Source organism: uncultured Eudoraea sp., from assembly GCF_947490415.1.
Taxonomy (GTDB): domain Bacteria; phylum Bacteroidota; class Bacteroidia; order Flavobacteriales; family Flavobacteriaceae; genus Eudoraea.
This window is the reverse complement of sequence record NZ_CANLGX010000004.1, coordinates 230,687-288,357: the sequence shown is the minus strand read 5'-3', so window position 1 is coordinate 288,357 and position 57,671 is coordinate 230,687. Positions and strand designations below refer to the sequence as shown.

Genomic DNA, 57,671 nt, shown 5'->3' with positions numbered 1-57,671 from the left:
GTTAAAGTGTGAAAGATAGCAATTGCACATGAATTAAATACGACTAATAATAAAACCAATTATCCCTGGTTCGGGTAAGGTCTATTAATTTTCCGGATAAACGGCAATAAAACCAATTACCGGGATTGTGCTACAATTCTTGACCCTTTCATACAAGGATTGAAACATTTCCTGTTTTTTGTCCTTTTTCTACATACCTGAATGCCTCCGCAATTTCTTTTAGTGGATAAGACCTATCAATTACAGATTTAAACTTACCCTCTTCTATCAGTTTTTTTACCAGAAGTACGCTTCGCTTTATATCAGGTGGATATGGGAATTTTACTTTTTTTCCTGCCTGACCCGGAAGGCTGCCAAAAATGCCAGAAATAAGGGAGTAGAAGAGATTTTGAGACCAAGGGCCCAATTCAGAAGAGATATAAACACCACCTGGTTTTAATAATGACTTGCATTTGCCAAAAGTACTTTTACCAACGGTATCAAAGACATAGTCATATTTTTCAGGGTCTTTTGTAAAATCTTCAATGGTATAATCGATTATTTTTTCTGCACCTAAAGATTTTACCAATTCTATATTTTTGGTGTTGCATACCCCTGTGATCTGGGCGCCAAAATAGTTGAGTAGTTGAACAGTGGCGGAGCCAATGCCACCGGAGGCCCCATTAACCATTACTTTTTGACCTTTCTTGAGTGCAACTTTGTTTATGATGTTATATGCATAATGCGCACCTTCTATACAAGCACCGGCCTGTTGATAGCTGAAACCTTCGGGCATTGTTGAAACACCTTTGCTGGCCGAGAATACAAGAAATTCAGCATAAGAGCTTAAAACACTATCGTCAAACCCAAAAACTTTATCTCCAACACCAAATGAAGTTACCCCATCGCCAACTTCAACAACATCGCCGGCAAATTCAGTCCCCATAATAATCTTTTTAGGCTTAAAAAGACCCATCGTAAACCGCATAATAAATGGTTTTGCCCTCAGGTTGGCACAGTCTGTTCTATTTACAGAGGTTGCCCTGACCCTTACCAGGATTTCATTCTCCTTGGGTTCAGGTTTTTTGACCTCTTTAACTTGTAAAACATCCGGGGATCCGTATTGAGTGTACACAATGGCTTTCATTTATTGAATCTATTTTTGTCCGGCCGGCAGCATATTCCGGATAGCACTTATTTTCCATTCGTTTTCACTTAACACTACTACGAAACTACTCCACATCTTTCTTATTGTTTCGTTATTATTTTTAATCTCATAGCGGGCATCCACTATTGCGCACTGTGCATTAAAAAGTCGAATTTTTTCTATTTTGAGGGTTCTTGTGCCCGGATTACTCGTGGAACTTTGTAACATCCCTTCCATAGATTCCTTTTTACCCATTCTCCATTTCCCAGAAGAAACTAATTGATCCACGTCTGATGTTAAAATACTTTCTAGCAGCACAACATCTTTCTTTTCTCGTGCCAGCGCGTAGTTTTCTATTAGGGAGTGAATGTCTTCTGTTTGTTTTTTACTGGGGATTACTTGCTGTGCACTTAAATTCATAGTGGCTATTAAACTGGACAGAAGGAGGAGGAATAATCTATTTTTCATGATTTGTTTTTTTGAACTCATAGACTTTTAAGAAAATTCACATGAACTGGTTTAATGGATCAAGCTAATATTTTTTTCAACTCACTAAAGCTTATCAAATTAAGATTTGCTTTTCTGTTTTCATCCAAAACCTTGTATTCATAAAATGGATTGGTATTTTTTATGCTGTCGCCTATAGGATGTTTTTTAGACAAAATTCCAACGCCCCAGTCCGTATCAATACAACAGGAATACAAACCGGAATCGAAACGCGATTTTAAAAATGCCTTCCAGGTAGTTCCGTTCCAATAGCCTTGTGCCGGGGAATTCTTGTAGTCATAGTCCTCCCTTGCGTGCCACTCCGTTGGGGGGTTACAGTCATGCAACACTATAAAACCATCGTCTTTTATATAGTCCAATGCATTTTTAATATCTAAATCTACCTGCTCTGCCAGATGCAGACCATCAATAAAAATGATATCAAACTTAATATCTTTAGATAAAATTTCATTATTATTTAATTTATCAAAGAAACTATCACTGGTCATTTTAAAATCTATTGAGTTTGCCTTGTATTCCAGACCCGGATCCACGCTATACTTTGTGTCAGCATTTATGTGATTATAATTGTCCTCCGGATTTCGAACACCAATTTCTAAATAGATAGTTTCTCTCTTAAAGAGTGACAATAAAAAATTTATCACCTCGGTTCTTTGGGGTGTTTTTTTGAGTTCTAACTTAGTTAATTCAAGTGTTTTTTTATGAAATGGATCATTTACTACTCTTCGCCCGTGTTTATTGTAGGTTTTGATTTTTCTAAAAATATTCATGAATAGGATTTTTATTATTGGTGTTTCTTATAAAAAAAATGGACTAGTTAATACTTTTTTGGAGGGTCTCAAAGCTGTTTTTCAATTCAACAAACCTGTCCAATGCGTCTTGTCCAATCTCCTGATCAGCCTTGTTCATCATATTGTATAAATATTGGATTTGGCTCGTCAACATAGGTTGCTCATAAATTCCTTCACTGGTTCTTAATCCTTCAAGGGTTGTTTTTATTTTTGATAATTTCGTTTTATCCGCTTCGGTTACTTTCTCTTTATTCTCCAAAGATTCCTGTTCTATTTCCAAATTGTTGACCAGCAACAAAGCCTTATTTAATAAGTCGCGTACCTTTATTTGAAAATCTACCTGCTCACTTATAGTTTTTTCAGTGACACCGGAAGCCTTAACCTTAGGGTCTATAGCTATTTGAATGGATTTCGATAACACTTGTTCGTCAATTGTGAGCTTTGCCATATATATTCCGGGCTTTACAAGAATACCATTTTTATAACGGTCTTCGACTTTCTTATTCCATGGGCCAGTTGTCGTCATATCCCATCTAAACCGATTGAAACCTTTCCTTGCCGATAGTTTATCAGTTACCTGATAATTCAGAAATTCTGTACTCATATTCCGTTTTACCGTATCTTTTGAAATCCCTGTAGTATCGCTAATGTAGGTATTTACAACCTCCATTCTTTCGTTTAAAATTTCCAATTTTAATGGAGAACTCATATCTTCCTGTAAGAAGTAATCAATGGTTAACCCGGGTTTAGGATACTTTGGGGACTCACTTGTTCGGGCCCCGGAAGGGGTTCTATATCGAATTGCAGAATTGGATTTGAATAATATATTATTCTTGATATTCACTAAATTATCCTGTCTAAGGAGGTTTATATCATCTAAGATCCAAAATCCACGGCCCATAGTTGATAAAACCAAATCCCCTCTATGGATTTTCAGATCGGAAATTGGTGTAATAGGCAGATTTTGTTGAAATGCCATCCATGTTGCTCCGTCATTAAATGAAACAAAAACCCCATATTCTGTACCGGCAAACAAAAGACCTTCTTTTTCAGGGTCTTCGCGAACTACTCTTACAGTGTATTCTTTTGGGATACCGTTGGTACCTGGCGTAAGTAATTGCCAAGATTCACCATAATTTTCGGTTTTATAGATATAAGGCTTCCGATCGCCTAACTGATATCTAAGCACGGTAATATAGGCCTTTGCCGGATTGTGTGGCGAAGGCTCAACAGCATCTACCCTGCCACCCGGGGGCAAGTTTTTTGGAGTTACATCCTTCCAGGATTTACCTCCATTACGGGTAACATGAACTGGACCATCATTGGCACCTACCCAAATTAGCCCTTCCTCTAAAGAAGATTCCTGAATGGCATATATAGTACTGTAGAATTCTTCACCTGTGATGTCTCGTGTAATTGGACTTCCCGAAATCACTTGTTTATCTGCTTCAAAAGCCGTGAGGTCCGGTGAAATGATTTTCCAGGTTTTACCTTCATCGGTAGTTTTATGAACATATTGCGATGTATGATAAATAACTTTTGGATTATGAGGGGAAACCAGAATAGGGGATACCCGCTGAAATCTGAATTGCAGGTCTTTTGGATTATGCCCGTACATATTTGAGGCTCCTACGTAAAATGATTTTTCCGTTCCGGTTTTTTTGTTAAAAACCGTAAACCGGCCTTTACAATTGGAGTAAACAATATCAGGATTTGTTGGATGAGGTACCGCCGGTCCGGTTTCACAACCACCTGTATTTATGATATAACCAATTCCGGCTGCCTGGATTCCATATGGCGCCATACTGGGTACTGCAATGGTGGAATAGTTATCCTGCTGCCCACCGTAAAGCCAGTAAGGGTATTGGTTGTCTACCTCTACCTGGTAAATTTCTGAAGTAGGCTGGTTGAATTGTGTAGACCAGCTTTTACCTCCGTTATGTGTTACGTTTGCCCCGCCGTCATTGCTTTGAATGAAAAGATCCGAATTTTCCGGATTGATCCACATATCGTGATTATCACCGTGCGGTACCGAAAGGGATACCCATGTTTTTCCCCTGTCTGCCGATTTCATGTAATCTGTGGCCATGCTATAGATGACATCCGGGTTTTGTGGATCTACTTTTACGTTCGTGTAATAAAACGGTCTTGTGCGTATTTTTTTCTCGTCAGATACTTGTTCAAAGTTTTCACCATGGTCATCTGAAATATATAAACCGCCTTCTTCATTAGGTGCTTCAACCAATGCATAAAGTAATTTAGAATCTGCCGGGCATACTTCAAGGTCTATTTTACCGATTAGATCTGCGGGAAGTCCACTCTCCATTTTGTTCCAGTTTTTCCCGGCGTCAATGGATTTGTAGATTCCTCCTTCTTTTGGCGTTCCTCCGCTAATTATAGTCCAGGGCTTGCGTTCTGCTTTCCAGGCTGCAGCATAAAGGATATTGGGATTGGTTGGCATCATTTCTACATCGGATATTCCAGTTTTATTTGAAATGAATAAAATGCTGTTCCAGGTCTTGCCCCCATCAGTGGTTTTGTAGAGACCCCTTTCAGGATTTGAATTAAAAGCACGTCCCAGAGCAGCAACATATACTATATTATGATCAACAGGATGTATACGAATAGCCCCTATCTGCCCAACCTCTGTGAGTCCCGTTTCTACCCAGGTCTTACCCCCATCAATAGATTTATACATGCCTTTACCTTCAATCAGGTTACTTCGCAAACCGTCTGACCCTGTTCCCACATAAACGATATTTGGGTCGTTTTGTGCAACCGCAATTGCCCCAATTGATGGGGTCTTAAAAAAACCATCAGAAACATTGTGCCATGAGGTGCCGTAATCTTCCGTTTTCCAGACACCACCACCCGTGGCTCCTAAAAAGAAGGTGGAGGGTTGGGAGGTAATCCCGGCAACAGCTGTCACTCGCCCGCCCCGGTATGGTCCTACATTGCGATATTCCAGAGAAGAAAAGTCCTGGGAATAAAGTATAAAGAAATTGGCACTAATCAGAGAAAATACAGAAGCAATAAAAAAAGAACGAAGAATAATCATTTAAGACAATAGTGTTAAAAAAAAGAAATTACAAATTCAAGGCATGAAAGATAAATTCCTTTAGGCAGTTTTCCTATTACTTTGAACAATTATTGATCTGAATCCTCCTAAGTTCTTTTCTTATTTAATCCAGCTCTGCTTGCAGCCCAAAGAGCTATTCTAATTCCTGCGCCAACCGCTATTTGACTTATTCCCACTCCAATTGTACTGGCTGCGCCTAAATAATCATGAGGTATAATAGTGAAAAAGAAAAACGGTTTCAGTTAATCATTACTGAAAATTTTATTATTTCCTGGCATTCAGCCCAAATAGTTCCTCAACAGAATTGTACCAATCTTCATCGTTGGCAGCATTCCAATCTACCCATTCTTCATCGGTCATAGATGCCCGCCAATCTAGAAACGGCTGCGCATCCGGACCTACAGGATGTCTTAATTCCCAGTTTTTGTTTTCTGCTACTTTCAATATCTTATCGGCTACCATTGCAGGTGAGGTTGGTGTTTCAAGAGACGCTTTAAAAAGACCGCCAAAACGGTTAGACTGAGGATAGACAGATTCACCACCAACACCTATATCTCTGGCCATTTGCGTATCAATAATGCCAGGTTCAACTATTTTAACTCTTATATTAAAAGGTTTAACTTCCTGGGCAAGAGCTTCGCTTATTGCTTCAAGAGCATGTTTACTGGCCGCATAAGCACCCAGAGGGGTGTTTGAAATTTTTCCTGCGACTGATGCAATATTAATAATACAACCATTTTTAGTAGAGCGCATCAGCGGTAAAAGCTGTTTGGTACATCTGAGTACGCCAAAATAATTGGTATTCATAATAGCTATAATTTCTTTCATGCTCAATTCCTCAACGGATCCATGACGTTCAATTCCGGCATTGTTTACAAGAACATCTATGGTGTCATTCTCTTTTATGATAGCGCCAATTGCCCGGCTGACAGATTCATCAGAGTCCACATCCATCGCAGAGATAGTAATATTTAAAGATTCATCTTTGATTTTTTGTCTAAAAACAGTTGCATTTTGAGGGTTGCGCATGGTAGCATATACTTTATAGCCGGCTCTCGCGAATGCTAAAGAGGTTTCAAGGCCAATACCTTTGCTGGTACCGGTTATTAATACTGATTTCATAGTTTTATGTTTAAAGTTGGTTGTTTTAATATTCAAGAAATGATTGATAAGATAGTAATTTCTTTATGATATAAACTTAATTATGCAGGTAAACTGAAATGGTTTACCCTGGTTTTGTGGCCAGTTCTTGCCCATACTTCTTTAAAGCTAATAATGAGAAATAGCGTTTGTAGTTCCTGTAGGAAACCATAGTAGTTTTATAAAACAGTCCACTCATGGGCTGCACCGGCCAGTCTCCATCTTCAAGTTGTTGGTTAATAAGCCATTCTATGGCCTTAAATAACCGGGGGTCTTCCGCATAACCCCCATTTAATAATGCGAGTATGCACCAGGCCGTTTGGTCGACCACACTGGTATCTGCCTGGATATATTCCCTTGCAAGGGCAGATTCCTGTGCTTCCCCCCAACCGCCGTCTTCTTTTTGTTTAGACCATAAGTAGGCACATGCACGGTGTATTGCCTTATGGTCCTTACTCATTCCATACATAATCAGTCCTTCCACAACAAAACAAATTCCATAGGTAAAACACAGACCCCAAAGGGCTTCCCAGCTGCCATCTTTATATTGAGATTTCAACAGGTATTTAACGGCACGCTCCATGGCGTTTTCCATTTCAGAGGTAAACAAATGAGGCCTGCTTTGTTTTATTTGTGCGAAACACTGAATAATACTTGCCGTACATTCTACATAGGAATGGTCAACCATAATATCAACAAATACATTTGCCGCATTAAACCACTCTAGTTTAGGGCTCCCTATTGCTTTGTCCACACTTGTCCATCCTCCATCTTTACCCTGGAGTAGCATTATAAAACTGATAGCTTTTTTTATTCGTTCATCTGACAATGCTTCATCACCTAAGCCTTCTGTTTCCAGCAGTGCTTTAACGGCCTCAGCGGTGCAGTCCGATACTACCCATCCGTTATCCAGGTAACTAAAAGTCCAACCCCCTGCTCTTGGAAGGCGATGGTATTTAAAAGGGTTTTTTAGCTCCGTCATCACCTGATTATCAAGCAGGAATTTTCGGGTTTTTAGGGCTAAAGGTTTTAAATCAGGATCTATAGCATCTTTGCCGATAGCCTGAAGGTAAAATCCGCAATCCCAGGTATAAGTGTTTGTAAAGCCCTGCATCAATATTTCATCATCATCTTCCCATAAGTATAATGGTAGTTTTTCCCAGGATTTTTCCAGTTTCACTTTCTCGCCTCTAAAATGGTATACCAGGGTATTGTATACTGCATTTACAGGGGCTTGTCTAATAAAAGAAGAATTTTCATCCTCATATTCTATGTGTTCATAAACCAGTGCCAGCGCCTTCTTTTTAATGAATTTAGGGATTAGAGGATCTATTCTTTTTATCCACCACATAGAAATTTTAAAAATTCTTGTTTCCGGAAATATATTATCGGTATCGGCAAAAGCCCCTCTGTGTTTAGCAAAATTAATTTGCTCATAGGGTTGGAGGTATAATTCTTTCCGCAACTGAAGTATTAGTTCATCTGGTTCTATCGCCAGTCGTTCGCGATAGAAGTAACACATGGGTAAATAAATGATTCTCACATAACCGGAAATTTTACGGGGATGAAATGGAAACCAGCTAGGTAACATGTAGAGCTCCGGAGGTACGGGGGCAACCCCTTTATAAGAATACAAATTGAGAAATGACAGTATAAATTTGCACCAACTTGCAGAGTACAGGGGTCCACCTTTATCATGTATCCAAGTTAATGCCTTTTTTAATTCGGCTTCTGAAGCAGAATGACCCAAAAAGCGCAAAGCCACATAATTAATTACACAGGTAAAAATTGTACCCACTTTTGATTCCTGATGAATACCAAAACTGCCATCTGCCAATTGATGTCTCAGAATATACCTGCTCATCTTGGTTTTGGTTTCCATGCTCATAGGTTGTCCGCATATTCTCATTGCAAAAATGTACAATGGCAAAAGAAAAAAAGGGCCGTCATACGGCACAGGCCAGGTTCCTTCTTCGGTTTGATTTGCAGCCATCCAACCGTAAATTTTTTGGATAGCCTGCTCAATTTTTTGCTTGGGATAGACCATTACAGGAAAACAAATTTCAATTTAAGGCCATTAACTCATTAGCCTTGGCACAAGGATAATTAATTCTAGGTTAGAGAATTCAAATTACCTTGTAAATATAATTCAATTTAGTTTTGAATAATGGCCTTTAAGAATACTTATCCTGCTTTAGGAAGAATAAAAACGAATGAAATTTTCAAGTTTTGTATTGAATACAATACATTTGTACTGTTAGTTTAAATATCACAATTACTGTTTTCTTTAATTCAGCTTTATTAAAAATTTAAACTGGAATTAAGGATATTTAGAAAAGGCAAATGTCAAACACCGGAGTAAATAAAGAAGTTGATGTTCTAATTGTTGGTGCCGGTATTGCCGGTGCAACTTTGGCTGCCAATTTGGCCAAAATGGGAAAAAATATTGTGGTAGTTGAAAGAGACCTAAGTGAAAGAGATGTCATCATAGGTGAATTGTTACAACCAGGAGGCGTCCAAAAGCTCGATGAGATGGGCTTTTCTTCATTTATAGACCATATTGATGCCCAACCTGTTTATGGTTATGATATTATTTTTGAAGAGCAGGATTACGTTATTCCTTATCCAAATAAAAACGGTGAACCTTCCGGGTATGGTTTTAGAAATGGTGCTTTTTTACAAAATATAAGAAAACACATACTAAGTCAACAAAATATCAGAGTCATTGAAGGAACTGTTACCCATTTAATTGAAGAAAACAATACAATAGTTGGCGTAAGTTATAAACGAAAGCTTGCAACGGATGAAGAATCCGTATATGCGCATCTTACCGTTGTTACTGACGGCCCTTTATCCGAATTCAGGGAGAAACTATCTAAACCGGTTAATAAGGTGAACGGATATTTTCTGGGTCTTTTATTGAAAAACTGCGATTTGCCTTTTCCTAATCATGGGCATCTTGTAATGGGTGATCATCCCCCTATGGTCATATATCCGGTGACATCTTCAGCATGGAGAGTATTAATAGATTTTAAAGGCGAAAAACCTCCAAGGATGGGTAGGGATTTTAAAAAATTCCTTTTAGAAGAGTTTGAAAGCGCAATTCCTCAATCTGCCCGTACGGCTTTTGTAGCAGCGGTAGAAGAGGGTAAGTTCAAGACTTTTCCTAACCATAGACTTCCGGCAAGCCCAATTAAAAAAGCAGGGGCTGTTCTTTTGGGGGATGCGTTAAATATGAGGCATCCTTTAACGGGTGGAGGAATGACTGCAGCTTTTAATGATGTTCTAAGGCTGAGTAATAATCTGGAAAAAGTTAAGGATTTTAGTAATAACGGACAGATTGGAAAAGCCATTCAAAAATTTTATGAAACACGTCACCTGGGGACTCAAACTACTAATATTTTGGCAGATGGCCTCTATGGAGTGGTCTATAATCCGGATTTGAGAAAAGCATTTTTTGAATACGTAAGCAGAGGGGATAAATATGCTGAAGAAACCTGTTCAATCCTTGCCGGACTTAACAAAGATAAAAAATTGTTACTGAATCATTTTATTGGAATGGCTCGTTATGGTACTCAATTGAGAATAACGAATTCTGAAAAATCTAAGGAAAAAGTAACTCAATCTCTTACTATGGTTAAAGATGCCGTAGGGATTATAACTCCTTTACTTCTTTCCGAAAAACCGGATCCCGGAAATAAATTAATGCTGGAAGCCTTAAACCGGATGATATAGAATAGGACAATTATTTCTCAGGACTTCGTCTCCGGAAGATTAACCCCTTTTAGTAAAATTGCAACACCCATCATTGCAAGCCAAATAACTTTCACATGAAAAACGGGTTTGTAGATTTCAAAATTATCAGGAATACCCATAATGATAGCCATTGCCGCCAGACCCAATAGAACGGTAAACCATCCCAGTAATGGGTTGATAATTTTCCATTTTACAAATCCGAAACCTAATAGTACAAGGCCAACTCCGGAAAAGATTCGTCCAAATCGCACAAAACAGGTAACATATTGGTTTGTAAAAAGGATATTATCCATGAATTGTTGAATTTCCGCAGCCGATTTACCCATGGTCTGTCCAATTCCCCAGGCTCCGAAATTATAGTAAAAGGCAGATGCTATAGCCAGCGTCATAGTACCTATAACCACCATTCCTGCTCCTGGTAACAACAGGACCCGATAGGGTCTTTTTGCAGTAATAGATAATAAAGCAAAAATAGCTATCGCCATAGTTACCCAACCAAAAATATGAAATCGAAACATCCATATCCAAAACCACAAATCTTCATTGATTGCAGTAAAGTCTGATGCAACAATATACTCGCCTATATGATGTGGTGAAAGTGCCCAGCCACCCCATAATAAAATGGCTGCAAAAATAAATGCCCAAGCTGTAAATTTAGTTTCAAAATCTTTTTTCATGATATAAAAATTCAAAATTTAATAGATTGTAAAAGTACAAAAATTCAAAATTTTTATTTCCTTATTTCCTGAATTTATTATTGACGAAAAAGAGTTGGAATTACGACTTTTAATTAAATCAAAAACTTGGTAATAGCATAGATCAACCCTACAACAATTAAAACTCCAATAGTGATGAGGATGTAGGCTCCTTTTGTCATATCAGCAATCGATTTTTTAATCTGAGCACGATCATTGACATTCGGAAATTCAGAGTTTGGAACATCAACACCTAAAAATTTGCATAAGGGCACCCATCCCTGATCAACTGAAAATATAAGTAATTTATCTTTTGGGACGATAGCTTTAACCTCCTCTATATGTTCTTTATATCTTGCTATGGCTGCTTTTTTATCCTTCATTGTTCCTTTGTGAGAACGTTGCCAAATAAGTTTGGAAGTCATATTGCCCATCTTTTTAGCAAATGGTGTCAGCAGTTTGAGGACTTTAAACTGCCAGCTGCTTTTCGTAAAATATATGGTGTCTATAGTGCTTTCATACCAAGCCTTCGGACCTCTCGGATGAAGCGTGATCAATACTTTTGCATCGGGATAGGCTTCATATAATTCGCGCCAAACACAGCAACCGGGATTATCTACTGTAGCAGTATATTTCTCAAAAACTTCGTTCCAATCATGTTGCTGGCCTGCAGGGGCATTAGCTACTTTGTTCCAAAAGTCGAGATGTGTCTTATTGTCTTTATTTTCAATCACCTCAAACATATGGTAGCATGGAAACCCCAACGAATTTAAAGCGGTATAAGTAGATAATGTTCCGGTTCTTCCATAACCAGCTCCAATTATTTTTAAACCCATATTTAAAGTTTTGGATTTTCAATTATTATCAAAAAAAGCTTTTTGAACATCTCCAATTATTGTTTCCCTAACGTATTTATAATTCGAATATATTCTTAAATCGGGCTATATGGTAGCCATTGGAGATCACCAATTTGGATTGTTCACTTTCCGGATTTAACATTGGATTCGTGTGATTCATATGAATAAACCAAACTTTGTTTTTTTCATGAGCAGGTAATTTATCAAAAAGTTCCATGCTTTCCAATACCGTTGGATGTGGAATCTCAGAAATATCCCTGTTATCTATTTCCTCTTCACTAAAAAACCCGGCATCGAGAAAGGCATAGTCAACCTCTCTTATTTTATCAATAATATTAGATTCCCACTTATACCACTTATCTATATCCGGGATAAAAAGTACGGTTTTATTCGGACCGATTATCTTGTATCCGACAGTTTCTGAATATTCATCCCGATGTGGCACAAGAAACGGGATTACACTTAGATTAGATGTAAGCGAAATTTCTTGCTTATTATTCAAAGACTGTAAAGATATATTCTGATTCTCTACAAGCTGACTCCAGGGTCCGTTATTCCTTAAATAGGAATCCATTACCGGCATGGCAAACACATTTACATCGGAAGCACCCATTGCCTCTGTTCCAAGATACATAAGGCCTGTATAGTGACCTATATGGGCATGGGTAAGGAAGATCCCATCAGCCGTTTCATTTGTATTTTTTGGCAGGTAATTCTTTAAAATTTTAAGCTGTTCCGGCATATCCGGAGTAGCATCAAACAGATACTTCTTGTTATTTTCAGGGTCAATAACACCCAGTGAAACTACTTTTCTAGTGTCATCAGGATTTTGGAATAATTCACGGCAACATTCCTTAATACAGGCAATATGTGGTGAACCTGCATCCTGTACATTACCCAAAACTATCAGCGAAGTTTTGGAAGGAACATTTTGAATTTTTACAGCCTTAGTTATGGCCTTATCTACATCTTTACACCCAAGCAGGCATGCAAAAATTACAGGAAATAGTTTTTTCATTCAAATGAATTAGTTGTAGGAAGGGATAAACTCTTCAAGCACGGCTTTTTTTATTAATCGCGGAGGCAAAAGTCCCTGTCCTAATACAAAATCATGAAATGCGAGCTGATCAAATTTTTCTCCCAGAATAAGTTCGGTTTCGGCCCTTAATTCCATCAATCTTAGATACCCATTAAAGTAAGAGGTGGCCTGACCGGGGGCTCTAAACTGGTACCGTTCCAATTCTGACCGCACCAATGCCTCAGAAAGCACAATCTCATGACTTAATATATATCTGGCATCCTCTGGTGTAATTGTACCTAAATTCAATCCGGGGTCAAGAAAAGCACGCCCGGAACGTACCAATCTGCTCCAAAGAGTCATAAACTGCCCTTCAATAGGCAGAAACGGTAGTAGTATCTCTTCCGAATACAAGGCCCAACCTTCTATATTTACACTGTTAGCAGCAAAGATGACCCGGGCCTGAGAAACACCTCTTTCTACCATTGCTGTAAACTGTAATTCATGACCGGGACGGCCTTCATGTGCGGTCAAAGGCCATGAAGCGGAGAGGTGTGTAAAATCATCAATTTTTAAGGAAGTCCCATCTGAACCTCCCGTTGCCTTTAGGGGAAGTACAAATTCGCCATATTCACCAGTATTCCCAATTAGTCTTGGAGGGCTCATAAACGGAGCGGGTGCAGCGGCACTTTCTGCCGGGGAAGCCAAACGAATTGTCATTTCTCTGTCGGGTAAAGTCAATATTTGCTGGTCTTTTATAATTGCTTCAATCTCCTTGATCTGCTGTCTGTAAACCGTTAAAATGTTTGCACTGTCTAGCTGTTCTTTTTTCATAGAGCGAAGAACATCCCTGTAGTCGTAAGACGGATAATTATTTTTTTCTGCGATAATTTTTCCCAGGACCTGCAATTGCGTCTGCAGTTCTTTAAAGGCCACCATTGCCCTGCGTTGCAATTCTTCTATAGGCATATCTACCCCATATTCCTTTAAGTTATATGAATAGATAGCCAGGGGAAGTTTAAAGTCTGTTCTGGTGTTGGGTAAAACCTCGTCGCGGATATAATCTTGATAACTTTCCAACTGGGAAACCAACTTTTTATAGTCCTTTTCAAATCCTTTGATCTCGTATTTTATAAACAAGACTTCAATTTCTTTTATATACTCTTCACTTGTTTTAAGGTCGCGCTCTACCTCTTCCTTATAAGGAGCAATTCTATCCCTATTTTTGTTCCATTCCCTTTGCATTTCTTCACGAGCCAGGTTTGTTAAGGGTACATAGCCTTTTTCACTACCCACATATTTTTTTAAACGTAAAAGGGCCGCCTGCCTGCGCTCCGCAGGAATGCGATCTTCCAATAAACCACGGATTCCGTTATATATCCTGCTTGTAGCATTGTAATAGGGTAGTAAATTGGCTTCAGTTAATTGAATTTCTTCTATCTCGTTTTCTGTACTTTCTATTAAGATTAGAAGGTCTTGTTTTATAAGATCATCTTCAGTTGAGGCTAGTTGGGATTTGAAATATTGGTTGACCTCATCCAGATCCACGAGGGCTCTTTCATTAAATCCCTCCGATAAATCAGAAATTTTATCATCAAATCCATCTACACCAAGTCTTGCGGCAGATTCCGGATTATTCTTTGCAATTACTTCGAGTAGTTTTCCGGTATATTGATTACTTTTTGTGATCCATTCAGGAATATCCTGGGCATAACTGATGGAGGAATTAAGACAGAAGAACAGGAGGATTAAGGCAAGAAATGTTCCTTGAAGGTCTTTTAGGTAATTTATCATAAGAATTAAGCTTTAATATTATCTTTAAGTGCTGAGGTTCTCAATCACCTTCATAAGCTTTTCCTGAACCTCCGATGCAAGACTGCCCAAAGTCTCATTTTTAACAGTACTCATAGATGCAATTGGATCGACGGCGGAAACTTCAATTTCCCCGTTTTCATGCTCCTCAACAATAACATTACAAGGAAGGAAAACCCCAATTTTATCTTCACTTTGCAATGCTTTATATGCAAAATGGGGATTACAGGCCCCCAAAATCTTGTATTTCTTGAAATCAACGTCGATTTTATTTTTCAATGTTTCTTTCACATCGATTTCGGTGAGTACCCCGAAACCTTCTTTTTTAAGTTCTGCCGTAACTTTTTCGATCGCTTCTTCAAAGCTTTTTCCCTTTATAAGGGTATTAAAATAATAACTCATTGTGTGATATGGATTTAGTAATTGTTTATGCCAAAAAAGATAAAAATAGTCAAAATGACTACCGGATTTTCTATAGCAGAAATATACTTAATTAATACGAATTGAAGAAGGAGATAACCTTCATTTAGATTTAAGTACTTGAGGAAATGGTCTAATGGTTAGGTACTATTTTTCACCAAAGTCGCTTATTTTTCTTTTGTCATCCATTACCAGGGCTAAAAAGCTTCCATTACCCCAAAATAAAAACCTTCATTTCCATCAACGCCAATGGCGTAATCCAGACGAATATTTATCTTTTTAGCTTTAGAAACCATATATCGCATACCCATTCCTGCACTTGGTAACCATTCTCGTTCAAACTCTTCTTCACCATTATTTTCATTACCCCAGATACTGCCTGTTCCTGCAAAAAATACCGCTCCCCATTTTCTGTAGAAGCGCCATCTGTATTCAGCTTGCAATGCAATCATATGGCGACCTTTATATTTGCCGGTTTGGTATCCCCTTAAACTGTTACGAACGCCGTAGTTTTGGTACCCATCAAAAGGAACATCTCCAAACGCAAAGCCACCGGAAAGATCAAAGGCTAATATTTGATTTTCTTTAAAAGAATAGAAATAGTTAAAGGAATAGTCGGTATCTACATAGTTATTATCACTTCCAAGCCAGTCTGCGTTGAGTTTTGGGCGAACACTGAAACTTAATCCTCTGGTTGGGTAATAGGGATAGTCTCTATTATCAAAAGAAAAATTAAGTCCTACACTGGAAACAAAGTTATCCTGAATACCATTTTGTTCAAAAAAATCTTTAGTAAACTCATTTTCTTCATCCGAACCCTGATCGAACTTGTAACTGGTTTTGGTTCCCAGATATAATAATCCCAAATAGAAATCTCCAATGACTTTACGACTGTATTCTGCAGAAACAAAAGTTCTTAGTTCAGAATAGACCAGGCGAAGGTCGTTTCCCTGTTCTTCATAAAGAAAATCATTGTTTATTTTTAAAGTGCCAATGCCAAAAGTGGCTCTGTTTTTATCTTCATTCCAAAAAAAGCGACCAAAAGGGGCAATTATATAACTGTTATTGGTGCTGTAAATACCATAAAGGGAGATGAGAGAGGGTGGGGAACCTTCATCATCCTTCTTGAGTTTAAAAAAATACATTCCAAGACCCCCAAACCCGGTACCCATAGTGGGATTATTTGTAATTAACGGAACAGCTACAAAGGTTTTGGAGTTTTTATCGAATGCCGAATCAATTGAAATAGAATCCTGACTAAATGAGGTGTAAGCACACAGGAATATTGAACAAAGGAAAATATTATTTTTGAAAATTGATTTTAAGCGTTTAATCTTCATTTTGTTTCTTTTGTTTATTCTTCGGGCACTTCAATATCTTCATCCCAAATGTATTTCCCAAACCACTTCCAATTGTGCCAGGTAGCTGCAAGCCTTTCTTTTGGTTTATTTATACCATGGCCAAACCCTTTGTAAATTATTAATTCGGTTTTAACCTCTTTATCCTGCAGACCTTGAAACAATTCATAGGCATTTGCCACAGGAACTCGTTTGTCAAATTCTCCATGTTGGATCAGCGTTGGGGTGGAAGCATTATTTATGTTAGTCATAGGAGAGGTTTTCTCATAGATTTCTTTATCACTCCAGGGTGTTCCTTTTAAATATTGCCTGGTAAATGGATGTATATCCGTATTTACATAATAGGTCATCCAGTTAGAAATCCCCGCACCCACAGAAATAGCTTTGAATTTTGTGGAGTTTATGGTTAAAAAAGCAGAAATGTAGCCACCCTGGCTCCAGCCCATAGCGCCCACTTTATTGCCATCAATAATTCCATGATCTTCCAGGGCTGCAACCCCCGATAATACGTCCCATGCATCTCCAACGCCTAAATTCTTAACATTTAAAGACCTGAACGCCTCGCCGTATCCTGCAGATCCTCTGTAATTTGGTCGTAATATCAACGCCCCTTTATTTAGCCATTGCACCATAGGATAAACATAAGATGGGGTAGGGCCGGGGGTTGAGATGCCAGTTGGCCCTCCGTGAATGATTACCAGCAGCGGATATTTTTTAGCAGGGTCATAATCCTGAGGTTTGTGCAATACGCCTTCAATGACTGCCCCATCTTGACTTTTCCAGGAAATAACCTCACTTTTGGCCACTAACCAATTGTTTAGTTGTGCAGTTGATCCGGTAATTTTTCTTGAATCTTTCAAGGGGTAATCGCCATGGTAGATTTCTCTTAAATCATGGTCATTTGAAGCTGTATACGCTATTTTTTCACCATCTTTTGAAAAGGAGTAATTCCATATTCTCTCTGAGTTGACAGCAAATATTTTTGTCTTCCCATTTTCCGGATTTATCCTTAGTATAGGACGTTTAGTCTTCTGCCATGCGATTCCAAATATTCCATTTTTGGTCCACTTTAAACGCGAGATTTCCTCATCAAAATCCGCTGCCAGTTGTTTATTTTGTGACCCGTCTGTATTAATTCTGAATAGCTTCCCGTTTGCATAATAATTAGAGATGCTATCGTTGAGGTTGGTTTGATAAAGAATGGCATTGCCATCCGGGGACCAATCTATTAGTCCATCGTAACTTAAATTATTTATCAGGAGTTTGTGTGTTTTTGTAGCTATATCATAGATCGAAATATCGGCTTTGAAAAAGCTGTTTATTAAAGGGTCGGGCTGATGTTCCAGTGCTATTTTCTTACCATCCGGAGACCATTTAAATCTATTAATGGAAAACGCCGCACTATCGAGTAACAATTTGGCTTTGAGCTTTTCGGCATAAACAGTATCCTTTAGCTGATCTGGTCGTAGCTTTTGGTTTAATTGCGCTGGTTTGAAATCGGCTACCCAAATCTGATTTAAATTGTATTCCTCATCTTCTACAGCAAAACCTCCATATTTTTCTTTACGTTTTTTTTCTTCTTTTGATTTGTCTTCAGATTGAAGAAATGCAATTTTTTGACTGTCCGGAGACCATTCAAAATCCCTGATGTTGTTATCAGTATGCGTAACTTGAAAAGCTTCTCCACCATCCACTCGAATTACGTGTATTTGGGTTTTTTCACCTCGTTTGGACAGAAAAGCAATCCATTGGCCATCTGGTGACCACTCAGGGTTGGTACTACTCTCTTTAAGATTATTAGTTAGCTGAAATGGTTTACCCCCGTTCTTTGAAAGCCATAATTCCCTGTCATACTTGTTTTCTTTCCAATCTGTAGCTTGCGACTCAAATACAATGTGGTTGCCGTCCGGCGAAATCATAGCATTATAAAAAGATCTCAAAGAAATAATATCTTCAAAAGAAGGGGATTTAGGTGTTTGGGCATTCAAGAAACCCAGATAGGTGGAGACGAGAAGAATCAGGAATATATTTTTCATAGGGCATTAAAAATTATTAGTACAAGGTTTATGGTTGGTGCGAAATCAAACTCTAATTTAATGATTTCCAATCTTCCCAAGCTATCTCCCTTCCGGGATAAGCAACTTTTTTGAAGGGCCAGTCTTTTTCAATCCATTCTTTAACAGAATTAAAAAGTATATCATCCAGGCCTTTATCCAGCATACTTGTTCGAATCCACATTGTTATTCTGGCATCATAATCACCCTTTGTGGTGGGATTGATATAAAGACATCCAAGTACTTCGCTTTCATCTAAAGAAACTACGGTATAGGCAAATGAACTTCTCATTTGAAATTCTTTCTGGTGCCATCCCAAATCAATTAAATCCTGTTCAAAAGTTAAGTCTTTGGTAGGCCAGTTCGATACAGGAAACATTTTCTGCAAATGATCAATACTGGTCATCACCGCATCATAGTCTTTAACTACGTCATTCACGGTAAGCATCCGTATGCGCAGCTGCTGATTTTCCAATGTAGCAGGAATTTTAAAGTCTTTTGGAACAAATGGTTTGGTTTGTGAACACATGGTAATTGAAAAAAGCACTATTGACGAAAAACTGATTAAAAAATATTTTTTCTTCATAATTTTTTGGCTGAATTTATAGATTTATTTTTCAAACTAACTTTTTTTTCGAAAATGATTTACTTTTTTCTGCATCTGAAAAATATCGGGAAATTAAAAAGGTGGCCAAAATTTTGACCACCTTAGATTTTAATTCGCAATGGGTTATTCTTGCGCTGCAATCTGTGCTGCAAGGCCATTCACATCAAAATAGTCGGATGACTGTACAATCTTCCCATCTTCATTGACCGAAGAAAGATTAAAAAATTTAACGCCTATTTCTTTTCCGCTTTCTGTATGAGTTGCGGTCCAGGTGCCGTACACCCGTATTACGCCGGCGCTTGCATTTGCATTTTGCCCGGGGAAAACAGATCCGGACCAGAAGCCATTGGCTGTAGAATCTGGCATGACAATACCTTCGGCATATTTAATATTGTCAAAGTTGTCATGATAGTTTTTAAGGGCTGCCAGAAGATCTTCTTTGCCTAACCATTGGTTACCGTTATAGGCCGGCGGGCTCCATTTCATATCATCTGCGAGTAAAGCACTTTGCGCCTCTAAATCTTCGTCGCTATGTGCCTGAAAAAAAGCGCGAATAACCGCCACTTTTTTATCAAAGTCGGCAGAATCCGGAGCTACACTTTCTTCCATAGTCATTTGCGTCTCTTGTTCTTTTTCTTTACAGCCAAAGAGCGTTAATACGGCTAACATGAGCATTCCAAACAATTTTGTTTTCATTTTAGTATTTTTTTACGGGTTAGTATTTATGGGGGAGTTACTTCCAAGATACGGATTTTTCAGGAAATCTTTATTGTTATTATTTGGAGAGTTTATGGCAGCTTAACATAAGAGATGTAAGCTGAAAAATGGTTTAAAGGGAGTCAGTGGTATTTCTGACAGAGAAATGGAAGTGTTTAGTCTATCGTCTGGCCGTGCTTAATCTGTTCTCCCTTATTTTTCCGCATATCAAAATTGCCATAAAAGAATAGACGGAAGGTATGGTTAAGGTTATAGTCTGTACCACTGAGCAACTGCTGGTAGACCAACATATAACCGCAGTCAAAACTCCAACTTTTATTTAGTTTTTGTTTGATACCCACTGTAAACCGATTTTGATCAAAAGTATTGAACACGACTTCCTTCCCAAAATTAAGGTGGATTTCATTCGCAACTAAAAAAGAAGTTTTGCCGCCCTGTTTAAAAGGGATGCTAACACTCAACAAAAATCGGATGCGGTTAATAAAATAGTTATCCTTCAAGGATGTCCCATCCTCAATATTGTTAAAAAAACGCTGCTCCGTCCGTATTCTAAACAAGCCGCTAAAAGTAGGGTAGGTGTCTGCCAGAATAAACTCCTGGTATATCCTGTTTTCGTTTAGATAAAGGGTCCAGTTTTCGTCTTTGGCCAGCCAGAGGTGTGCATAGCCCGCGGAGATCTTCAGGTTGTCGTTAAAGCCGTATCGAGCCCCAAAACGGATAAAATTAAAACTCGGATTTTTACAAAATTGCTACGCCGAATATGTAGGTCGACCAGGCCGGACCAATGATTGCTAAGCTGAAAAACACTGTTAAGTGAAATCCAGGTCTGAGACTGCTGATTTATATTTTTGGTCGGTGGTTCTGTTTCAGTTTGTGCATATAGGCAAACAGAAAGGAAAAAGAGAATTAAGCAAAGGCTTTTTATCCTGATACGGATCACTATTCTAATTTTCTGCAAATATATCTTATCGAAGTACCATAAAAAGAGAAATTGTCATTTTTTCAGTTTGTTACCGGGAACCTGCTTCATAACGAAGAATTACAATTCCGTTTTCTCATAGTGAAAAAGATGTCCGGGGAAAAGGGTTATTCCACCTGGAGGTACTCGTTCAGTCTGTCAAAAGTGGAACCCCAACCCTTGTAAAAGCCCATTTCCTCTTGTTTTTTGCAATATTCCGCTGTTGGATGAACTACTTTAAAAACAAAATTGGTTTTATCTCCGTTTGCCTCAAATAGTGCTTGTATTTCTACACCCTCCGTCATTGGTTTGAAATCTGCGGATGATATTATTTTTCCGGGCTCAGCTATTTCTGAATACACACCTTCCGTAATAAATTTATTTCCGTCCGGCATCTCCATAGTATATTGCCAGGTGCCGCCAACTTTAAAGTCGTGCTGGATTACTTTAGTCTGCATCCCTTTTGGTCCCCACCAAAGTGAAATTTTTCCAGCTTGTGTCCAGGCATCCCAAACTAATTGAATGGGTGCGTTGAACGTTCTTTCAATTGTTAATGTACGATTGCTTAAATCGTTAGTATTACTCATGATTTGTAGGTTTTGATTGTAATCATTCGGTTACATAAATATTTTCAACAGAATTAGTCCGCTTATTTTCAAGCGTTATAATTGATTTCATTTATTTTAAGTTTAAGCCAGGTCCAATTACCATTTTCCAATTTCCAATCTGCATTAAGTTCTACCGGGATTCTTATACCATTTCTTTCTTCGGTTTTAATAGTTGTTATAGTCCACAATTTTCGTTCAGAATTTTCTTCGACATCCATGTAACGCATCGCCTCGAATTTTTCAAAATCTCCATTCTTATTAAAATAAAATGTGCCGGAACCTTTTGTGCCAAGGTAAGACATTGTTGCTTTCACAGTAGTATCAGTAATTTGCTCCCAACTGATAAAGGGACTTAAGGCGGCAGAAGGAAACCAAACAATTTCGGCCAGAAACCTCTGAAGCGTTGCCTGATTTAGTTTTGAATTGTCTTTTAAATTTACCAAAGGTATAATCGAAAACATGTTGATGCGCATTTCACCTTGTCCATTCTCAAATTTATCCTTGCCTACTATAGGAATTAATGACTTAATTTTTAAATGTAATGACCAGTTAAATGCCGGGGGTTCTATTGTGAAGTATTGTTTTGCTCTGGCATTATACCATTCTTTTTGCTGAGGTTTCATCTTTAATTGGAGGTCTTGTTGTAAAAAAACAGATCGAATAAATTCTTTCCCAATAATTCCACTATTAAGAAGCCATTTTTGGACAGAATTTGGCAATTTATGGATCAATTGTTTAGTAATCATCTTTTTTTGCTAAGGAGGATGTTATTAAAAATTTTTGATTAAATGGGAAATAACTTTTATGACGAAAAAAGTTTAAGTATGCTTCAACCAATCGTTTTAATGCTATTTAATCTATTATTATTATTATTATTATCGTTTTGAACTACTTTAATTGTTATTTTACCTATATGTTCACCCTCACCAAAATACTGAATTAACCCGGGTACTTCACTTAGTTCGTAAGGCCCATCTATTACCGGTTTAATTTTACCAGCGGAGAAAATTTCGTTTATATATTCCAAATCTTTATTTGGTTTTAAGGCAACTATATGGACGCGCTTATTACTAAAAACAGAAATCCAGGGTTTTAGGATAATAATCGGAATAAGGCGGTTCAGGTAACCACCAACGGTTACATACTTTCCATTGGGGTTTAATGAATTCAAATACCGGAAAGTTGAGCGGGTGGTCTTGGCATCGAGGATCAGGTCATAACCCTGTTTATTTTTGGTGAAGTCCTTCTTTTTATAATCTATGATATAATCAAAACCAAGCTCCTTCATCATCTTTAGCTTATCCCCTGTATCAACTCCTGTTACTTCGGCATCATATAACTTGGCAATTTGTAAGGCGAATGTTCCCATACCACCACCTGCGCCATTAATCAGGATCTTCTGCCCTTTTTGAAGCTGGCCAATATCCAGCAGACCCTGTACCGCCAACATAGCTGCATGGGGTATTGAAGCGGCTTCCTCAAAACTCATTTTGATGGGCTTAAGGGTCAAGGCTTTTTCATTAATGCAGACGTATTCTGCAAAACTGCCAAAACCATATTCCGAAATATCTCCATATACGGCATCACCAATTTTAAACGAATCTGCATTTGTACCAAGAGCTTCAATAGTTCCTGCCAGTTCCATGCCGGGGATTTGGTGTTTTGGCTTTAAAATACCATACAGTAAACGATATAGGTAGGGCTTTCCTCTAATCATACTCCAGTCGTAATCATTCACTGCTGTAGCGTGGATTTTTACCAAAACTTCATTCTCTTTAGGAGTTGGTTTTGCGATCTCCTTGAGCTGAAGAACCTCTGGTGAACCGTATTTTGTATATACCAACGCTCTCATGAGATTTCCATATTATTTTCCCTGTAAATTCTCTCTTCGAATTAATGAGAATGTGATACTAATATGCGCAAGATAGTAGGTAGGTAAAATCATAAAATCAAGTTTAGTGTATCCCAAAAATTCAGTGAGAGCAATAATTGTATCCGAAAATACAATTAGAAAAATCCCAAAAACATAAGTCCATTTAAAGCCTTTATCTCCGTTAATTCCAAAAGAAGCACCAAAAGTCAGGCACGAAATGAGCAAATAAACCAGTGCAGCATACATGAGAACCTTATCGTCAATAGAGGGATAAAGTAAAAGGAAGAAAAACACCAAATAGGCCATTAGGATAATGAGCGTAAACCTCCATTTTATTTTACCATTAAGTAGAGCAAACCCCAGATAACAGGCATGTGCTATAAAAAATAGTGCAATGCCCTTGCTAAACATCATTGGGTCTCCCAGTTTATTAGACATGAACCAGTCTCCGGCAATAGAAAACAAAAAAGCACCTATGATCATCCAGGTATCATTGGGTTGTTTGCCCTTTCTGAAGTTGAGAATTAGTATAATGAGAATCCCAACCGCCGCGGACCCCGATTTATAAAAAAAATCAGAGGTATTCAGCGCCATAATTGCCGATAGTACCCCAAATAATAACAGGCTGTAAATCCAATTATTTTTAAGTTGTTGTACATCCATATCTAACGGTTTGTGGGATTGAGCCCTCGTTAATTTTTCAACTCAGTTTCAATTATCTGAATTATTTTTTCGATATCATTTTTTAAGGGCAGATAATGAAGGGCGCTCTTGGTTTTTGAAATTCTCGTATAAAGGAATATATGATTTTCGAATTCCACAGAATTAAAAAGGTTTTTATTATTTATTGATTCAAATTTTGAATTCCCTTTTACTTCTCTCCCCATTATTCTTATGGTTTTTTTTAAATTGCCATCTTTTAAATAATGTTCGACGGCTTTGTCGTAGAATTTTGCTCCATCTGTTTGATGTTGTTTTAATTTTTCTATAGAATTTCCAAAAGAAGCCAGATATTGTCTTAATTCATAGTTCTCAATATTCTTAAGGTTACCAGAGCTTATTATTTCAGTCAATACGCCCATACTTGGGTTAAATTCTACTGTTGGGGATATTGCATTAAAAAGATATTTATTTACGGTAGTTTCGGTAATAGTGTCATATATGTTTTTATCAAAAAGCATGGAGAGATTTTCCAAGTGATTAATTAACTGCTCATTATTTTTTATGGTCCCATTTAAAAGATCATAATTCTGCTCAAACTCTCCTTTAAGAGATAACAAATAAATCTTTTCTACCTGTCTTTGTTGTTTTATTGTATTGAGGTTGTTTATCCATAAGGCAATCAAAATTCCAATAACTACCAGAATGATTTCACCGATTGCATATAATAAATATTTGTTGATTTTGTTTTCGGTTAGCAGTCTTTGGCGAATATGTCTAAAAAATTTAATCATAGTTATTAGTTAAATTGCCCACGCACCATCTGGCTCCTCACTATCAAAGGTCTACCAGACCTTTGCTTATCGTTCGGCCCTCTGAAGAATTTTATCATTGCTTAGTGATAGGCTATAATTATGGACTGAAGGATGGTTGATGATCAAATTAGATTGGTATTCAATGAAAATTCAGGAATTATAATCTAACTGTTTAAAAATACGAAATTTCAGATTAGTACTGAAGAATCAATATGCCTGTTTGAAAGTTCCTGTAGCATAAATGATCTATCAGGGAATAGCTTCAGTTTATTATAATAATAGAAAAAGTATTTTTAAATAGTATCGCCAGAAGTAATTCAGGGGAACACTATTTTGTTTTGATCATTTTTACCGAAAACCAACCAAGTACAATTATGAGTAGTGTCATAATAGCCCACAGCCAGTTTTTATTTTTGAACAAGGGTTCGGATCCCAGAACTTCCTTTTGATCAATGAGCTGCTCTTTTCCAAAATTTAAAGCAGTTAGGGTGTCCGGAATATTTGAGACAAAGCGCTCAATATCGTAGTTAGGTTTAGTTGCTTTTTTGTTCCCATAGGCTAAGAAATAAGTTGCGGGTTCTGTAAACCTGACAACTAATTCATGAACGTAACCCTTTGCGGTTAGCTTTTGAATTGTTAAAGATGCATTGTCCTGATTGTAGATGCTGATTTTTAGTTTTTGAAGGACTGTACTTTCAAATACGAATTCATTTTTCTCAAAGGAACTGAGTGTTCCTGATGCTAATTGCCGATACTGATATTTATATCCCTTTTCCGTTTTTACACTATCAGATAAATAGGAAATGGTTATTGGTCTGTAATAGTCGAATGTATTTTTTACATCAATTTTAATGGAACTTACAGGAACGGGTGTTTTTAAACCAATTTCAACAAGCGTAAGTTTCCGCTTTTTATCTTCAATGCTCTCAAATTTTTCTGCAGCATATTTATTAAAACTACCATTGGTAACCTCATTAAATTCAATTTTCGCAAAGGACAAATCTGGTTTTTCTTTGCTTTTTATGAGGACTCTAAAATAACGGTACTTTGTTTCAGGAAAAGTAACCTTGGTAAATTGATAATTTGTTTCAGCGTTTTTGATGGAAAGAATGCGGTGGTCATCAACAATATTAAACCATTCCTGCTGATTTTGACTTCCTTCCAGCGACAGCATCCAATCGAAATTATCCTGTTTAAAATTCAGCATTAACTGATTTACAGAATCTTCTGTAGGTACTTCCATCGTAAAATAATACCCTTTTTCATTATGAGTGGTATTTAATAGTTTGAACTTCACTTCAGTACCAACAACTTTTTCTGTTTTGAGTTGCAGCAAATAGGAAGCTTCAATTGTATCATTGGTTTCTGTTAGCCCAAAAATTCTAATATCGGATAGTTCCGGGGACATTTTTCCATAAATATCTTCTGGTAAGACCACTTTGTGCCATTGGTCTGTAATTCCCAGCAATTCCCTTTTATAACTGTATTGATCAATTTGCGCATAGGAATATGCACAGATTAATAGTAGTAAACAGATACTGATTTTCGCTTTCAATTTAATCGGAAATTTTATGTTTGAATTTGTTGTACAAAAATGAAATGATCAAAAGGAGTATTCCCAGTGAAAGAAAAACAATGGTTTTTGAAATGGTGTCAAGCTGAGAGATATCATAAAAGAAAAGTTTCATCAAAGTGATTGAAAATAAGGCTATGGCTCCTATGCGCAAGTACTTTTTATGTTTCCAGATGCCCAGAGCGATTAACATTAAGGAATATATACCCCAAAGAATGCTAATGCCAAGTTTATAGGTTTGAGAAGACCCTGAAAGATCCATTAAATTTATTAATTCGCTGGTAACTATCCATAGAATGGATATATGAAATAACAAATCGAAGGCCATTTTAAAATCCACTTTCATAAATTCCTTTCGAATATAGGTATAAGAGGATATTAGTGTTATTGCCACAAAGGCAAATGAAATATATCGGATAGCAACATTAAAGGCTCCAATCTGATAATAGGCAGATAAGGATTGTTCCAAATAGCTCTCACGTAACTCGCTGAGTACATATAATCCTTGCGTCAAAAAAATTAAAATAGCGAATGTATTTAATGCAAGATTAATTAATCCTAATATTCTGTTTTTCAAATTTTTGATATTCACAAAGGAAAGCACCGATAAAAACAGCAGAGAATAATTGATGATCCAAATTGTTTTGAAGTTCCTGAGATCATAGTTGTAGAATTCTTCATAGTCATTCATCGTTAATTTGGAGTTCGCAAAAAGTTGATCAAAATAATTTCCTATTTCGAGTCTAAAGGCAAAGTAAATTGTGCTCAGAAGTACGGCAGGAATTAGAAAAGAAACTAACTGCTGTAATTCTTTCTTGGTAATTAAGGAGGAGACATATTTTTTGTTAGAATTTAAAACAGTAATATAACTGAATGCAGCAATGAATAGTAGCGAACTGAGAAAGTTAACATTAAGAAGCGGGGTCATTTTTGTACCTCCTGTGTAAAACATATTGAAATTATATGCAGTTGACCAATCCTGAAAAATGCTAATAACAGCCAAAAGCATTAATGGGTATGAAATGTTTTCATAGACCGGAATTTGTTTTGTTCTCCCAATCCAAAACAATAATGCTGCCTCACCAACCCATAATAGAGTCACCCAATTTCCATCTAACTGAACGGGAATAGCAATGGTAATAAAAACCAAAACCAATCCTGAAATAAAATAGAGCAGGTTTTTATCGTTCAGTTTCTGTTTGTAAATATAAGAGCTGACCGCAAAATGTAATATACCATTGAAAATTGTAAACACACCTAAGAACTGTGAGCCTGTTTCGTGTCTTGCCAAAATGCCGTATCCAATCCCGTAAAAAATAAATGAATTAGCCAGCAGCAAGAGAATATCAGTGATTTCAAATTTTTCTTTTTGTTGTAATTTGAAAGCAAGAAAAGTGCCATAAAAAATAACGAAAAACAAAGAGAGAAAGCATATAGCCACTACAAAGTGTTCCTCGGTTTGGTATTCTGATGCATACCATGAAGCAAAAATCAACCACGTGAGCACGAAAGATGAAAAGTAAAGTCCTTTCCAGTATTTTTTAAAGGCGAGGACAAGTATTCCACCATTGATAATTGACATATAACTGAAAAGAACCGCAATATTTTCAGCATCATCACCTAACAGAAAAGGAACTGCATACGCACCTACCAGGCCTATATGTGCAATAATTTGCTTGTTATAGTTTAAGGCAGCAATAATTATAAATACTGTAAACAATACCATTAACAGGAACGTCACTGTTTGGGGAAACAGATCATATAAACTGTATGCAACATAGGTCATAAAATATAGTATGGCCATAGCGCCACTAACCAATACTGCACTAAAATTTGCAAACTTTGCCTTCAATTTCATGCCAACCCCTAAAAGCCCCAATCCAATTAAATAACCTAAAATAATTCTTGTCAACGGGCTAATTAAGTCGTTCTCAATAGAAAATTTAGCACCAATTCCCACACCAATAATCAGGATGGCAATACCAATTTTATTAATTAAGTTTTCACCTATAAATTTTTCCCAATCAAAATTTATTTTTGATTTTTGATTTTTAGCCGGAGTGTTGAATATAACAGTCTTTTCCTCTAATACCTGCTTTTTCTCAACAACGGGTTTTTCGGTGCTGATTGGTGAAGGTTTTTGGACTGTTAAGGTTTTTTTAGTTTTAGGAATTACGATCCACAGTAGTATATAAACAAAAAACCCTATGCCAAAAAAGAAGGAAAATAGCAACCAAAGAAAACGTATCAAAATTTTATTGAGCCCAAGATATTCTGCTATTCCGGAACAAACACCTCCTAAAATTCTATGATTGACATCTCTGTACAATTTTTTGGATGCCGTAACAGGCTCGGATGCCATAACAGGCTGGGATGCATTACCGGACTGGTGCGAGGGTTTATCCTCAATTGTTTCTTTTTTTTCCGAAGGTTGTTTTATTTCTGCCTGTTTTAACTGGTTTATTTCTGCTTTCAGGGCATTTACTTCTTCTAAAAAAATATCCTGCCTTTTTAGGAGTGTTTCCAGTTTCTTGGAAAGATTATTTAAACTATCCTGGTTTTCAGTCATTTGGCTATACTAATTGCAATGAATATATCCTTTAATAAACGCAGTCTCCCGGATTAGATTGTATAGCCAGTTTAGCTATGGTTATTTACGGGCAATAATATCCTTTTGAAGAGAGGAGAATGTTTTAAAAATATAGTACTTTTAACATTAAGGTGCCATTAAATATGGATACCTGAAAAGCATTCTATACACACAATAGTCATGGCCAATATTTCCCTAAGATTACCTTTAATTAAAGGGTTTATTCTGATCCTGGTACTAGTCAGCCAGATAGCAATTGCACAGCAAAGGAAAAAAAAGTCTACAGTTACTCCTAGTGGAGACGCTATTGAAATATCTATCCTGGAGTTAAGGTTGACCATGGATGATTACTTCCGTGGGTTTGCCCGGACGGTTACAGAGGCAGCTGATAGTATCATGTATTTTTCCGATGATTACAGAATTGATAATCAGGCTTTATTTTGGAAAATGAATGCTATTCCCGTGGCTCAGGGTGCCATCTTTAGCACGGATCCTTTTGCGGCCTTTATAGATGTTTCGGTTTTTAGTTATCAGATGAAACTGTATTTTGAAAAGGGAGCGGGCAAGGAAATTTTTGGGGAACATCAAGGGATTGCAATCAGGGCCTCGGATAAACTATGGAAGGAATTAATTGATATTGGACTTTATATTACTCATCCCAGAGATATTTCCATTGGAATTCAAAAGGTTAAAGATTTTGCAGAGCAGAATCCCATTACCAGTTCCTATTTCAACAGGAAATCTACTTTAGCACTTATGGCCAGTATTCAAAAGGAAGAAAAAGTAAAATTCAAAACCCTTGCCGAAGGAATGGCTCAAAGTCTTGATGAATTAAGTACCCGGATTAATACTTACACTGAGATTCTGCCAAATCAAATACGCTGGCAATCCGAATATTTATTAAATGATATATTAGCCAATTCACAATTAAATGGACGTTTGGACACACTCACTTATTTATTGGAAAGAGCAGTGGTATTGATTGAATCCAGTCCTGAATTAATTGATAATCAGCGTTCAAAGGTAATGCGCGACCTAACCGCAGAGCGAAGAATTGTTTTGGAAGCGATTAAGCAGGAGCGGATGGCCGTTTTGGAGGAAATCCGGAAGGAAAGAGCAATTGTACTGCAACACTTAAGCAATGAAATGACTATTCAGCGCGAAGCGGGTTTTAAAGATTTAAATGCACTGAACAATCAGGGAATTAAGCTAACCGTGACCAATGTCAAAGACATTGCAGACGTCATCTTTTGGCGGGCGCTACTATTAATTTCAATTCTGGCAATAGTTGCATTTATCGGAATCTTCCTTTATAAAAAGTTATAAGAGTCAAACAATAGTGCAAGGTGATATTTTAAGAGTGCTTATTCCTTGTTAGGAATAATTTTTTTTAATTCAAAAAGATCTTTCCTTCGATCTCTTAGATTTCTTACACTGCCAAACTGATTCAGTTCACGCAACAAATCAATATCAACATCCGCAATTAATATCATTTCTGTATTTGTGGTAGCTTCTGCCTTTATTCCATTCGCAGGAAAGGAAAAATCACAAGGAGTAAAAACCATTGATTGTGCAAATTGAATATCCATATTATGAACTTTGGGCAAATTACCCACGCTTCCTGCTATTGCAACATAACATTCATTTTCGATAGCTCTTGCCTGCGCACAATGACGTACTCTTGAATAGCCATTTTGAGTGTCTGTTAAAAAAGGAATAAATAAAATATCCATTCCTTCATCTGCTAAAATTCTACTGAGCTCAGGAAATTCTGAATCGTAACAGATAAGTATTCCGATCTTTCCACAATCGGTATCGAAAGTTTTTAAATTATTTCCCCCTTGCATTCCCCAAACCTTCGCTTCATCAGGGGTAACATGAAGTTTTTCATACCTTTCGGTTGTTCCATCTCTTTTGCATAAATAGCCAGCATTGTACAGAAAGTCGTCTTTTAATTCAGGCATGCTACCTGTGATAATATTAATGTTGTAAGATATCGCCAGTTCAGAAAATTTTTGAACTATCTCAGGAGTATGTTTAGCCAACTCTCTTATAGCTTCAGATTCAGGGAGATGATTGTTATCTGCCATGAGGGGTGCGTTAAAGAATTCCGGGAATAAAGCAAAATCAGAACGATAGGCAGAAACAGCATCTACAAAATACTCTGCTTGTTGCATTAATTCAACCAGGTTGTGATACAATCGCATTTGCCATTGAATTAAACCAAGACGAACCACTTTTTTCTTGATGAATGCTTTTGAAACGTGTTTGTGGTAATACACATTATCCCATTCTAATAAAACTGCATATTCATTTGAGGCTTCATCACCTTCCAAATAACCCTTTAAAACTTTTGAAGGATGAAAATCATTGGATATTTGAAAATTTAATACAGGGTCCTGAATTTCTTTTCTTTTAACCTTTTCTATATATTCTTTGGGGGATAATAGCTCGGAATGTTTGGAATAATTTGGGATTCTACCTCCAAATGCGATTCCTCTCAGGTTTAATTTTTCACATAGTTCCTTTCTGTAATCATACAACCTGCGACCCAGTCTTAGCCCCCGATATTCAGATTTGATAAAAACATCAATTCCATACAAAACGTCTCCATCTTTATTGTGGGTGTCAAAAGTGTAGTTTCCCGTTATTTCCTTGTAGGTATGGTGATCATCAAATTTATCGTAATCAACAATAATCGAGAGCGCACATCCTGCAAGTTGGTTATTTACTTTAATCACTACCTGTCCTTCAGAAAATTTGGTAATCAATGATTGGATATGAGATTCTTTCCAGTAGGAATTGGGCATATTGGAATATGCTTCAATCATCGCTTGTTTTAACTCCTGATAGTCATTTATGGTCAAAAATTGTAATTCTATATTTTCAATGTTTTGTATCATATATTTATTCTAAATATTATAGGTATTTATCTAACAAATAGCCGGTAAATGGAGTTTTCCATTCAGAATTAATTGATTTTCTTTGGTTTTAAATCTTTTTCTATAGCTTCTATCATCAAGCCGGCAATATCCTTTTTGGACACACCTTCAATCCCTTCAAGGCCCGGGGATGAATTAACTTCGAGCAATAAAGCCCCGTTATGTCCTCTAATTATATCAACACCGGCAACTTTTAAATTCATGGTCTTTGCTGCTAAAATAGCGATCCTCCTTTCTTCAGGTGTAATTTTTATCAATTGAGCGGTACCTCCCATATGAATATTTGCCCTAAACTCCCCAGGTGCAGCGGTTCGCATGATACTTTCAACAACTTTACCATTGATAACAAAGCAACGGATGTCCTTTCCTTCGGCCTCTTTAACAAATTCCTGAACCAAGATATTAGCTCGTAAACTCTTAAAGGCATTGATAAGACTCTCGGCTGCTTTTTTTGTCTCAGCAAGAACCACTCCTTTACCCTGTGTTCCTTCCAATAATTTAACAATTAGGGGTGCTCCTCCAACCATTTTAATTAAATCATCGGTGTCTAATGGGGAATTGGCAAAGCCTGTTGTAGGTATTGGTAAACCGTTATTAATGAGCAATTGTAATGAATATAGCTTATCTCTGGATTGGGTAATAGATGAGGCAGAATTTTGCACATAGACTCCTATGGCCTCAAAATGCCGGGTTAAAGCACAACCATAAAAAGTAATACTGGGCCTTATTCTGGGTATAATCGCGTCAAAATCGTCTAAAATTCTTCCCCCGCGGTAATGCATTTCAGGGTTTTTTCCATCTAATTTAATATAGCAATCTTTGATATATAAAAATTCCATTTGATGACCTCTTTCTTCCCCCGCCTCTATGATTCTCCGATTGCTGTATAAATCCGGGTTGCTAGCCAATATTCCAATTTTAAGCCCCGATGGTTTATTAATATAAATTTTGTAATGCTGTTTTAAAATATGGGTGGAAAGTTCTCCCAATTGAAAAGCGGCCTCCGGATCTACCAGAATTTTCCCTGCCATAGCCTGTCTTCCCAGCAACATCCTATACCCCATAGAATCTCTGTTCGTTAAAGTAATTTCAATTTCCCAGGAAGATTTCGCTATTGCTAAAGCCGTCTTTATTACGTAGCGTATTTCTCCAAAGCCACTTGAACTTTTTACTTTTCTTTTATCTAATACAGGAGATTCACAATAAATTGTTGTCTTTCCTTCATTTTGTAAGGGATGCACTTCATACCTCACCCATGGAATACCTTCCTTTTTAAATGGTATAATGTTTACAGCATGTAAAGCCGATGTTTTCGCACCGGAATCTACACGAACTTTTATTGCCGGAATATTCAGTTGGGGGAGCGCACACCACTCTTCACTGCCAACAACAATTTTATTGCTACTCATTTAAAATGGTTTAAAATTTAATTTTATTTTAGCTAAAACCAAGGGACTAAATGTAATTATTTGTAATTACATTCCAAATAAGACAGCGCTTTATTGTTTGGATTCAATTCCGCATTCAATTGTATGCCAAATGTCCGAAATCACCTGATAGGATTACTGGTTTAGGATCTGATAGTTTTGCCAGTTTCAAAGACTCCTTGCATTTTGAGGTGTGGTCTTGTTCGCTGACAATGCATAACGTTAGGTACTAACTGGATTATTACACTTATACATTGTTGACGGTTTGTTGCTTGTCTTTATTTAATGGCCCAGGCATTTCCAAAATAGCACCTAAATCTTTAGAATTTTGAATAGATTTCTGTGTTTCGTTTTGTTTCTTCATAAGTGTACAGACCATAGCCAACCACAAAGTGAATAGTACTATTACTCTCGTCCATTCTTTTTAAAACATTGATTTAAGTAGGCCTATACTGAAGGCAAACCTTTGAGGTAAGTGTCTGTTAATTAGGCTATCATCTTATGTATTATGCTGTCACCACGTTTTATTTACCAGTTTTTTATAGTTGCTTATATTCGGGATATGAAGCACATATTATTCTTCCAATGCGGGTTTACTTTTAAGAAAATTAGGGACGAACAGCAATTCTATTTGAAATAAATTGGATTTAAACTGTTGCCTCAGGCCATATGAACTAGTATATTTCACATTGGCGTAGAAGGTCTCCGGGACTAACCAATAGCCGGCACCAAATCCAAAAACACTCATTCGATCCTTGACCGATTTATCCCAATACACATCGCCTCCGGAATCTTCACCAACCTGCCAGGAATGGCCTCCCTGCAGGAATACTTCAAATCGTTCGGATAAATATTGACTAACTCCATATTCTAATGTAAAGCGACTTCCCGGCTTAACATCTACGTCTTTTATTTTACCTTGAAATTCGTAAGATGGCATCAACAACAGTGCGGTAGATTTGTCTGCTTTTGGATAGTAATAAGAGGCTAATTGAACAATATGAGACCAGTATCCGAGACCTATATTATCACTTGCTCCTGTATCATATCTCCCGGTAGGGGCATAAAAGAAATAAGCACCGATAATATCAAATTTCTCAAATCCCCAGGACAGCATAAGTGGTGAGACAAATAAATCTCCAAATCCGGAGGCACCTCCTTCAATGGGTTGGTTGTTAATTAACTCCCCTAGACCAACCCTGACATTGGCTGTGGTATAATTAGGCGAAGCAATAAATAAATACTGTGCATTTCCTAAAAACGGAAGTTTGGGAGTAGCATAAACGAGCATAAGACTATTGATATAGCCGGAAATATCAATATTAAGGGGTATCGTATTTCCTAAAGGACCTTGAATACTATTAACTTTATTCCCATTCCGGTCATAATATGTATCAGCATTTAAAAATACATTGTAATCTATCAGGAAAAGGCCATCTTGTCCCGGGTTGGCATAATCGCGAACACCTGCAATTCCCGGCAAATAATGTCCGGACTGAACAAATGACACAGGAGTTCCTGCCTGCTGAGCGTGAATCAGATTCGAAATAATAAGCATTAAAAGCAGCGACACAGTTTTCATAAGACCTAATTTCTAGTTAATACTGTTTAATAAATATTATGTATTTAGAGTGAATTGATTATAAATGTGCGTAAATGTACATTGCTATCGAAATCAGTCAAATGATTTAAATCATTTGGTTTCTCTACTAATTTTTAGGATCCTGTGAATGCCAACTGTGTGGTTAAATTGTCTGTCTATGGAGCTTAGCCCTTGTTATTGGGTTCTTATTCGGGCATTAGCCTGTAGTTTTTTGTTCTGATTTCAATGAATCTTTGCGGCCTTTCAAATATTTTATGGGTTCAATCCAAATTGTAAATATTAAAGCAATTACAAACGAAAATAAATACTCTTGTAATTGTAAAGGAGAACCGCTGAAAAAATTGGTTATGTAGGGAACATTCAGGATCAACAACAGCAAAATAATTGAAATAAATATTATAACAGGGACATAAGTGTTTTTCTGTTTTAGGGTCTGAAAAATTGTTTGGCTGAATGAACGGTTAATAAGCGTAAGAAGTATGTTTGAGAAAATAAGAGTGCTGAAAATCAATGATCGAATTTTAAATTCACCCATCTCAAAATAGCTTCCATAATACCCAATAATTAAACATCCAACCGTTATCATTAAACCCTGTACTATTGTAATCCAGAGTTGTGACAAATGAAGTAAATTCTTGTTCCGAGAATCAACAGGGTATTTTAATTTTTCTCTAGGGATGTTCTCATTTTCATAGACAATAGAGCAGGTGGGTCCCATTATAAGTTCAAGAAATATGACATGTATTGGTGAAAACAGTTGTGGAGGCAGCCATTTAAAAAAGATAGGTAACATTACAAGCAGTATAATGGGGATATGTATTGAAATAATATAACGGATCGCTTTGGTTAGGTTTTCATTAATTCTCCTGCCAAGGAAGATGGCATCGATCATTTTTGACAAGTCGTTATTAGACAGAATAAGTCCGGCTGCACCTTTTGCAACATCAGTTCCCTTACTGCCCATTGCAATGCCAATATGCGCGGATTTTAACGCTGGTGCATCATTCACTCCATCGCCAGTCATGGAAACAATTTGTCCGGTTTGTTTGAGGACATTTATTATTCTCAACTTTGTTTCGGGATCAATTCTGGCAAAAACATTGACAGATGACAGCGTTTCTTTTAGTGCTTCATCACTTAATTCAGCTAATTCTGAACCGGTTAAGACCTTATCCAATTTAATACCGCTTTGTTTGGCTATTGCCACTGCTGTTTCTTTGTAATCTCCCGTGATCATTTTTACATCCAGACCTGCTGCATAAAAACCGTTAATTACATTCTTAATATGTGGAGTAGGGGGGTCCCAAAATGTTATTAATCCTAAAAATTCAAATTCAATATCTTTTTGTAATTCGGGATAATCACTACTATCCCAATGTCCCTTTGCTATACCTAATACCCGAAGTCCGTTTTTTGCGTAAATCAAACCCTGTTTATGAATTACGTCTTTTTGCTCCGGGCTCAGAGAACACAATTTAAGTACGCCTTCCAAAGCTCCTTTACAACCTATGATGAATTTTTTATTTTCATTTTGAAAAACATGTGTCATAACCGGTGGCTTTCCGGATAAAGGAAACTCTTTGACCATCTTATAATTCTTTCGTTCATCCACCTTAAACAATTCAGCATAATAGTTGTGAATTGATTTTTCCATAGGGTCAAATGGATTTTCTTCACTGGCCCACATCGCATATTCCAATACTTCAGAGGGTTTTGGAGATTTATCGAAGGTAATTTCCCTGTTTGTTTTAAGGCTAAAAGTGTGGGTGACATTCATCAGATTCTGAGTGAGTGTTCCTGTTTTATCAAGACAGATAACAGTTGCAGAACCTAAAGTCTCTACGGTTTTAGGGCTTCGGGTAATTATTCCATTTTTTAATAATCTATATGCGCCAAAAGCCATAAAAGTGGAAAGTGCCACCGGTATTTCTTCCGGGAGGACAGACATGGCCATGGTCAGGCCATGTATTAATCCATGCAGTGCATTTCCGCTTTCCCACCAGTTATATCCCCATACGAACAGAAAAGCAATACTACCTATGATCACCATGCTCCGCACGAAATTCGAAACTTTTGATTGCAAAGGCGTTTTTTCTTTTGCCGTAGATGAAACCAGTTCTCCTATTCCGCCAAGTGTTGTTTGTTTCCCTACCGCTGAAACTTTAGCATAGCAGTATCCCCTGACTATCAGTGTACCCTGAAATATAGTATCCGTTGAAAATTTTTCTACCGAAATGGATTCTCCGGTAAGGATTGATTCGTCTATTGAAAAATCATTGGATGTAAGGATTTCTGCATCAGCAGGTACGATCGTACCTTCCTCGCATATAATGACATCTTTTGTGACCAAATCTACTGTATCAATTTTAATGGTTTCCGCATTGCGGATAACTTTGGTTTTGGTCTCAGTTAATCGACTTATGGCTTTTAAAGCTTTTTGGGTCCGGAAATTTTGGAAAACATCAATTCCTGCAACAAAAAAAAGCGCAAAAAGCATCGTATAGGCTTCGGAAAATTCCGAGATTGAAAAATACACGGCACAGGCTATCAGCAACAAAATAAACATGGGTTCTTTTATTACTGAAAGAAGATTTTGAAGAAGTAGATTTTTCTCCTTCTTTAATTGGTTTGAACCGTTTAATGCCCTCTGCTGAAAAACTTCAGCATCGGTGAGTCCATGTATTTCTGTTTGACTTATGTGACCTTTTGATTTCAAATTTTTATAAGCTAATGCCCTCAGCTGTTATTTCGATTCATTTACAGTAACCTAAGGACTGAAATTTATTCCAAATTTCTCATTTATCAGAATTTGTATTTGCCAGGGAATATGTATTCAAGTCAGAGGTGGATTGGTAATTAGTGACTGCTATTTTTAGAGCGTTATTTTTTCACTAACACCAGGCATTGTTTTCCAAAAACACCGGCTATACCAGCAGCCAAACCTCCAACAATACCTGTAACTAATATCAGAAGGGATGGGCTACCACCCAAAGGTAATAATACTGCTATTTTTTTAGCCAGCACAAAGTCGTTATCGTTAGCCAGTAAAAATGAATAGGCTGCCCAAAATATTAAGACGGCCAAAAATGGGGTAAAGAAAACAGCTGCGCGTTTTAAGGAAAACAATACTGCGGCTATAAATGCAGCCAACATTACCGACCACCAGGGCAGAAAAAATGAAAAGACGATGGCTAAAACAATTGTGGCCACAAAATTTAGGATTTTTGTTTTCATTTAGTTGGATATTAAAGTTTGTGTGTCTATTACAGCGTCCGTTTTAATGTCGGATTGCAAAAAGTTTAAATTGTGGTAGTTGCCTGCTGCCCAATCGTCTATAAAATTATCGTAATATTTACTGCCTGGATTACCCGATTGACCTCCGGGATAAATTCCTAAAGCAGTTGGTGGCGAGCTCATCTCCACAATCATTCGCCAGGAGGGACCATGATTTTTTTTGGTTGCGTTCACAATGTTGCCACCACCCCCAATTGGCAGGTTAAACCTTGAAAATGCAGGTAAGGCCTGCAGCAAATGACCAACATAGGTGCTCTTATAGGCATTCCAGTTATAATCTCCATTTTCAGCTTTCCAATCCATTAAGGATTTTGCTGCTTTTTTGAAACTGATTAAAAACAGATCTTTGGCGGTTTCGGTTTCAGGTGTTTCTACAATATCCATAAATTTATCGTCGCCTTTGGTTTTTAGCAAGTGAATGGTTTGGTAGGTGAATGGTTTATCCAGGGCAACATTATCAACATCATATTCATCCCAAAACAGATCATAGAGTTTGCTCCACCAAATACTATAAATACTTGGACCCAGCTCGTCTATATCGTTGTTGAAGTCCCATGTTTTTATTTCGTTGAATATGCTTAACTCTTCTGCAGTGAGCGTAGAGGTATCCATAGTTTCAAAAATATAGGGCAGGAGTTCTGCCGCCTTTAGGTTATAATTATTATTGTGTAAATCCTTAAAATCCTGAATATTGAAAGTCTCTTTAGAATTAAAAAAGTTATTGATTACGCGGTTTCTGTAGGTTTCGTAACCATCATTAAATACATAGAACGGATAGGATTCATCTACAGGGTGCTGATTTGCTGAGCTGACAAAGCCGCGTTCCGGATTTTTGGTATGGGCATTAAAGGCCTGTGGGATAAAACTTTGCCAGTCGTGCTTCGGATTGCTGCCATCCATTAAAAATTTCCCTTGTCCTTTCCATTTATTGGGCAGTTTTCCCTGAACCCAAATAGCGATATCACCCTCTGTTGAAGCAAAGACAAAGTTTTGTGCCGGTGCTGTATAATGTTTAAGGGCATTAACATAATCATCATAATTCCTTCCTTTGTTGAGCTCTAAAAATGTCTTTTGATTGTTGCCCCCTATATGGCCCGACCATTTCATGGCATAGCCGGCAAGTTTATTATCACCCATAAAGTTTTTATCGTAAGCCACAGGCCCATGATGGGTATAACATACAGAATCAATATAAGCGGCTTTACCTTTTATTTTAATTTCTTCAATTCTAAAACTCACAGCTTTCCAATCATCACCATATTTGTATTGTCTGCGTGTTTCATCTTTAAATTCAATTTTGTACCAATCCAATACATCTCTGGTAGCGTTGGTTTCTCCCCATGAAATGTTAGAGTTAAATCCTGAAATTATGCCCAGGGCTCCGGGCAGTGTGGCGCCAAAAGCATTATGGGTTGGAATACTTAATTGCATCACAAACCAAATAGAAGGTAGGTTTAGCCCCAAATGCGGGTCGTTTGCCAAAATAGGATTTCCGGAATAGGATTTTTCACCAGAAATGGCCCAGTTATTACTGCCATTATCAGGATTTGGCTTGTCTAAGGTTTTTGGAATAGAGTCTAGTGGCAATTCACTTTCCGGTGTTTCCGTAATAGGCACATCAATATAACTCCAATCGGTTTCCTTGGGAATAATAGGGTCTATGACATCAAAAAAATCCGGATACAATAAATCAAAGCGTTCTTTCCCAAACATCCGCAATGCATTGGTATATTCTAAATCAGAATCTCCTCCGGCCAAATCCTTGGTCATGTACATCAATAACAAGGCTGTTTTTTTTATCGTCCAGGGTTCTGGCTGATAGTCGAGCAGTTTATACTCTACAGGAAAGTCTTTAGGCTGTATTTGGTTGATGTAGCTATTCACACCCTCGGCATAAGCTTCAACTAAGGCATTGGTTTTAGGGTCTTCTTTGATCTTTGCTATGGCTTGCTCTGCTCCAAATCCCATGCCGCGTCTGCGCTGCTGACGGTCGTAGTTTAACGCTGCTTCGCCAATAATTTCAGATAACCGACCAGCGGCCGCATACGTCTGAAATTCCATTTGCCAAAGACGATGCTTGGCCGTAATATAACCCTGGGCCCTGTATAAATCATTTTCATTCTGAGCAAAGAGGTGTGGAATTAACTGTGCATCGTAATGCACAGTAACCTTGTCCTTGAGTCCATCAATGGGAACAGTTCCCGTAATGGTTTCATCAGTTTCATTTTGCCAGACACCCGTATAGGGATTTAAAAATTTTCCGATGGGAGGGATGGAACCAAACTTGTTGTTCAGACCATAAAAAACAGCGGCTGCAAGAAGAAGGGAAAGTGTAAACTTCAGGTATTTCATTAGCGGAATTAATTAGGGTGATTAAAATACTAAATAAATATGAATGCCAGCAGTAAATATTGTCTGGTATCATTTATTAAAATTGGTTTGGTATTTCCATAGTATTCCATATAAATATGGGAACCTTCCTGCCTTTCCGTAACAGGATTGAAAAATCGATCAAATATCGAACTCATTCAAGAGTTATGGAATTTACTGGAAGCATGCTGATCGGTCAATAATAGGATGCCCTGATGTCTTTTTAAATGCACCAACTTTCGCAAAATAAATTACTTATAGGAGTTCAGAATGGATCATAGTTATTTTCTATTAGAAACCAATTTAAATGAGTAAACATTTTGGTACTTTTACTAATACAAGAAAGAAAATAAAAATTCGATCATATTATGGATAATATCAAAAGTCAAACTACATCGACTAATGCTTCAAGCAACAATGAAAATGCAGAAAGCAAATGCCCGTTTTTGAATGGCGAACTGCATCAAGCTGCAGGTGGCGGAACAACAAACCGTGACTGGTGGCCCAATCAGTTGAATCTGAACATCCTCCGTCAGCACTCCTCCTTATCTGACCCTATGGATGATGATTTTAATTATGCCGAAGAGTTTAAATCGCTTGATTTGGAAGCGGTTAAAAAAGATCTTTATGCCCTAATGACTGATAGCCAGGATTGGTGGCCTGCAGACTACGGTCATTATGGACCATTCTTTATTCGTATGGCATGGCATGCTGCAGGTACATACCGTATCGCTGATGGACGTGGGGGTGGTAGTACCGGAGCCCAGCGTTTTGCCCCTCTGAACAGCTGGCCGGATAACGCCAACTTAGATAAGGCAAGACTACTTCTTTGGCCCGTTAAACAGAAATATGGCAAGAAATTGTCATGGGCAGATTTGTTGATCCTGGCAGGAAACTGTGCTCACGAATCTATGGGATTAAAAATGTTCGGTTTTGGTGGAGGTCGCGAAGACATTTGGCAACCGGAAGAAGATATTTACTGGGGTTCCGAAGCAGAATGGCTGGGAAACAAGAAAAGGTATAATGAAGAAGGGGAATTGGAAAACCCTTTAGGTGCAGCGCATATGGGATTGATCTACGTAAATCCGGAAGGCCCTAATGGTAATCCTGACCCGGTAGCGGCTGCTCATGACATTCGTGAAACTTTCGGTCGTATGGCGATGAACGATTATGAGACTGTTGCTCTTATTGCAGGCGGGCACACCTTTGGTAAAACCCATGGTGCGGCAAGTGATGCAGAGTATGTGGAGGCGGAACCAGCAGGTGCTGGGATCGAAATGCAAGGTCTTGGATGGAAGAACAACTTTGGTACAGGAAAAGGCTCTGATACCATTACCAGTGGTTTAGAAGGTGCCTGGACCGATACGCCCATAAAATGGAGCAACAAGTATTTTGAAAATTTATTTGGTTACGAATGGGAGTTGACTAAAAGCCCTGCCGGTGCGCATCAATGGAAACCGAAAGGCAATGCCGGTGCAGGTACGGTACCCGATGCGCATGATCCTGAAAAGAAGCATGCTCCGTTTATGCTGACAACAGACCTTTCCCTGCGCATGGATCCCGCTTACGAGAAAATCTCCAGGCATTTTTATGAAAATCCTGATGAATTTGCCGATGCCTATTCACGTGCCTGGTTTAAACTGACGCACCGTGATATGGGACCTGTTCAGCGTTATTTGGGACCAGAAGTGCCTAAGGAAGAATTAATTTGGCAAGATCCAATATCTGCAGCGGATTACGAATTGATTAGCGATAAAGATGTTGCCAACTTAAAGGCGAATATTCTAGCCTCAGGATTATCTGTTTCTGAATTGGTATCCACGGCCTGGGCATCCGCATCTACCTTCCGTGGTTCGGACAAACGTGGTGGTGCTAACGGTGCGCGCATTCGGCTTGCGCCACAGAAAGATTGGAACGTGAACAATCCGAAGCAATTGGAGAAAGTTTTGGATACCCTTGGACGTATTCAAAAAGAGTTCAACGATGCCCAGTCCGGCAACAAAAAAGTATCCATCGCAGACCTGATTGTTTTAGGTGGATGTGCCGCTGTTGAAAAGGCCGCTAAAAATGCTGGCCATGACGTAACAGTGCCATTTACTCCAGGTCGTAACGATGCAACAGAGGCTCAAACCGATGCTGAATCGTTTGAAGTCCTTGAGCCGGTAGCGGATGGTTTCCGTAATTACACAAAGGGCAAATTTTCGGTTAGTGCCGAAGAACTTTTAGTAGACAAAGCACAGTTGATGACCCTGACCGCGCCGGAGATGACAGTTCTTGTTGGAGGTATGCGCGTGCTGAATACAAATTTTGATCAGTCTGGTCATGGTGTCTTTACCAATCGTACTGAGACGCTTAGCAACGATTTCTTTGTAAACCTGCTAGATATGGGTGCAACATGGAAGGCTATTGGGGATTCCGATGACGTTTTTGAAGGTCGTGATCGTTCAACAGGTGAAGTCAAGTGGACGGGCACTCGTGTAGATCTTATCTTTGGTTCGAACTCAGAACTCCGTGCCCTCGCCGAGGTTTATGGATGTGAGGACGCTCAAAAGAAGTTTGTAAAGGATTTTGTAGCTGCATGGAATAAGGTGATGAACCTTGATCGTTTTGACCTGGCATGATTTCAGCGACGTCTGACAGGCCATAAGGTCTAGAATAATTAGGTATAGATTAAAAGGTGGTCATGGAAAATGGCCACCTTTTTTATGTGCTGTATGGATTAATACCTTAGAATTGAGTGTGATATTTTATGGTGAATTGTTCCGGGATTTCCTCAGCCGATTCTCCTAAATTTTCTCTGAGGTCAATTTCAATTCCTCTTGCAATCGTGGAAATAGGAACGTCATTGGCGGTGCCTTCAAAAGGATTTTCTCCTGTTCTGCCTATTCTTTCCATAGTATGAAAAATCCAGGCGACTATGACATAAAAAGGAACTGAAAACCATACAAATAGTTTTCCAATAAGTGGACTTTTAGTAATAAACTCACTGCCAATTTCAGCAAATTGGGGTACCAGGGCGAGGGGTAGGAGCAAGACAAAAAGCCACATAAAAAAATGATTTAGCGTTGCAAATTGTCTTGGATAAGGAAAGTTCTTTATTCGTTCACTTTTGCCTTGCAGTGTAAAAAACTCTTGAATTACCCCTTCCAATTCTAAAAAGGAAAACTCCCAAATCACCCCTTTTTCTTTAAGTTTTTTTAGATGATGAGATTGCAAGTACAATAGCGCTGTTTGTTTATTACTCTTGCTCATAACATATTCATAATCACTTTCTGAAATATAGGGTTTTAGGTCCTTTTCTAAAGTAGAATCATGTTCGGGTGGACGCGTATCCCATTCTTTATTTGTTCTATGGAGTACAGATGTCTCCCAGGGTTTGGATGCGCGCATGGCATGGCGCAAAGCGGTCATCCATGCTATCTGTCTGTATGTCAAATTTTTAATTTCTTTTTGGAGCTCAGAATCCTCTATTGGTGTTTGAGCGTATTCGTTGTTAACCATATCTTGAACAAATACCCCAAATGTTCTCGAAGTATTTACGATTCCTCCCCAAATTTTCCTGGCTTCCCAGATTCTGCCGTAGGCGGCATTATTTTGAAAACCAATAACAAAAGCCACTGCTGTGCCAATTAAAGCTAAAGGAGTCCATGGAATTTTTAACCATGCTAAATCCAAAAAATAATAAGCGGCAACCCAGGAAATTATTATAGCTAAAAATAAAAATGTTTCGAAGCGGGTCCACCATGCCATTTCAAAGGCGGTGTAATTTTTTTTAATGTGCATAAATAAAATTTCTAATTAATAATTCCTAAAAATCAACAAGATTACTTATTTCAGTATTCCTGAGGGGTAAAATCAGTTTAATGTTCAGTTTCTTTTTTAGTGCTGGTAATTCTCATCTTTAATTTGGTACCAGAATCATTTCTTTAATCAGCATTTTTTTTCAATTTCGGATGATTAGTTGTTCCTTTTTTTGTCATTCCGACTTTCCTATTTACTTGTATAGACAGGACATTATTCTCCTTTAGCTGCAAAGACAATTGGCTTTGTACGGGTCAGCTTGAGTGAGTCAACCATATTCATTGTTCCGTTCTTGTACTTCAAAAAGTGGGGAGAAGCTATATGCGAGTTATATGCCTCCTGACTTTCATATATTTCCACAACTGTAATTCTATTTGGTTTGTCCCTATCGGCCATTGCATATAAAGTCAGAACACCAGGTTCTTCTTTTACAGATGTCCGTATACCTTCCTGGAGGAATTCTATATAAGTCTTCAATTGTGTTGAGTCTATTTCAAGTTCGGCTATTTGAACTATTAGATCATTGTCCTTAGTTAATTGTTGAATACGTTCTGCAATTCCCTTTTCTTTATCGGAGACACAATTTGACATCCCGAAAAGAGATAGAATTGCAATTACTACACTTAGGATTTTCCTTTTGTTAATCACTATAGTTGATTTATTAATTGAGTGTTTCTTTTTTGCTGCTTTTATAATTTTTCCGATTCCTTTATCATTTTTTTGATCAAAGAAATTTGCCCTAAATGATAATAACTATGTTCAATTATTCCTTCAATATTTCTTCTATAATTTCCGTATTTCTCTTCTACGAAAATTGATTCTAATTTTTCGTCTGACATTAATTCGATATGATTTGCAAATTTTTCTGCGTTGTCCCACATACTATTCAACAGGCTATCCCAATCAACTTTTGATTTAATTTCAGGGAGATCAAAACTATATTTATCGCGAATTTCAAGCGGCCCACCTTCGAAAACATTGAGAACCCCTGCTATGTAATAATTGATATGGTAGGTTAGTGCAGCAATAGTATTTAACGATCCAATCCTGCTGGTTGCTTGCTGCCAGGTCACATTTGATAATTGATCCTTAAAATTTGTATTGGCAATCCATTTACCTTTTAAAAGGACTTCTTTGAAACGATTTGCAAGTTGATTTGAATTTTCCACGTAGTTATTAGATGATTGAAGATATTTTATAATATTACCAAAGGTCCTGCACATGATCTTGTTATTCCTGCCGGCCTACGTCGGGGGGGAAATAACGCTGCGACTGGCCCTAAATTTATAAATAAATTTAGTCTAAGTCCTAAATCGCTCTTTTTCATAGGATACGTTGTTAGCCACTGGCTTTACTATAATACTTTTTCCGTAGCCAGAATGAGACTCTAACCAATAGGATTAAAGCTGGCACTTCTACCAATGGACCAATGACTCCGGCAAATGCTTGCCCTGAATTCAATCCGAAAACTGCTATAGCAACTGCAATGGCTAATTCAAAGTTGTTTCCTGCAGCGGTAAACGCTACAGAAGCTGTTTTGTCATATTCGGCTCCGATTGCCCTTGTTAAAAAGAAACCAACTATAAACATTATGCCAAAATACACTAGTAATGGCACTGCGATAATTAAAACGTCCATTGGTATTTCGACGATCAATTCGCCCTTAAGCGAGAACATTATTACGATTGTAAATAGCAGTGCTATTAAAGTCAAGGGCGAAATTACGGGAATGAATTTTTGTGTGTACCATTCTTCGCCTTTGAGTTTTACCAAAATCAGCCGACTCAAAATTCCCATCACAAAGGGAATTCCCAAATATATTGCAACACTTTCGGCAATTGTTGCAATTGAAATATCGACAATAGCCCCTTCAAAGCCGAAAAAGGGTGGAAGAATCGTAATGAAAATCCATGCATAAAAACTGTACGCAAATACTTGAAAAATACTGTTTAATGCCACCAATCCTGCACCATATTCGCTACTTCCTTCTGCAAGGTCATTCCAAACAAGCACCATGGCAATGCAACGGGCCAAACCGATTAAAATTAAACCGACCATATATTCCGGATAATCCCGTAAAAATGTAATCGCCAAAAAAAACATTAGGACCGGGCCAATAATCCAATTGAGAATAAGGGATATTGACAGAATTTTTGTGTTGCGAAAAACTTTTGGTAACAACGCATAATTCACTTTCGCCAATGGTGGGTACATCATTAAAATCAATCCTATTGCGATAGGTATATTGGTTGTACCACTACTAAATGAATTAATGATATCAGGAAATGTTGGTATAAAATAACCAATCCCAACACCTAATAACATGGCAATAAAAATCCAAAGTGTGAGGTAACTATCGAGAAAGCTTAATTTTTTAGTAGTTGCCATTTTAAGAATTGATCTGAGCGAATATATAGAAAATATTTGTTGTGCTTTGTGTACTTCTTTGGTTGTCTTTTTCAGCTTGCGGATAAAATTGTGAATATAAGCCGTAGCTAGCCTGCAGAATTATTTTGGAAAGGCTATGGCCAATATATATTGTTGGCCACCGTTTATTTTTGTTCAATAATTATTCTGCCCTGAATCCAATCCGGCAAGTAAAAATTCATACCTGTCTTTTCTTCGATGTCAACTAATTTGTTACTTAGTTCTATTGTTCTTAACCCAATCTTTTGTCTTAAGTCATCCGTTACCGATAAAGTTGCTTGAAGAGGAGGGTTTAAAAATCCATATCCGGCTTCTGTTCGATTAGATATTACTGCCTTTTGCCAGTCATCAATCATTGCAAACTCGAAAGGAGACATCTGTCCTGTCTCAATTGCCTGAATTAACTTTGGCCTGACATGCATGTAAAGGGTGTCCTTTTTTGAATAGGCCTGAGATATTGAATTGTGGTGACTTAAAATAGTTGACATCCAATAGTCATTTCCAATTAATTTTTCTCCCGGATAACCTACATTTTCCAGTATATTAATGAGCTTAGTCATCTGAATTTCACTATGCGGGGCAAATTTCTTTGTGGCATATCTTTCCTGTGCTTTATCGCCAATTCGAAACAAAGCCCCTAAGGCCTTTTTTTGATCTTTTTTAAACATCTTATGTACCTTTTCTCTGAGCTTTGGATCTATACGGTTCAGATAAAAAGAGCGAAGCGAATCATAATTATTCTCCAGGGCAGTCCAAACAGATTCGTCTTGAAGAGAAGCCAGAAACTTATTGTTTTTTAATTCTTTTAATTCCCACCCGGCAGTAATTCCTTCTTCTAATAATCGTAAAGCTTTTTGTCTCTCATTTAAATAAAAAGCAAGTTGAGCAGCTACCTGATAATCCCTTAAAAAAACAAATTCATAACTGTTAATTACGTTCTCGTAGCTGCTTAATGCTTCTCCATATTTTTCTTCAGCTATAAGACTTTCGGCTTCAATAACTTGCCGATGATAGTTAAGATAGTCCCTGTTTTCATTATTTGCTGCACACACTAAAGTAAAAAGCGGAAAAATACAATAGAAAAAAGTCAAATAAGTAATCTTCATAATATTCCAATGTTAGCTAATGTCTTGGTGTATGCCTTGTGCCGCACATGTGTAACAACAGGTTATGCGAAAATTTCGTTTATTCTAAAGTAATAATTTTTAGGTAAGGGTAGCGGTATGAGCTATACAGGTTGATATGCATTGTTACGCTCAAAAATTAACCCTATTTTTTAGATTCAAATAATACAACAGGAGGTTCCCAGGTTAAAGGATCACCAACAATGCTATGGGCAGAACTAATGACTTCCATCCATTCGGGGGAAACTTTAATTAAAAGGTAGCCATCAGGTTTATTCGGATAGAAAGCCTCCCATTCAGCTTTCCATCGCTTTTCTTTTTCTATAGGGTCATTTACTATTTGCGCTATTCCATGAATCATGACATATCCTGAAGCACTCTTATCAAAATAATATAGGGTTACCCTGGGATCCTTTTTAATTTGATCTACTTTTCTGCTTTTTGGATTAGTGCCAAACCAAACTGTAAAATCACTTTCAGGAAGAAAAGGATCCATTACTCGGACCCTGGAACGGCCTTGCTGATCAAGGGTGATTAGCGCACAAGTACCTGCGGAAGCCATTATTTCTCTTGCAGCATTCATTAATTTATTATTTAATGAATCTTTTTGCTCTATGCTTTGACTGAAGCTGTTGAAAGTTATTAAAAGAAGAATCGGTAAAATTATATAGAAGGGTTTTCTTAATTTTTCCATTTTGTTAATTCGTATTTCATGATTTAGGTACTTCTTCATGCTTCTGTAATTATACCTTACGGTTGGGTTATGAGTACCGTGTGGTGGGAATACCTGGTGAACAGTGCGCTTTGGTTTTCTCCATTTTCCGGCAGACAAAATTTTACCTAAAACTATATCCTTGTTTTTATTTTAAATGTAGGTAAATTTAATATAGGTAACCAATAGGACTCGCCAAATAACAGCCATTTTTAGGTGCTTTTTTTTTCCTTTTTGATGTATTTTTCAATAATCATTACTATTAAAATAGCTGTTATACACGCAAATATTGACGCTAATATGTCTTTAAGATCAAGTTTTCCGGATGTACTCCACTGTTTTAGTTCAAATAAAATTGAGGCTATTGTTACAATCAGTACAATTTTTTTTGAATGTTTCGTTGGCCTGATCAATAGTAATAATGAAAACCCTAGGACATAAAAATAACTCGGTAAAAATCCAGCTATTCCATAATCATTTATCTCATTCAGATTTATGAAATCCCGGTAAATAACTTTACTTAAAAATCCCATAAGAACTGCTAAGAATCCGATTATTCCAAATATTTTATTTTCCTGTTTCATACTCGGTATTCAGGACTTTTCGAATTACATACAACAAGGTTTTAACTGTATTTTTTATTTAGGTATCATGGTCACAATTACTCGTTTATATCTTGATAATTGAGGTTCACCTTTATCAGTCACTTTTAAAATAAAATGTGCAGTTTCTTCTTTTGAGACTTCCGGGGCTGTAACAGATGCCACATGTACATTCTCTGCTCCGTTAATCTCAATTGATTTTTTATAGCTGCCTGCCTCGGGATAGTTAAACCACAAGAAACTAAAACCATCTCCATCCGGGTCGGTGGTATCAAAAGCATCTAAGCTAAATTCTTCACCTGCTTTTACGGTTATTTGCTGGGGATGACTTAGTACGGGAACGGGTGGGTGATTGGCTTCTTCATAGGATTTTATGCACCAATCGATACGGGCGGCAAAGTCATTTTGAAAATCATCTCTCCAACGCCATAAAGTAACTTTATCATTTTTAAATGAAACCGTATCCTTCTTAACGGAGCGTCCAAATTCATTAGGTATGTATGGGGTGTAATTATCAATTGCGTTTGTCCAAATCTTTCTGGTCTCCGGCGCTATGGTTACTATTGAACCACCTTCTTTTGTTTTTGAAAAATCGGGCTTATATAATTCATAACGGCCACCCCAAGCTCCCCAATCAGGATGCTCAGATTCGTTAAGCCCATTGGGAATTAGAGATAAAAATGCAGGAGTGTCACCTTCCACTCCCCATGCGACATCAGGATATACTGCACCGAGTGGGCCATGGTTTTGCTGGATGTTTTTAGCTATCCAGCTATTACTGATTTTGGTATTATCGACACCTTCAAAATAACCATTAATTCCGGTCCATGTGGCGCTGCCGTAATCATCGCCGGGACTAACAACATAAAACAAATCGGGGAAATTATTTCTTATCCAAATACCACTATCATCCTGGTCTGAAATAGTATAAACTCTGAGTTTTGAAATAAGTCTCTTTGCTTCTTTTTTAGTTTTAGTATTATTTATTTTATAGAGTGATTGAGCCAAAGTATTTGCGCCTCCCCAAACAGATATCCATAATGACCGGTCGTCATCTTCTTCAAGTACTTTTATAATCCACTCAGAACCCACTGAATCCATTCCGTCACCTACACCTCCCATGCCATATATTGGTAAACCTTCTTTTACAAGAGTCAATAAGTTTTCAGGAGTTGGAAAACCAGATTCATGTTTTAAAAGATTGGGTTGGACCTGGCCATACGCATAAATTAATTTTTCTATAGATTTTGGATTAACATTTGTCTGATGCCAACAAGAGGTTGTAGCAATTAATCCTTTTATATCAATTTGGTTAGCATATAAAAACAAACGCACTAATGACTGTGTATCATCAGGGTCTGCCTCAATATCGGTTAATATAATTACTCTGTTTTTTTGATATGTTTGCCCAAAAAAGGAACAACTAATCATGGAAAATAATATAAAAAAGATAAAGGTTCTCATAATTAATACTCTGTTGGAAAAACACCTTGAAAATAGGTCATTTCATGTCTAAGTTGAGCATATTCATTTGGTAAAATTTCCATCAATGTGTAGGTATAAGGTTTCGATGCGTGAGAACTAAGATAGAAAAAATGCACAACCCTTTTATTCAGTGCGATGAAATACCTAAGGGAATTTTAGATGTAGTACCTAAACCTTTTTCAGAATGTTTTTCCCGTTAATAGCCATAGCAGACAATACACCTGAGAACAAAGCACCTCCTACACCGGCAGTTACGATATCCTGACCTGTAAGATAAAAGTTTTTGATTGGTGTCCTTGGTTTTAAAAAAGGTTGTCTGAACCTCGAAGGACTGTGGTCCAATCCGTAAATTTCTCCTTTTTCATAATTGACAAAATGTTGCGTGGTAAGTGGTGTAGAAAGTTCATAGTAATTGATTTTTCCCTGAACCTGCGGCAGTTGTTTGTAAAGTTCCTCTAACAAACGATTAGTGATGTCCTCTTTAATTGCTTCATACTCATCTCCTCTTTTTTTCCAGGAAGTATCAGACCATTTTTCAAATGTTTCATAGGGGAGCAATGTAATGATATCAATAGTGCTTTTGCCGGGGTATCGATTAGACCAGTCCGGGTCTTTGGCGGAAGGAAAAGATAGATACACTACCGGAAATGGTTGTGACAAATCTTCTAAATATCTTTCAACACATGAATCATGATCACCTTCTGCCGGATAAATCCAATAATTTGTTTTTGGAATCTTAAGTTCCTCTGGAGAACCCTCTAAACCTATGTATAAGCTTGCATGTGCCACAGATGGCTTTACCGTTTGCAATTGTTCTTTCAACTTGTGTTTTTCGACCGTTTTGGACGGCAATAGTTTGTTGTAAGTGGTCATAATTCCTGCATTGCTTACAATGTTTTTAGCACGAAGTATTTTACCGTCTTTCATCCGAACCCCAATAGCGGTATTTTTTTCAATGATAACTTCTTCCACTTCTGCACTTACCAGAATTGTTCCACCAGATGCAGCTATTACAGGGTCAATTTTTTTTACAATTTGAGAAGAACCTCCAAAGGGGAAACTTCCTCCGTTAAAATAATGTCTTACTACTGAGGCGTGCATGGAAAAACTACTTTGTTTTGGCGGTAACCCGTAATCGCCATATTGGCCCGTAAGGACTTTTATTAAGGTTTCATTCTTTGTCAATGAACGGAGTACCTCATAGGTAGTTTTATCCGTGAATTTGTAAAAAGGTTTTCTTAAAAACCATCCAAAAAGGTTATTCCAGAATGGCGAAATGGCCTTACTGATATAATAGTTTTTGCTCGTTTTTACTGCCGTAAAAACCAAATCGACGTATTTATTGATAGCTTTCTCTTCCTCTGGAAAATAAGAAATCATTTGGTTCTTAAAGTTTTTAACCCCTTTTACTAAATCAAAACGCTGATCCCCAATAATGATTCGGTCATACACCTCTCCCATATCAGCCCATTTCAATTCACCGTCGGTTACATAATCAAAAAGTTTTTTTAACATACTATTCTCTCGCTGTACTTCTCCTATATAATGGATGCCTACATCCCATTCATAGCCTTTACGCTTAAAAATATGCGTAAAACCACCGGCAGTATAATGCCTTTCCAACACTAAAACTTTTTGACCTTCTTTAGACAGAATAGCAGCAGTAGTAAGGCCTCCCATTCCTGAGCCAATAATAATGGTATCATAAGTTTCTTGTAATCGCGGTTTTTGTTTGTAAGATTGAATCATTCAGTTAACAGTAGTTAAGGGTTTGTGCTTGAAAAGTATCGTTTTGACAGCAGCAATCTTTTCGGATATTATAAATGTATTAAAAAAGTGCAAGCTTTGTTAACTTGGCCCTGCAGCTATTTCTTATATACATTTATACAAGGAGGTTTAAATATTTTCGATCCATTTTATTATGGCATCAATTCCGATTTTCACTTTCGGGCAATTCTTTTCTACATCAAAGTGGCTGTTCTCCAGGGGTGGAATAAAATCCACATATGCCAATCTCGCCGCTAAATAATTTTCTTCAAATCCAAATGCATGGGCAGGTAATAACACGACACCTGTATCTTTTAATAGTGTTGAACATAAATCATTTGAGGTTTTTATCCCTGCGGCATGCAATTTTTCCTGGTGAAGTGAGAAATCTGGAAAAATATAGAATCCACCTTGGGGATTATGAACTCGAATACCGGAAGAATTCAGATTGTCAGAGCAGTAATTTCCAATTTGGCTGAGTATATTAACCTGCCATTTGATATACCATGAAATGTCCTGAAAATTTTTATAGGCAGTCCTGGCTGCTATTTGCACTGGTGTTGGGGCACAAGAGTAAGTTTCAGAACCTATACCTATCATAGTTTTTTTTAAGTCTGACTCAATTTCATTGGGTAAAAAAACAGCGCCAAATCGCCACCCTCCTGCACCGCACCATTTAGATAATCCTGTGGTCGTGATTGTTTTTTCGGGATAATAATTCGCAAAAGATTTGTGGTTTAGGTCATGGTTAAGCAGACCATATATTTCATCTGATATAACATATATATTTTGGATTCGGGCCTGGTTGGCAATTTCCTTTAATTCGCCCTTCGAGTAGGTTAATCCATCTGGGTTACCGGGGTAGTTCAATATCAAAATGGTAGCTTTATGTGATTTGTGTTTCGATGCTTTCTTGAGACTTTCTGCACTAATTCTCCATTTTTGGTCGAAATCCGTTGGGAGCTGTATAATGTTATGTCCGGCAAGTTTGGCTTGTGGTCCGTAAGAAACCCAGGCAGGAGTTGGGATAAAGACATCGGCCTTTTCGAAAGCCATTAAGGTATTAAAAATTAAAACTTTTGATCCAGGACCTATCAATATATCATCGGCCAAAACAGTAAGACCATTGTGTGCTTTGTGAAAATCTGCCATATATTGTCTTAACTCCAGATCTCCCTGAACTGAGGAATATTCCTTGTGATGAACGGCAGACTTCAGTTCATCCATAACTTGTTTCGGAGGTAGAAAAGGGGACTGCCCAAATCCGAATTTTATCAGCTCCTTATTTTGAGCGGCTAGATTTTTGGATTGGGTATTTATTAATAAGGTTTGTGATTCTTCGACCTTTCTGTACATAAATAATATTTTTATTCCCTCTAACGTTTCGTATAAAAAAACGTTCTAATGCCTTTTATGCACTGTTGGGTGCTGTTATTTTATTTTTTCTGCTTAATGCAATCAGTGCCAATACGGGGCCTACAGCTAGCAGAGCGTAAATGCTATTTGAATTGGTTAGTTCTCTCATTCCATTAATTATTTGAATGCTGACAATGGTTACTGAAAAGCCAATGCAGTTAACTATTGTAAGTGCTGTCCCTTTAAGTTCAGGAGATGCATTTTGCGCCACCAATGTGGAGAAAAGAGGCGAGTCGGCAATAACTACTGCGCCCCAAAAAAGAAGAAAAGAAATAAACAAACTTTCAAAGTTAACATCAAAAATCCATGGCGAAATAAGGCAACATACACACGATAGGAGTAGCGCTATAAATGCAGTTCGTTTTGTTCCAACTATTTTGGCAATATATCCTGCAAGAACACAAGCCAATCCACCAATTGCGATGATCAGGAAAGACCAGACCGGAATATTAAACCCAGTTTGAGGATGTAAATTGTTGTATGTTTTCAACATAACAGGAACAAAGGCCCAAAAGGCATACAACTCCCACATATGCCCGAAATATCCAAAAGCGGCTTTACGAAAATTACTATTGCGAAACACCTTAAAGAAAGCAGATAAATCAATGTTTACCCCAGGTTTCCTATAGGGCCCGTTGGGAACAAGGGCAATCATCAAAAAACCACCAAGCATTGCCAGTGCTGAAGTTGTGAATAACACTGATTTCCATGAAAAGACTTCGGTTATCCCCTTCAATAAATGAGGAAGCGCTGTGCCAATGACCAGTGCCCCCACCAAAAACCCAAACGATTTTCCAAGTCCTTTTTCATAATAATCCGCGGCAATTTTCATTCCCACGGGGTAAATACCGGCAAGAAAAAATCCGGTTAAGAATCTAAATGAAAGCAGACTTGTCAAACTATTACCTTCCCAAATAACACATATATTGAACAATGCTCCAAGTAATGCACTAATCAAGAATACTTTTGAAGGCGAAAAGCGGTCCGCGATCGTCAAGATTGCAAAGAGCAATGTACCTGTAATAAAGCCAAATTGGACGGCTGAGGTTAAGTGCCCAAGAGCACTATTATTAAGGTTGAAATTTGTGATAAGGTCGTTCATCACACCATTACTGGCAAACCAAAGCGATATGCCACAGAACTGGGAGAATACGATTACAGGAAGGGTTATTCTAAAATTTTTCATACTCAGCTTTATCGCTAAACTTTTTCAAAAACCAATCGGTAATGATCCATTACCTCTTTTTCAAAACAGACCTTGTTGGGGCTTACTTTGAAAATAGCGACCAGGTGTCTAAATTCCATATCTGAAAAATATCTTGGAATGAGGGATAGGTAAAGCCAATATTTTTTAAGATGAAATTTTCTGAATTTCTTCCGCCATTGAGCAATGGTTTCTATATAATCTAACCTACCGCTACTTTGGGAAATTAGTTTGAATCCGGGTTTTGCACATTTTATGACCATCTCAGGTCCGTAAGGAAGCCAGGAACCGGGGAACTGTTTTACCATGAGCGCCATCACATAGGCCGTAGATCCTTTTTTAGCATTCACGTCCAGCTCCTCAAATTCAATCATATTCTTGCTGAAGGTCATGGTTTGCATATAAAACCGACCGCCAACCGGCAACAAATCATAGAGTGTTTTAAAAAAATCGCGATAAACGTCTTCCTGTTTGCCTGCTTGCCATTCTTTTACAGAACAAAAATGCTCCAATCCCCCAATACAGGAAATGGCATCAAAAGCTCCAAAGTCCTCCTTTTTTACATAGCGACAATCTTTAACCATCACATTATAACCATTCTTCTGACAGGCATCAGCCTGCCCTTGTGAGAGTGTTAAACCAATACTTTCTGAACCTCTTTCATGAATAATATAATTCATAAAAGGTGCCCAACCACAGGCCATGTCAAGCACTTTGCTTCCTTTGGTAATATTAAGACTATCTGCTATGAATTTGTGTTTTGCCTTTTGAGCTTCTTCCAATGACATCGAAAAATCACCATCATATTTTGCTCCGCTGTAATCCCCAGTTTCCCCCATGCTCAAACGGAATATCTTGTCGATAGTGGAGTACGTAAAATCTAAATCTTTTTGTTCTGCCATTTGAAAGTTTTCTCGTTTGAACTAGCCTTTCAGCAGGTTCAAATATTCAATTCCAATTTCCCCCCTGTTTCATTCATTTATCAAATTACATATAATAGTTAGTATAAAATGCATGCCAATGCATTTTATACATTGATTATCCTCTTCCAGTATTTATTAAGCCCGATGAGTTTTTCTTTTGCTAAATCTTCAATTTGTTCTTTGTCTACTCTAATATTTTTCAGTTTAAAATGCATTAATTGGGGTTCATTAATGGGTTTACCAATTTGAGATACGATAAAAACAAGGGCTTCATCAGCAAAATTATTTTTAACAATAGCACGGCTCAAATCCATTGCAAAGTAATTGTAAATTTTACCGATATGACTTACAGGATTTTTGCCTGCTGTTGCCTCCAAACTCATTGGGTAATAAGGAGTAATTAATCCGTTGATACGATTTCCTCGGCCTACCTGTCCATCATCACCACTTTCTGCACTTGTGCCAGTTACTGTCAGGTAGATGCTTTCATGAAGATAGTTGTCAGCTGTATTAATATAAATAGTTGTATCGGTTAAAAGTAACGTTGTGAGGACAAATTCTTTTAGCTGTTTGATTTTAGAAACATAGTCATTCAAATCAGCAATATATTTATCAATCATGGCAATTGCGATTGTAAAATAATTTTTCGAATGGTCTTTTACGCCCATCACCTTTATGTCTTCTCCAATAAAAGGAAATATATTTTTTGTGGATTGGGCATTTAATAATTCCTCAATCTTAATGATGCTATCTTGCAGAAAGGTAGTGGGATAAAAGCCCGCACCGAATGATGTATCATTTGCCAGTGGAATTTCACCTTTCCCAAAACGGTTGAACAGTTCAACTAAATCAGTACTTCCCGGACGTATTTTTGAGGTAATCTGGACATCTCTTGAAACATCAAGATGCCGGATATTTTTCCGTAGCCACTTTTTTGCGGTTTCAACCGCAATTTCTTCAACCGGAATTATTTTATCCCTTACCTGGTGTGTACCCCTGCCTGCAATTATCAGCGAAATGGGTTTAATTATTTTTCCGCCCTTATAAGCTGGCTTCGATTGTCCACCTATTAAAAGGGCTTTGTCAACATTGTGATGCATTATCGCACCAAACTCTTTCAAATAATATTTGCTGAGTTCAATGGAAATTTGTTCTGTTACGTAATCGCAAATGGTATCAGGATGCCCAATACCTTTTCGTTCCGCCATTTCAATATTTTTATCGACAAGGTCTCCTATAACTATGTTAATTGCCATTGTGTTTTTGTGCTTTAATAACTACAAAATGTCCTTCCCTGAAGCCCTCTCTGGCCAGATCGATTTTGCTTCTGTTGTTCATAAAAAGAGTTTGCCAATATTCTTATAGTGTTTTTCCATATCGTCTATTTATGTTTTGCTGTCTAAGATTGCTCTAATTCTTGTTAAGGGATTTTTCCGCCGTAACCGAAAGGTAGCCAAATTGCAATGAAATCTTATTAGGAATTCAGCCGAAATAAGCTATACATGTTTTTAACCTTCGTTGTATTCTATCTCAAAGATTATTTCATTCTGCCCTCTTAAC

The 57,671-nt window shown here is 37.5% G+C and carries 45 protein-coding genes; 3 read left to right on the top strand and 42 right to left on the bottom strand.

From position 1 onward, the window contains the following. Positions 1-148: 148 nt before the first annotated feature. From Q0874_RS12450 to Q0874_RS12425, 6 genes are all read right to left on the bottom strand, one after another. The gene (locus Q0874_RS12450; protein WP_299163644.1) at positions 149-1,126 is read right to left on the bottom strand and encodes an NAD(P)-dependent alcohol dehydrogenase; all 978 of its coding nucleotides are present in this window, start codon (positions 1,124-1,126) and stop codon (positions 149-151) included. 9 nt (positions 1,127-1,135) lie between these two features. Continuing rightward, the gene (locus Q0874_RS12445) at positions 1,136-1,594 is read right to left on the bottom strand and encodes a nuclear transport factor 2 family protein (RefSeq protein ID WP_299163642.1); all 459 of its coding nucleotides are present in this window, start codon (positions 1,592-1,594) and stop codon (positions 1,136-1,138) included. 59 nt (positions 1,595-1,653) lie between these two features. Next, on the bottom strand, positions 1,654-2,403 hold the full coding sequence (locus Q0874_RS12440; protein ID WP_299163640.1) for a class I SAM-dependent methyltransferase: 750 nt from the start codon (positions 2,401-2,403) through the stop codon (positions 1,654-1,656). A 43-nt stretch (positions 2,404-2,446) separates the two neighbouring features. Then, positions 2,447-5,482, bottom strand: coding sequence for a hypothetical protein (locus Q0874_RS12435; protein WP_299163638.1), 3,036 nt, complete (start codon positions 5,480-5,482; stop codon positions 2,447-2,449). Between the two features lie 285 nt (positions 5,483-5,767). Next, entirely contained in the window at positions 5,768-6,625 is an 858-nt protein-coding gene (locus Q0874_RS12430) for an SDR family oxidoreductase (protein WP_299163637.1), read from the bottom strand. Positions 6,626-6,728: 103 nt separating this feature from the next. Beyond that, positions 6,729-8,690, bottom strand: a complete 1,962-nt coding sequence (locus tag Q0874_RS12425) for a prenyltransferase/squalene oxidase repeat-containing protein (RefSeq protein ID WP_299163635.1) — start codon at positions 8,688-8,690, stop codon at positions 6,729-6,731. Between the two features lie 296 nt (positions 8,691-8,986). Between Q0874_RS12425 and Q0874_RS12420 the strand changes: the two genes are divergently transcribed. Beyond that, positions 8,987-10,378 carry an FAD-dependent oxidoreductase gene (locus tag Q0874_RS12420; protein ID WP_299163633.1) on the top strand — a complete coding sequence of 464 codons (1,392 nt, stop codon included), beginning with the start codon at positions 8,987-8,989 and terminating at the stop codon, positions 10,376-10,378. 17 nt (positions 10,379-10,395) lie between these two features. Here Q0874_RS12420 and Q0874_RS12415 read toward each other — a convergent pair whose 3' ends face one another. The 17 genes from Q0874_RS12415 to Q0874_RS12335 all read right to left on the bottom strand — a co-directional run bounded on the left by Q0874_RS12415 (position 10,396) and on the right by Q0874_RS12335 (position 28,993). Continuing rightward, on the bottom strand, positions 10,396-11,076 hold the full coding sequence (locus tag Q0874_RS12415; protein WP_299163632.1) for a hypothetical protein: 681 nt from the start codon (positions 11,074-11,076) through the stop codon (positions 10,396-10,398). A gap of 113 nt (positions 11,077-11,189) precedes the next feature. Then, on the bottom strand, positions 11,190-11,930 hold the full coding sequence (locus tag Q0874_RS12410; RefSeq protein ID WP_299163631.1) for a sulfotransferase family protein: 741 nt from the start codon (positions 11,928-11,930) through the stop codon (positions 11,190-11,192). A 76-nt stretch (positions 11,931-12,006) separates the two neighbouring features. Then, positions 12,007-12,969: an MBL fold metallo-hydrolase gene (locus tag Q0874_RS12405; protein WP_299163630.1), complete on the bottom strand. Its 963-nt coding sequence runs from the start codon at positions 12,967-12,969 to the stop codon at positions 12,007-12,009. A gap of 9 nt (positions 12,970-12,978) precedes the next feature. Further along, entirely contained in the window at positions 12,979-14,763 is a 1,785-nt protein-coding gene (locus Q0874_RS12400; RefSeq protein WP_299163628.1) for a DUF885 domain-containing protein, read from the bottom strand. 24 nt (positions 14,764-14,787) lie between these two features. After that, positions 14,788-15,183 carry a DUF302 domain-containing protein gene (locus Q0874_RS12395; protein WP_299163626.1) on the bottom strand — a complete coding sequence of 132 codons (396 nt, stop codon included), beginning with the start codon at positions 15,181-15,183 and terminating at the stop codon, positions 14,788-14,790. A 215-nt stretch (positions 15,184-15,398) separates the two neighbouring features. Further along, entirely contained in the window at positions 15,399-16,541 is a 1,143-nt protein-coding gene (locus Q0874_RS12390; RefSeq protein ID WP_299163625.1) for a BamA/TamA family outer membrane protein, read from the bottom strand. Positions 16,542-16,555: 14 nt separating this feature from the next. Then, positions 16,556-18,595, bottom strand: coding sequence for a S9 family peptidase (locus Q0874_RS12385; protein ID WP_299163624.1), 2,040 nt, complete (start codon positions 18,593-18,595; stop codon positions 16,556-16,558). Between the two features lie 52 nt (positions 18,596-18,647). After that, positions 18,648-19,199, bottom strand: coding sequence for a GNAT family N-acetyltransferase (locus Q0874_RS12380; RefSeq protein WP_299163623.1), 552 nt, complete (start codon positions 19,197-19,199; stop codon positions 18,648-18,650). Positions 19,200-19,343: 144 nt separating this feature from the next. Next, positions 19,344-19,916 (bottom strand): nuclear transport factor 2 family protein, encoded by a 573-nt coding sequence (locus tag Q0874_RS12375; protein ID WP_299163622.1) that lies wholly within the window; start codon positions 19,914-19,916, stop codon positions 19,344-19,346. A gap of 176 nt (positions 19,917-20,092) precedes the next feature. Beyond that, positions 20,093-20,656 (bottom strand): DUF2490 domain-containing protein, encoded by a 564-nt coding sequence (locus Q0874_RS12370; protein ID WP_299163976.1) that lies wholly within the window; start codon positions 20,654-20,656, stop codon positions 20,093-20,095. A gap of 367 nt (positions 20,657-21,023) precedes the next feature. Then, complete coding sequence (locus tag Q0874_RS12365; RefSeq protein ID WP_299163621.1) at positions 21,024-21,482, bottom strand: SRPBCC domain-containing protein; 459 nt, start codon at positions 21,480-21,482, stop codon at positions 21,024-21,026. A 68-nt stretch (positions 21,483-21,550) separates the two neighbouring features. Beyond that, the gene (locus Q0874_RS12360) at positions 21,551-22,249 is read right to left on the bottom strand and encodes a DUF6544 family protein (RefSeq protein WP_299163620.1); all 699 of its coding nucleotides are present in this window, start codon (positions 22,247-22,249) and stop codon (positions 21,551-21,553) included. An 83-nt stretch (positions 22,250-22,332) separates the two neighbouring features. Further along, a complete protein-coding gene (locus tag Q0874_RS12355; RefSeq protein ID WP_299163619.1) occupies positions 22,333-23,355 on the bottom strand; it encodes an NAD(P)-dependent alcohol dehydrogenase in 1,023 nt (340 codons plus the stop codon). Positions 23,356-23,367: 12 nt separating this feature from the next. Next, on the bottom strand, positions 23,368-24,039 hold the full coding sequence (locus tag Q0874_RS12350) for a lysoplasmalogenase (RefSeq protein WP_299163618.1): 672 nt from the start codon (positions 24,037-24,039) through the stop codon (positions 23,368-23,370). Between the two features lie 29 nt (positions 24,040-24,068). Further along, on the bottom strand, positions 24,069-24,830 hold the full coding sequence (locus tag Q0874_RS12345; RefSeq protein ID WP_299163617.1) for a hypothetical protein: 762 nt from the start codon (positions 24,828-24,830) through the stop codon (positions 24,069-24,071). A gap of 349 nt (positions 24,831-25,179) precedes the next feature. After that, complete coding sequence (locus Q0874_RS12340; RefSeq protein WP_299163616.1) at positions 25,180-26,406, bottom strand: DUF3999 family protein; 1,227 nt, start codon at positions 26,404-26,406, stop codon at positions 25,180-25,182. Between the two features lies 1 nt (position 26,407). Beyond that, positions 26,408-28,993: a DUF2339 domain-containing protein gene (locus tag Q0874_RS12335; protein ID WP_299163615.1), complete on the bottom strand. Its 2,586-nt coding sequence runs from the start codon at positions 28,991-28,993 to the stop codon at positions 26,408-26,410. Between the two features lie 201 nt (positions 28,994-29,194). Here Q0874_RS12335 and Q0874_RS12330 point away from each other — a divergent pair, with 201 nt between their 5' ends. Further along, positions 29,195-30,340 carry a hypothetical protein gene (locus Q0874_RS12330; RefSeq protein WP_299163614.1) on the top strand — a complete coding sequence of 382 codons (1,146 nt, stop codon included), beginning with the start codon at positions 29,195-29,197 and terminating at the stop codon, positions 30,338-30,340. A gap of 38 nt (positions 30,341-30,378) precedes the next feature. Here Q0874_RS12330 and Q0874_RS12325 read toward each other — a convergent pair whose 3' ends face one another. From Q0874_RS12325 to Q0874_RS12300, 6 genes are all read right to left on the bottom strand, one after another. After that, a complete protein-coding gene (locus tag Q0874_RS12325) occupies positions 30,379-31,917 on the bottom strand; it encodes a bifunctional GNAT family N-acetyltransferase/carbon-nitrogen hydrolase family protein (RefSeq protein WP_299163612.1) in 1,539 nt (512 codons plus the stop codon). Between the two features lie 68 nt (positions 31,918-31,985). Continuing rightward, entirely contained in the window at positions 31,986-33,365 is a 1,380-nt protein-coding gene (rimK, locus tag Q0874_RS12320) for a 30S ribosomal protein S6--L-glutamate ligase (RefSeq protein ID WP_299163610.1), read from the bottom strand. Positions 33,366-33,957: 592 nt separating this feature from the next. Beyond that, entirely contained in the window at positions 33,958-34,965 is a 1,008-nt protein-coding gene (locus Q0874_RS12315; protein ID WP_299163608.1) for a transporter, read from the bottom strand. Positions 34,966-35,182: 217 nt separating this feature from the next. After that, entirely contained in the window at positions 35,183-37,702 is a 2,520-nt protein-coding gene (locus tag Q0874_RS12310) for a cation-translocating P-type ATPase (RefSeq protein ID WP_299163607.1), read from the bottom strand. A gap of 164 nt (positions 37,703-37,866) precedes the next feature. Then, positions 37,867-38,220, bottom strand: a complete 354-nt coding sequence (locus Q0874_RS12305; protein WP_299163605.1) for a hypothetical protein — start codon at positions 38,218-38,220, stop codon at positions 37,867-37,869. Beyond that, positions 38,221-40,632, bottom strand: coding sequence for a penicillin acylase family protein (locus Q0874_RS12300; RefSeq protein ID WP_299163603.1), 2,412 nt, complete (start codon positions 40,630-40,632; stop codon positions 38,221-38,223). 386 nt (positions 40,633-41,018) lie between these two features. On the opposite strand from Q0874_RS12300, the gene katG reads away from it, so the two are divergent. After that, a complete protein-coding gene (gene katG / locus Q0874_RS12295; RefSeq protein ID WP_299163602.1) occupies positions 41,019-43,271 on the top strand; it encodes a catalase/peroxidase HPI in 2,253 nt (750 codons plus the stop codon). 106 nt (positions 43,272-43,377) lie between these two features. Here the strand turns inward: katG and Q0874_RS12290 are convergent, their stop codons facing one another. The 13 genes from Q0874_RS12290 to Q0874_RS12230 form a co-directional block, all read right to left on the bottom strand. Beyond that, positions 43,378-44,433, bottom strand: coding sequence for a bestrophin family protein (locus tag Q0874_RS12290; protein WP_299163601.1), 1,056 nt, complete (start codon positions 44,431-44,433; stop codon positions 43,378-43,380). Between the two features lie 231 nt (positions 44,434-44,664). After that, on the bottom strand, positions 44,665-45,099 hold the full coding sequence (locus Q0874_RS12285) for a putative quinol monooxygenase (RefSeq protein WP_299163600.1): 435 nt from the start codon (positions 45,097-45,099) through the stop codon (positions 44,665-44,667). Between the two features lie 41 nt (positions 45,100-45,140). Next, positions 45,141-45,620 carry a DUF1572 domain-containing protein gene (locus Q0874_RS12280; RefSeq protein ID WP_299163599.1) on the bottom strand — a complete coding sequence of 160 codons (480 nt, stop codon included), beginning with the start codon at positions 45,618-45,620 and terminating at the stop codon, positions 45,141-45,143. A 169-nt stretch (positions 45,621-45,789) separates the two neighbouring features. Beyond that, positions 45,790-46,839: an ACR3 family arsenite efflux transporter gene (arsB, locus tag Q0874_RS12275; RefSeq protein WP_299163598.1), complete on the bottom strand. Its 1,050-nt coding sequence runs from the start codon at positions 46,837-46,839 to the stop codon at positions 45,790-45,792. A gap of 164 nt (positions 46,840-47,003) precedes the next feature. Further along, positions 47,004-47,984 (bottom strand): hypothetical protein, encoded by a 981-nt coding sequence (locus tag Q0874_RS12270; RefSeq protein ID WP_299163597.1) that lies wholly within the window; start codon positions 47,982-47,984, stop codon positions 47,004-47,006. Between the two features lie 163 nt (positions 47,985-48,147). Beyond that, a complete protein-coding gene (locus Q0874_RS12265; protein ID WP_299163596.1) occupies positions 48,148-48,735 on the bottom strand; it encodes a pyridoxamine 5'-phosphate oxidase family protein in 588 nt (195 codons plus the stop codon). A 191-nt stretch (positions 48,736-48,926) separates the two neighbouring features. After that, a complete protein-coding gene (locus tag Q0874_RS12260; RefSeq protein WP_299163594.1) occupies positions 48,927-49,298 on the bottom strand; it encodes a hypothetical protein in 372 nt (123 codons plus the stop codon). Positions 49,299-49,352: 54 nt separating this feature from the next. Then, the gene (locus tag Q0874_RS12255) at positions 49,353-50,780 is read right to left on the bottom strand and encodes a DUF1593 domain-containing protein (protein WP_299163592.1); all 1,428 of its coding nucleotides are present in this window, start codon (positions 50,778-50,780) and stop codon (positions 49,353-49,355) included. A 189-nt stretch (positions 50,781-50,969) separates the two neighbouring features. Continuing rightward, a complete protein-coding gene (locus tag Q0874_RS12250; protein WP_299163591.1) occupies positions 50,970-52,550 on the bottom strand; it encodes an NAD(P)/FAD-dependent oxidoreductase in 1,581 nt (526 codons plus the stop codon). Between the two features lie 147 nt (positions 52,551-52,697). Beyond that, entirely contained in the window at positions 52,698-53,924 is a 1,227-nt protein-coding gene (locus tag Q0874_RS12245; protein ID WP_299163589.1) for a pyridoxal phosphate-dependent aminotransferase, read from the bottom strand. A gap of 55 nt (positions 53,925-53,979) precedes the next feature. After that, on the bottom strand, positions 53,980-55,170 hold the full coding sequence (locus Q0874_RS12240; protein ID WP_299163587.1) for a nitrate/nitrite transporter: 1,191 nt from the start codon (positions 55,168-55,170) through the stop codon (positions 53,980-53,982). A 14-nt stretch (positions 55,171-55,184) separates the two neighbouring features. Beyond that, on the bottom strand, positions 55,185-56,090 hold the full coding sequence (locus Q0874_RS12235; RefSeq protein WP_299163585.1) for a class I SAM-dependent methyltransferase: 906 nt from the start codon (positions 56,088-56,090) through the stop codon (positions 55,185-55,187). Between the two features lie 125 nt (positions 56,091-56,215). After that, positions 56,216-57,367, bottom strand: a complete 1,152-nt coding sequence (locus Q0874_RS12230) for a methionine adenosyltransferase (protein ID WP_299163584.1) — start codon at positions 57,365-57,367, stop codon at positions 56,216-56,218. Positions 57,368-57,671 lie beyond the last annotated feature (304 nt).

Excerpts from the sequence above, each read along its gene's own strand:
- Q0874_RS12450 (WP_299163644.1), bottom strand. The coding sequence starts at position 1,126 with ATGAAAGCCATTGTGTACACTCAATACGGATCCCCGGATGTTTTACAA.
- Q0874_RS12445 (WP_299163642.1), bottom strand. The coding sequence starts at position 1,594 with ATGAAAAATAGATTATTCCTCCTCCTTCTGTCCAGTTTAATAGCCACT.
- Q0874_RS12440 (WP_299163640.1), bottom strand. The coding sequence starts at position 2,403 with ATGAATATTTTTAGAAAAATCAAAACCTACAATAAACACGGGCGAAGA.
- Q0874_RS12435 (WP_299163638.1), bottom strand. The coding sequence starts at position 5,482 with ATGATTATTCTTCGTTCTTTTTTTATTGCTTCTGTATTTTCTCTGATT.
- Q0874_RS12430 (WP_299163637.1), bottom strand. The coding sequence starts at position 6,625 with ATGAAATCAGTATTAATAACCGGTACCAGCAAAGGTATTGGCCTTGAA.
- Q0874_RS12425 (WP_299163635.1), bottom strand. The coding sequence starts at position 8,690 with ATGGTCTATCCCAAGCAAAAAATTGAGCAGGCTATCCAAAAAATTTAC.
- Q0874_RS12420 (WP_299163633.1), top strand. The coding sequence starts at position 8,987 with ATGTCAAACACCGGAGTAAATAAAGAAGTTGATGTTCTAATTGTTGGT.
- Q0874_RS12415 (WP_299163632.1), bottom strand. The coding sequence starts at position 11,076 with ATGAAAAAAGATTTTGAAACTAAATTTACAGCTTGGGCATTTATTTTT.
- Q0874_RS12410 (WP_299163631.1), bottom strand. The coding sequence starts at position 11,930 with ATGGGTTTAAAAATAATTGGAGCTGGTTATGGAAGAACCGGAACATTA.
- Q0874_RS12405 (WP_299163630.1), bottom strand. The coding sequence starts at position 12,969 with ATGAAAAAACTATTTCCTGTAATTTTTGCATGCCTGCTTGGGTGTAAA.
- Q0874_RS12400 (WP_299163628.1), bottom strand. The coding sequence starts at position 14,763 with ATGATAAATTACCTAAAAGACCTTCAAGGAACATTTCTTGCCTTAATC.
- Q0874_RS12395 (WP_299163626.1), bottom strand. The coding sequence starts at position 15,183 with ATGAGTTATTATTTTAATACCCTTATAAAGGGAAAAAGCTTTGAAGAA.
- Q0874_RS12390 (WP_299163625.1), bottom strand. The coding sequence starts at position 16,541 with ATGAAGATTAAACGCTTAAAATCAATTTTCAAAAATAATATTTTCCTT.
- Q0874_RS12385 (WP_299163624.1), bottom strand. The coding sequence starts at position 18,595 with ATGAAAAATATATTCCTGATTCTTCTCGTCTCCACCTATCTGGGTTTC.
- Q0874_RS12380 (WP_299163623.1), bottom strand. The coding sequence starts at position 19,199 with ATGAAGAAAAAATATTTTTTAATCAGTTTTTCGTCAATAGTGCTTTTT.
- Q0874_RS12375 (WP_299163622.1), bottom strand. The coding sequence starts at position 19,916 with ATGAAAACAAAATTGTTTGGAATGCTCATGTTAGCCGTATTAACGCTC.
- Q0874_RS12365 (WP_299163621.1), bottom strand. The coding sequence starts at position 21,482 with ATGAGTAATACTAACGATTTAAGCAATCGTACATTAACAATTGAAAGA.
- Q0874_RS12360 (WP_299163620.1), bottom strand. The coding sequence starts at position 22,249 with ATGATTACTAAACAATTGATCCATAAATTGCCAAATTCTGTCCAAAAA.
- Q0874_RS12355 (WP_299163619.1), bottom strand. The coding sequence starts at position 23,355 with ATGAGAGCGTTGGTATATACAAAATACGGTTCACCAGAGGTTCTTCAG.
- Q0874_RS12350 (WP_299163618.1), bottom strand. The coding sequence starts at position 24,039 with ATGGATGTACAACAACTTAAAAATAATTGGATTTACAGCCTGTTATTA.
- Q0874_RS12345 (WP_299163617.1), bottom strand. The coding sequence starts at position 24,830 with ATGATTAAATTTTTTAGACATATTCGCCAAAGACTGCTAACCGAAAAC.
- Q0874_RS12335 (WP_299163615.1), bottom strand. The coding sequence starts at position 28,993 with ATGACTGAAAACCAGGATAGTTTAAATAATCTTTCCAAGAAACTGGAA.
- Q0874_RS12330 (WP_299163614.1), top strand. The coding sequence starts at position 29,195 with ATGGCCAATATTTCCCTAAGATTACCTTTAATTAAAGGGTTTATTCTG.
- Q0874_RS12325 (WP_299163612.1), bottom strand. The coding sequence starts at position 31,917 with ATGATACAAAACATTGAAAATATAGAATTACAATTTTTGACCATAAAT.
- rimK (WP_299163610.1), bottom strand. The coding sequence starts at position 33,365 with ATGAGTAGCAATAAAATTGTTGTTGGCAGTGAAGAGTGGTGTGCGCTC.
- Q0874_RS12315 (WP_299163608.1), bottom strand. The coding sequence starts at position 34,965 with ATGAAAACTGTGTCGCTGCTTTTAATGCTTATTATTTCGAATCTGATT.
- Q0874_RS12305 (WP_299163605.1), bottom strand. The coding sequence starts at position 38,220 with ATGAAAACAAAAATCCTAAATTTTGTGGCCACAATTGTTTTAGCCATC.
- Q0874_RS12300 (WP_299163603.1), bottom strand. The coding sequence starts at position 40,632 with ATGAAATACCTGAAGTTTACACTTTCCCTTCTTCTTGCAGCCGCTGTT.
- katG (WP_299163602.1), top strand. The coding sequence starts at position 41,019 with ATGGATAATATCAAAAGTCAAACTACATCGACTAATGCTTCAAGCAAC.
- Q0874_RS12290 (WP_299163601.1), bottom strand. The coding sequence starts at position 44,433 with ATGCACATTAAAAAAAATTACACCGCCTTTGAAATGGCATGGTGGACC.
- arsB (WP_299163598.1), bottom strand. The coding sequence starts at position 46,839 with ATGGCAACTACTAAAAAATTAAGCTTTCTCGATAGTTACCTCACACTT.
- Q0874_RS12270 (WP_299163597.1), bottom strand. The coding sequence starts at position 47,984 with ATGAAGATTACTTATTTGACTTTTTTCTATTGTATTTTTCCGCTTTTT.
- Q0874_RS12265 (WP_299163596.1), bottom strand. The coding sequence starts at position 48,735 with ATGAAGAAGTACCTAAATCATGAAATACGAATTAACAAAATGGAAAAA.
- Q0874_RS12260 (WP_299163594.1), bottom strand. The coding sequence starts at position 49,298 with ATGAAACAGGAAAATAAAATATTTGGAATAATCGGATTCTTAGCAGTT.
- Q0874_RS12255 (WP_299163592.1), bottom strand. The coding sequence starts at position 50,780 with ATGAGAACCTTTATCTTTTTTATATTATTTTCCATGATTAGTTGTTCC.
- Q0874_RS12250 (WP_299163591.1), bottom strand. The coding sequence starts at position 52,550 with ATGATTCAATCTTACAAACAAAAACCGCGATTACAAGAAACTTATGAT.
- Q0874_RS12245 (WP_299163589.1), bottom strand. The coding sequence starts at position 53,924 with ATGTACAGAAAGGTCGAAGAATCACAAACCTTATTAATAAATACCCAA.
- Q0874_RS12240 (WP_299163587.1), bottom strand. The coding sequence starts at position 55,170 with ATGAAAAATTTTAGAATAACCCTTCCTGTAATCGTATTCTCCCAGTTC.
- Q0874_RS12235 (WP_299163585.1), bottom strand. The coding sequence starts at position 56,090 with ATGGCAGAACAAAAAGATTTAGATTTTACGTACTCCACTATCGACAAG.
- Q0874_RS12230 (WP_299163584.1), bottom strand. The coding sequence starts at position 57,367 with ATGGCAATTAACATAGTTATAGGAGACCTTGTCGATAAAAATATTGAA.